This is a genomic window from Pelagibacterium lentulum, assembly GCF_003992625.1.
In the GTDB taxonomy this organism is placed as follows: Bacteria; Pseudomonadota; Alphaproteobacteria; order Rhizobiales; family Devosiaceae; genus Pelagibacterium; species Pelagibacterium lentulum.
This window is the reverse complement of sequence record NZ_RZMW01000015.1, coordinates 1-57,153: the sequence shown is the minus strand read 5'-3', so window position 1 is coordinate 57,153 and position 57,153 is coordinate 1. Positions and strand designations below refer to the sequence as shown.

Here is a 57,153-nt window from a genome sequence, read left to right as displayed (position 1 = left end):
TTTATATCCGGCCTGTTCGGGGTTGGCGGCGGTTTCCTTTTGACGCCGCTGCTGCTGTTCTCCGGTGTTCCTGCACCGGTTGCTGTTGCGTCGGTCACAAGCCAAGTCGTTGCCTCATCGACTTCGGGCGCATTGTCATATCTGCGGCGCGGGGCGATCGATATCAAGCTCGGCGCGTATCTTGTGGCCGGGGGCATTTGCGGTGCCTTTGTCGGCGTCTGGATTTTCGGCATCCTGCGCAGTCTTGGTCAACTCGATCTTTTCATTTCGCTGGGCTACCTGATCTTTCTGGGCGCTATCGGCATTCTGATGATGGCTGAATCGATCCGCTCGCTGCTCAAGTCCCGCAAGGCAGGCCCACCGGCGCCGCGCCATTTGCCCGGCCAGCATTCATGGGTGCAGATTCTGCCCCTGCGGGCCCGGTTCAAGAAATCAAAGCTCTATATTTCCATCATCCCCGTCATGGGGATCGGCTTTTGCATCGGGATCATCGGCGCTTTGCTTGGCATCGGCGGGGGCTTCATCCTCGTACCGGCACTCGTTTACATCCTGCGTGTGCCCGGCACAGTGGTGGTTGGCACTTCGCTTCTGCACCTTATTGCGGTCATGGCCGTCACCTGCGTGCTCCATGCCGTACAAACCCAGTCGGTCGATATTTTGTTGGCCTTCTGCCTGATGATCGGCAGCGTTGCCGGGGCGCAGTTTGGTGCCTCTGCCGGCCAATATCTGCGCGGTGACCAGTTGCGGGCACTGCTCGCGATTATCGTGCTTGGCGTTGCCGCGCGCTTTGCCCTGACGCTGCTGCTTAGCCCGGCCGACCCATTCTCCATGTCGATTATCGGTTTTGGGGAAGTGCTATGAGTTTGTTGCGGGTAATTCTCATCGCGATGGCAACCCTGCTGCTTGCCACGGGGCAGGGCGCAGCTCAGGGCGTGGTCTTTGCCAATTCCGATCCACTGGTCACGATACATTCCAATTTCACCGGCCAGGCCGTGACGCTGTTTGGCAACATCGAGCCCAGCGGTATTGCAGATCCCGCCGCACCTATGGACGTAATCGTTCTGGTGCGTGGGCCAGCATCCGATCGCATTGTGCGCGTGCAGGAGCGCCAGTTCGGTATCATGCTCAACACCGCCTATGCAGTGTATCGGCGACTACCCGGTTATTTCGCCGTCCTCTCCAGCCGCCCGATCGAGGAGATTGTCGAGCCCGAAATTCTTGCCGATCCACGCATGAGTCTTTCCGGTATTGCCAATCAGGCCATGCAGCAAGGCAATGCCGGCCGGTTCACGCCCGAACTGGTGCGTCTGATGAGAAATTCCGGCCTGTTCACCCATAATCCACGCGGGGTGAGCTTTCTTTCACCCACCACATTTGCTGCCCGCGTCGTGTTGCCTGCGGCGGTACCGAACGGCACCTTTGTCGCCCATGCACTTGTCGTTCAGAACGGCGAGATCACGGCCCAGGCCACCAGCCGCTTTATTGTGCGCACCGAAGGGTTCGAGCGCTTTCTGGCCAACGCTGCGCGCAACCACCCATTTCTTTATGGCCTTGCCGCAATAGCAATTGCCATCGGTACCGGCTGGCTCGGCGGTGTGCTGTTCCGGCGATAATAGGGATTGGCTCTATTGCAATCGCTGGGTGGTTTGCGGATCGAAGAAGTGAGCATCGGGCGTTGCCAGCGCTCTCAGGCTCTCTTGATTATGTTGAATCGCTCGACGGACGGTCGCTATCGTTGTGGTGCTCCCATGGTGAACCTGGCTTATAGCGCATCCTTTGAATGAAGGGACAAAAACGCCTCATCAAAGCCTGGGTTCAAACAGGGTCGTTTCATAACGCGTTCCACAGGCACGAGAGCGGGGCGACGAACATGTTACCGGATCGTGCCGACGGGTTATCAGGCGCACCTGAGCCTCAAGGCCCACATAGTTGAATAGCGCCCCCATTCTCTCGTCTGATCCGCGCAACTTCACCTCCTGAGAAAACCCACTGGGACCAGTGAATCACGATAAACACGTTCAGGTGAAACACTTCTTCGGCTCCCTGCTAGTTCCGGTATCGGTCCGTGTCTCAGGGTAGCCGAGGGCGGGCAGTTGTTTCGCGGCTGACAAGGCGTGTGTCGAGCGAGAAGCGGATGTCGCCAGTGTTGCCCTTGCGCAGAAAATCCAAAAGGATGGACAACGCTGTTCTGCCCGACTCTGCGGAACGGCTTGACACCGACGTCAGACTAGGGTGGGTGGCCGCGTCGAGAACATCGTCGCATCCGACGACTGATATGTCGCGGGGCACAACGAGCCCATGATCGGATAGCCCGGCAATAACGCCCTGAGCTGTAAGGTCATCGAATGAAATGACGGCCGTTGCGCCTGTGTTGATAAGACGCGCGCTGACCTCGCGCGCAGCCTGATAGGAAGGAGTGGTTGTCGAAATGACTGATACTTTGAGATCGAGTTCTCTGCCTGCTTTCTTGACGGCTGCCAGCCGTTGCGTGTTCGACCACGAACGCTTGGGGCCACTGAGATAGGCAATGGATTTGTGCCCGAGTTCGGCAAGATGGTGAACGGCCTCACTTACGCCCGGGCCGCTGTCGATGAGGACGCGTGGCAGGCCCTTGATGTCACGATTGATCAGGACAAGCGGGCATCTTTCGACATAATGGCGAATGCGCTGTTCGCCCAGGCGCGATGATACGAGAATAAATCCCTCCACCTGTCCAAGAAAACGAGCTAACAGCTGGTCTTCGCGCGCAGGATCTTCATTAGAATTTCCCAGAAACACGCAGAACCCAGAGTTATCGGCATCTTCCTGCGCCGCCTTTATCATTGGCGGAAAGAACGGATTGGCGATGTCCGGAACAATGATGGCGATATTTGCGTAACGACCGGTGCTTAGCGCGCGGGCAGTGTGGTTCGGTACGTATCCGATTTCATCCGCAATACGGAGAACATTCTTAACAGTCTCCTCACTCAGCAAATGGGGGTTGGTAAAGGCACGCGACACACTGGATCTGGAAACGCCAGCGGCGGCGGCAACTTGCGATATCGTCGGAGCAGATCGGGTTCTGGTCATTTCAACGCAGTCCTCTTCGTGCGAAAGCCATCCCATCGCCCCCACACCCTCTAGAATTGAACTGGCCGTTCTTTCGCATTGAGTCAAGCAAAACCAACCCTTGACATTGCAACCGGTTGCATGAATCATTCGTGTGTAAGTGAAAGCTAGCTTTCGGGTGTTTTGCGCCGGGCTCGAGTCGTGCCGAACCTGACGCGGATACTCGGAGGATTTTGTCAAAGTATCGGATATGAGTGCATCTCTGATGTGCGGTAGTGAACGGGAGTGTTTGCGCTTATGGATTGGGATGGGCAGGCGATGCCAGTGGGTGCAACCGAGCGTCAAATCGACCTCCTGAAAACGAAGTCTTTCGCGCGGCGTGAGGATATGGCTCGAGTGGCCGCATCAGACATCGCGGAGCGCATCAATTCTGCTCTAGCGAAAAAGGAGCGCGTACGCATTATTTTCGCTGCGGCGCCGTCACAGGCTGACACGCTCGATCTGTTGCTTGCGCGCGATGACGTCGACTGGAGCCGTGTGAGCGCGTTCCATATGGATGAATATATCGGGCTGCCGGAAGGTGCGCCTGAGCGGTTTGCGCGATGGTTGGATGCGCAGGTTTTTTCCAGAGCTGCTTTTGGAGAAGTGTTCCCGATCCTTCCGGATCCTGACCCTGATTCCGTTGTGGCTGAGTATGCAGAGCGGCTTAATGCGGCTCCGATCGATATTGTCATACTTGGGGTTGGCGTGAATGGCCACATCGCTTTCAATGATCCGCCGGTTGCCGATTTTAATGATCCCTATGATGTGAAAGTCGTTGAACTGGACGATGTCTGTCGACAGCAACAGGTGGATGATAAGTGCTTTCCGGCGTTCGACGATGTGCCGACACACGCTGTGACGCTGACCATCCCGAGGCTTTTGCGCGCAGATTCGTTGTTCTGCGTGGCTCCAGGCACCCTTAAACGGGTGGCCGTGAACGACATGCTGAATGGTCCGATCGAAACGGCCTGCCCAGCGTCCATTCTGCGTAAGCAGGCCCATTGCACGCTTTATCTCGATAAGGAATCGGATCCCAATGTCGCAAAATAAGATCGACGCCCAGAGTTTTTCGGCAGATTATCTCGCTCGGGCTTATGGTCACATGCAGCGTATTCTTGAAGAAGAAACGCCTGCAATTGAGAAGGTTGCGGATGTTCTGGCCGAACAGATCGCAAAAGACCGACTTGTGCATGTGTTCGGTCCTGGAGGGCACTCGAATCTAGCCTCGCAGGAGATATTCTTTCGGGCTGGCGGTTTGATGCATATCAGTGCGATCCTCGATGAAGGAACCTTGCTTTCAAACGGCGCGCTGCGTTCCATGGCGATCGAGCGTACCCCCGGATATGGCAAGGTGGTGATTTCCGATCGCGAACTTGGCGGTGATGATGTGCTCATTCTGGTCAACGCGTATGGCATCAACGCAGCGCTGATCGATGCTGCGCTGGAAGCAAAGAGAAGAGGCGTGTTTCTAATCGGCGTCAGCTCTCGCGAGCACGCAGATAACAGCTCACCTGATCATCCAGCACGGCATCCAACCAAGAAGAACCTGCATGATATCGTCGATATCGCTATCGACACAAAAGTGCCTGTTGGGGATGCAGTGGTGAGCCTGCCCGGAATGACAGAAGCAGTCGCTGCGATTTCGACGTTCGCGAATGCCTTCACGCTCAATACGCTGGTCATTCATACAATTTCACGCCTGCTTGAGCGTGGAATTGAACCCCCGGTCTGGCGCAGTGGTAATGCGCCTGGCGGTGATGAGGCGAATGGCAAGTTTATCGGCAAGTTCAGGCATCGTGTAAAGGCGCTCTAAGCCATGACCGACATCAGCGGTATCGATCCCTATACAGGAAAAGTGCAGACCGTGTCGTTTGCCGGCGGGACGCCTGTTTCTGCGATATTCGAAGGTGGGGAAGCGGATTGCTATCTGGCGCCAGGGTTGGTCGATATTCAGGTCAATGGCTATGCCGGTTTCGATCTTAATAGCGGAAAGCTGGAGCCTGAGACGGTTTCTTCGCTTGCCAGGGCAATGCTGGCGCATGGTGTCACAAGCTTTCTCCCGACCGTCATAACAGCATCGGAAGCGGACATCGTTCAGGCGCTTTCGGCGATCCGGTCCGCTGTTGATTCCGATATGATCGTCCGAAACATGGTTGCAGGTATTCATGTCGAAGGGCCGTTTATCTCGCCCGAGGACGGTCCGCGTGGAGCGCATCCGCGCGAGCATGTGCGTGCGCCTGATGTAGAAGAGGTCAGGCGCTGGCTGGTGACCAGCGGGGGGCTGGTCAGCATGGTCACGTTATCGCCTCACTGGCCTGAGACTGACGCATTCATTCATGCGGTCGTTGAAATGGGCATCACCATTGCCATCGGGCATACGGATGCAACGCCGGAACAGGTGCATGCTGCGGCGGCGGCAGGCGCCTCTCTTTCAACTCATTTAGGAAATGGTGCGGCTGCAATGTTGCCGCGTCATCCAAACTTCATCTGGGCGCAATTGGTGGATGAACGACTCACAGCTGCACTTATCGGTGATGGTCATCACTTGCCAGCCGATACTCTTAAAGCCATGTTGCGCGCAAAGGGGCTCGAAAGCTCAGTGCTTGTATCTGATGTCGCTTCACTTGGAGGCCTTAAGCCCGGTCTTTATACGCAGGCGATTGGCGGACAGGTCGAGCTCACCGCAGATGGAAGACTCGGCATTGCCGGGACGCCATACCTTGCTGGCGCTGCGCGAAATCTTAATGAAGGCATAGTGAGCACAATGGGCTTGACTGGGCTGTCACTTGGCGATGTTTTCCGGTTGGCCACCGAAAATCCGGGGCGTTTCGCTAAAGGAAGGGGCAAGCTGGCTGTTGGTAAGCGTGCAGATATTGTCCGCTTCAGAATAAATCCCGGACAATCCTCGCTTGAAATTGTGGATGTCTGGCTCAACGGCGCAAAGGTAGTCGGCTGATGGTGCGTGTAGGTGTTTCCGTCGTCGATATAACACCGCCAGTCGGTCTCGCGATGACGGGGTTTGGTGCACGCACTCTGCCGGCAGAAGGTGTGCATGATCCGCTAACTGCGCGCGCTTTGGTAATCGGTGATACGGCTATCGTCGTTGCCGACGTTCTGGGCATCGAGGCTGCTATGAGCGAGCGTATACGCACGCGTTGTGGATTGCCGGCTTCGGCTGTTGTTGTAGCAGCAGTACATAATCACGGCGGGCCGGTGTCCATGGCCGGGCGGTTGGGCGCCGATGCTGATCCTGACTATCTGAGTGTTCTGGAAAGTGGCTGTGTCGAGGCCATCACTCGCGCCCATGAGAGTTCGGTCGAGGCTAGTCTCCATTTCGGTTATGGCGTTGATCCGGATATTGCCCGTAATCGCCGTCATGCCGATGGGGCTGTCGATCGTTCGCTGCCCGTGCTTGTGGCATGCAATCAGGCAGGCGAAGCCATAGCGGTGCTGACATCATATGCCTGCCACCCGGTTGTGCTTGATGCCACGAATTTGCTCTGGACGGCCGATTATCCATATTTTCTGCGCACGGAAATTGAGAAAGCCTTCCCCGGAGCGGTCTGTCTCTTTCTGACAGGCTGCGCGGGTGATCTGAATACGGGACATAGTGCTCATGCCTCTCTAAGCCTTACAAAAAATTCAGCCCGTACCTTCGAGGCCGCGCAGGACATTGGTCGCGCAATTGCGACATGCGCTATTGCTGCAAAGCTGGAACCGATTGCAGAACCAGAGGTGGCTTTTGCGGAGGAGTTCGTGCGGCTCGATTTTGAACGCAGAGAGGTCGAGCCGCTCCACCTGTTGGCGCAACAATGGGAGGCAGGGGCAGAAAACGCGTCCAGCCAGCAGAGTCTCGTGCTCCCAATCTGGGCGCGGTGGGCGCGGCGCTTTGCGGAAGACCCGCTTGTTCCGATAAGTGTACGCGTAAGCGCTCTGCGGTGGGGCGGGCTAGGTCTGGTTGCGCTCCCAGGAGAGATTTTTGCAGAAACATCTATTGATATCAGATGTTTGTCGAATCTGTCCGGGTTTGTGATCTGCTATGCGGATGACAATCCTGGATATATTGCGCCGGAGAGCGAGTACACCTCCGGCGGATATGAGGTGGATGAGGCGCACCGTTATTACGGCATGCCCGCCACGTTTGCGAAAGGCTCAGCCGAAAAATTGGTTGGAGCCGCATCGCGAGCACTTGCTGCTGCGCAGAATTATAAGCAAGCGGAGTAAAAGAATCGACCGTTAAGGCATTTGCTTAGCTTGACGCGCAACCGGTTGCATGGCAGCATTTACAAAGCGTAGAGGAAACGCCACATGGAAGGGAAAACTACAATGTCTATAAACAAGAACGCGATTTTACGTGCCGGGATCAACCGCAGCGCGGTGCTCGGGTCGGTTGCGGCCGGCGTGATGATGGCTGGAATTTCCGGTGCATTCGCACAGACGGTCACCGTCTGGTCAGGCTATCCAGAGCTGGCGCCTTTTTATGAGCACGTTGCAGAAGGTTTCAGGGAAACCCATCCTGGCGTCACCATCGACGTGCAAGCCATTCCGCTCCGTGAGCATGAGCGCCGTGTCGCGCTGGGTCTGTCCTCGGGTTCTGCAGGGGCTGTTGTTGTTGAACTCAACAGCGCAACCGCCAGCCGTTACATCGAGAACGAACTGTTCAATCAGGCGCTCGAAGGTGTTGCCGATTTTGTTCAGGATTCCGAGAACTTTGGCGAGTTCTTCGTTGATGCTGTGAGCTATGATGGCACCGTCTATGGTGTTCCGTTGTTCCGCGGTCAGTCTGCGTTGTTCTATAATCTCGACATGTTTGAGGAAGCTGGCTTAGATGGTCCTCCGCAGACGATGGAAGAATACACTGAATATGCTAAGGCGCTGACCAAGCGTGACGATTCCGGCAATATTGACGTGACCGGTTGGTCACTGCGTCTGTCAGGTGGTGGTCAGGGTATTGCTGAAAAATTCTGGATCAACATGTTCCAGTTCGATGGCGGCATGATGATCGAGGAAGTGACGCCGGGTAAATTCCGTATCAACCTCAACAATGAAGCTGGCCGTGCGGCCCTCGGGCAGTACCTCGATAACATTCATATCGAAAAGACTGTTGCGGTTGAATCGCCTGCAGATGCTGAAGCTTTTGAGCGTGAACAGACTGCAATGTTCATCCGCGAAAGCTGGGTGATCGGCGACATCGCGGCAAAAGCTCCTGATCTCAACTACGCAACTGCGCCTTTGCCCTATGGTGCAATTGGCCTTCCTGCCAACCTCTATGTCAGCGCAGAAGGTGAAGCGGAGCAGGCCGCTTGGGATTACATCCAGGCAACCAATGATCCTGAAAATCTTGTCTGGCTGCTTGAGAATGTTGGTTGGCTGCCTAATCGGCATAATGTCGACTACAGCCCGGTGACTGAAGCCGAGCCAGCTTTTGCTGCTTTTGTGGACTATCCGGAAGGTTACGCATTCTTCACCTTGCCCGCTCTTGCTCCGATCGAAGAAGTGCTGACCCGTATTGCGGCCCAGCTCGTCAATGCGTTCGCAGCGTCCCAGCTTGCTGGCGATGAAGAAGCCATTGGTAACTTCTTGCAAGCTGCTGAAGACGAAGCCAACCAGATTCTTCGTCGCGAAGGCCTGCTGGCTGAATAATCTTAACTGACCACCCCACCGGCTTGCCTACACGCCGGTGGGGCATTGTTTGATACTGCAGGTCCGCAGCTGTGCGGGCATCGATGACTGGTATCTGGAAAACCCAAGACGCGAGAGACTGATATGCTGAAGCGCAAGCGCTTGCTGTTCGCGATTGCCGCCATTCTTCCTACCTTGGCGATCTTTTTCTGGGTTCGTATCATACCTATTGGCGAAATACTGCGTCTCAGCGTGCACAAATGGGATTTGCTGTCTCGCAACAAACCGTTTATCGGCCTTGAGAACTTCCGGGAATTGTTTGCGGATCATCTCTTTTGGGAAGCGTTGCGCAATACGTCGATCATAGCCTTCGGCGTCCTCTTGTTGACCATTCCGACCGCGATGGTCATCTCAGCGTTGATTTATCATCGTACGAAATCGCGTTTCGCTGGTTTCTACGAAACTTCGGTCTTTATCCCGCATGTCGCTTCGCTGGTCCCGGCGGCCATGGCTTGGAAATGGATTTTCGATGCACGGCTAGGGCCTCTCAATGCATTTCTGGGCATGTTTGGAATTCAACCTCAGGCTTGGCTTTTTGATCCCACGCTTTCGCTGATCTCCATTATCATTCTGTGCTCATGGCAGGCGCTGGGCTATGCGGTGATCATCTACTTGGTCGGCTTCAAGAATCTTCCCAACTCGTTGTTTGAGGCAGCAAGGCTTGACGGTGCATCTGCGCCGCAATCGTTCTGGTTCATTTCGATGCCGATGCTGAAGCCGATCACACTTTACGTCTCCGTGGTTACACTGGTCTCGGCATTCAACGTCTACGCGCAGGTCTTTGTACTTGCCTCGGATGCACAGGGCGCGCCCGGCAGGCAGGTCAGAGTGCTGGTGCTTGATATGCTTGAGAATGCATTCCGAAATTATCGCGTTGGTTATGCTGCATCCGAAGCCGTGGTGTTGCTGGCCATCGTTCTGGTTCTGACGTTTATCCAGTTCACCCTGTTGCGCGAAAAAGGAGCCCGTTCATGAGCATCCCGTCAAACTCCGCACCGCAATCGGGCAGCTCAAAGTGGAACCGCAAGCGCAAGCTGACCGATTGGGCTATTGATGGCTTTTTGATCCTGTTTGGTGTCATGATGGTTCTGCCGCTTCTTATGCTAGTGGCAAACGCCTTCAAGACCCCACAGGAACTGGTAAGCTGGCCGCCAACATTTATTCCGAACAATCCAACGCTGGATAATTTGACAGCGGTGCTGAACGATACGCCACTATTGCTCTGGATGTTCAACAGTTTTGCATTTGCGACGCTTTCGACCATCGCAATTCTGGCGACGTCTGCGATTGCAGGCTATGTGCTCGGAAAGTTCAAGTACCGCTCGCTCAACATCATCTTCCTGATCATTCTTGCTACGGCCATTGTGCCCTTTGAGGTCTATATGATCCCGCTGTACTTTCAGGTGCAGTCGTTGGGCATGCTCAATTCGCTCTGGGGCCTGCTGATTGGCTATCTGGTGATGAGCTTCGGCATATTTCTCATCCGCCAGAATGTGATCCATTCGGTTCCTGACGAACTTCTCGAAGCAGCACGTATCGATGGTGCCGGCGAGCTCTGGATTTTCTTCTTCATCGTCGTGCCATTGCTTCGCAGTGCGCTTGGCGCGCTTGCCGTGTTGGCATTCTTCCAGGCATGGACAGCCTTTGCATGGCCGCTGATTGTTGCGACGACCCGCGAGTCCTATACGATCGAAGTAGGGTTGGCTCTCTTCCAGACCGGATTTACGGTCGATCTGGGTAAGCTCAGTGCCGCTTCCGCGATCGTTCTCATTCCCAGCGTGACCCTGTTTGTCCTTCTGAGGAAGAACTTCGTCGAGGGTGTTGCTGGTACGGGGCTAAAGGAATGAGAGAGAATAGCTTTTTCTCTAAAGCGCGTGCCGATTACGGCCGTATCAACGCGGCAACGCTTGAGTGGATGTTGGCACGGCCTCGACTTCACGGGCGCTACCTCAACACCAAGCTCAATCCGCTGACACTGGCCGATTATAGGGCGGAGGACGGTCTGCGTGGCCCGGACTTTGTCTATGGGTGGATACAGGGCAGGGGCCTCGAAGCGCTCGTTACTCATGCCCAATGGTTTGAAACTGATAATCCCGCTCTCACCAGCCGCCTCGATCAGGCGGCGCGCGAACTCTACAATGCGCTCAATGAACTGGTGAGCAGGGATGGCCATGCCTATTTCTGCTATGAAAAGGCAATGTCGCCTGTTCGCCGTCTGGGCGAAGGGTGGGAAGCGCAGGAAACACCCAGCAATATTTTCACCTATTCAGATGCTTTTGTGGCCAAAGGGCTGGTGGCGGCAGCTTCACGTTTCGGGCTGCCGGGCCTGACAGGTCATCTTGCGTATTTCGATAAGGTGGTTGCTTCGATTGAAGATGGGCATTTCCAGATTAACGAACATGAAAAGCTGGGGGATGTGTCCCTGGCTGAACAGCAGGATGATTTCGGTCCTCGTATGATCTTGCTTGGTGGAGCAGGCATGCTCAAGCGTGCCGGGCATTCATCGCATGCAGCCTATGCTAATCGCTTCATCTCCCATGTCATCGATCGTCACTTTGATCCTGCAACCGGACTTTTGCGAAACGTCTCTGGTGAAGATGTTTGTAATGTCGGGCACGGCATAGAGTTCGCAGGATTTGCTCTCGACTATCTGGGAAGTGACGCGTCCGATGAAATGGTGGAAATGCTGTCACGCATTCTCATCGCATCGTTTGAGAGTGGGTATACTGCCCCCGGTGTCGCGTTGACGGTTTCTCTATCTTCAGGAGAGCAGACCAGTCCCTATCGTCCATGGTGGACTTTGCCGGAAACAATCCGGACCGCTGCTCTTATATTCGAGCGCACGAGGTCTGAGCGGGTGATGTCACTATGGCAGACAGCACATCGGGCGTTTTTTGAATGGTATTGGCGTGACAACCCATCAGTGGCTTACCAATGCAGGACACTAGATGGTCCTGTTGATTACGTGCCCGCAACCCCCGATCTTGACCCTGGATATCATACCGGTTTGAGCGTGTTGGCCGCAATGCAGGCAATAGACAGAATGAGTGCAATTAAGGAGCGCGACTAGGCATGGCTTCCGTCGAAATCAAGAATGTAAGGAAATCGTACGGCTCCGTGGACACCATTCACGGTGTTTCAGTTGGGGTGTCCGATGGCGATTTTGTGGTTCTTGTCGGCCCCTCCGGGTGCGGTAAATCCACACTGTTGCGCATGATTGCCGGTCTCGAAGAAATCACCGGTGGTGAAATCCTGATTGGTGACCGCGTCATCAATGACGTTGAGCCCAAGCACCGCGATATCGCCATGGTCTTTCAGAACTATGCGCTCTATCCGCATATGACAATTGCTCAGAACATGGGATTCTCGCTCCGTCTTGCGCGGAAGTCCAAAGATGAAATCGATCAACGGGTCAAGGATGCGGCACGTATTCTCGGACTGACGGACTACCTTGAGCGCTTTCCAAAACAGCTCTCAGGTGGACAGCGTCAGCGCGTTGCGATGGGCCGCGCGATCGTTCGCAACCCGCAGGTGTTTTTGTTCGACGAGCCGCTTTCAAATCTCGACGCAAAACTTCGCGTTCAGATGCGTACGGAACTCAAGGACCTTCACGCAAGACTCAAGACCACCACCATTTATGTAACTCATGATCAGATAGAGGCCATGACTATGGCCGACAAGATTGTCGTGATGCGTGATGGTGTTGTGGAACAGTTCGGTGAGCCACTTGAGCTTTATGACCGGCCTGCCAATAGGTTCGTGGCAGGTTTCATCGGGTCGCCATCGATGAATTTCCTGGATGGAACAGTGGTCGTACGTGATGGCAAGCAAATGTTTGAATCCGCAAACCACACTGTGCTGCCATTGCCCGAAGGGCTTGATAGGGCCTTTGAGGGCAAGAAGTTGATTATGGGCTTCCGTCCTGAACATCTGCAGGTTTCGGAGGCGCCAGAGGTTTTTGAAGTTACCGTATCGGTCGTTGAGCCTACCGGTGCTGAGACATACTTTGTTGGTAATGCGAATGGTGACACCATTACCGGCGTTCTGAGGGACCGAATCGCTATTGCATCAGGTCAGTCATTGCGACTGCTGCCCAGGCTGAATGCGATTCATCTTTTTGATGCTGAAACCGAGCAGCGCGTGAACTAAAGCGCGCCGGTGCCTCTGCTATCGAACCCGTCGCGGACAGTTTTTCAAGCACATAGGGATCTGGAAAGGTGCTTTTCACCTGTGCCGGCCGCACATCACACAGAACTTTTAAGGAAGCAAATCTTGTTACAGACATGGCGTTGGTTTGGCCCGCACGATATTGCCAAGATAGAGGATGTTGTTCAGGCTGGCGCTGAAGGGATTGTTTCTGCGCTACATCATATCCAGCCGGGAGTCGTGTGGAGTTCCGAGGAGATTGAAAAGCGCAAGGCAGAGATATCGAGAACCTCCACTGGTGAGCCTTCTGGACTGTACTGGACCGTGGTTGAAAGTCTCCCCATCTCGGAGAGCATAAAAAAGCAGCAGGGCGATTGGCGTCAGCACATCGAGACATACAAGCAGAGCCTTCAGAACCTTGCCGATGCAGGCATTGAAACGATCTGCTACAATTTTATGCCGATCCTTGATTGGACACGCACTGATCTCGCCTGGCCTCGTCCAAGCGGTGCAACCTGCATGCGGTTTGACTTCGCCGACTTTGCTGCCTTCGATATCCATATTCTCGAGCGCCGAGGTGCAGACAATGATTTCCCCGAGGCCGTGAAAGAAGAGGCTGCCAAGCGCTTTTCTGAAATGGACGAACAGCGCAAAAGGCAGCTGACGGGCAATATCATCGCAGGCCTTCCTGGCGGAGCAGAGACTTTCTCGCTCGATGATGTGCGCACCCATCTTGCTGAATACGACGATATTCCAGCGGATCGTCTGCGGCGTAATCTGTTTGATTTCCTAGAAGAAGTGGTGCCCGTTGCGGAAAAACTTGGACAGCGGCTATGTTGCCATCCAGATGATCCGCCATTTCCACTCTTGGGTCTCCCGCGCATAATGTCGACGGAAGCTGATTATCGTGCGCTGTGCTCGGCGGTGGATAGCCCGGCCAATGGCATTACGCTTTGTTCAGGGTCGCTCGGTACGCGCCCGGACAACGATCTGCCCGGCATGATGGAGCGGCTGGGTGGTCGTGTTCATTTCCTGCATCTGCGCAATGTGCGCCGTGAAGGCGATGCGATTGCTGGCTCGTTTTATGAAGATGAGCATCTTGCTGGCGGCACAGATATGGTGGCGCTGATTGCTGCGGTTCTTAAGGAAGAGGCGCGGCGCAAAGCCGAAGGACGCGCTGACCATCAGATACCCATGCGCCCCGATCATGGTCAGGATATCGTGGATGATCTGCGCCGCCGCAGCCAGCCTGGCTATCCAATTATCGGGCGACTGCGTGGCCTTGCAGAATTGCGCGGGGTCATCACAGCGCTCTCCCATGCGCGCACCGAGTTCTCTTGATGGAGCATCTTTCCGCCAATTCCAAACTCCCCGATAGCGTAACTTCGGCTGGCTACGCGCCCGATCGGCATGGTGTGGGTATAGTACATCTTGGGCTCGGCGCGTTTCATCGGGCTCATCAGGCTTGGTATACAGACAGCGCTATTGCCGCGGCGGGTGGAAACTGGCGCATTCTCGGCGTCAGCCTACGAACCGCGGATGCCGCAAATGCTCTCAATTTGCAGGATGGACGTTATTGTCTGATTGAGCGCGGTGCTTCCAGAGACACGGCGCAGGTCATTGATGCACTCAAAGGTGTGCTGTATGCACCTGAGCAAGGTAAAGAGCTTCTGGCTGCACTATCTGCCGAGACCACGCGGATTGTATCGCTCACAATTACTGAGAAAGGGTATTGTCGTGATGTGGCCACTGGTGGCCTTGATCGCAATAATGTCTCGATTGTCGCGGACCTTGCAGGAGAAAAAGCTTATCCGGTCAGCGCGATCGGTTGGATCGTAAAAGGACTTGAGGCTCGCCGGGCAGCTGGCACGAAACCCTTTACCGTTCTTTCCTGCGATAATTTGCCGGACAATGGCGCGGTCTTGCGTCGTGTTGTTCTGGAATTTGCCGAACAGGTCAGCAGCGAGTTGCGCAGCTGGATCTCGGAGAATACCAGCTTTCCCTCAACCATGGTTGACCGCATAACGCCTGCGCAAACCACAGAGACACGTGCACTCGCCCAAAGGCTTTGCGGATATGAAGATTTGGCCGCGATCGAAACAGAACCGTTCTCGCAATGGGTGCTTGAGGACAACTTTTGCAATGGTCGTCCGCTTTGGGAAAAGGGAGGCGCCCTTTTTGTGAGCGATATTGCGGCTTACGAAACAATGAAGCTGCGTATGCTCAATGGCACGCATTCCATGCTCGCTTACGCTGGTGCGCTTTCTGACAAAATTTATGTTCGGGACGTCATGGCGGATCCGGTGCTGCGTTCGGCTGTGGTCCGGCATATGAAGGTCGCTTCCAGAACCGTGCCCCCTGTGCCCGGCGTTGATCTGGATTCATATGCTGACCAGCTATGCACGCGGTTCGAAAATCCCAACATCGCGCACGCAACGCGTCAAATCGCTATGGACGGGACGCAGAAACTGCCGCAGCGCATATTTGCACCTGCAGTTGAGATATTGGCCGATGGACTAGCCGGACTTGCTCCCTTCGCTTTTGCGACAGCCTGCTGGATGGCCTTTGTTGTCCGCAATCTGGCTACACTTTCCGATCCGCGAGCCGATGAAATCAGGTCCGCAATCGCAGGTCTGCAAGAGCCGTCTGATATGGTAAAAGCGTTTATCGCGTTGCCTGGGCTTATGCCAGATGCGTTGTCAGGTTCCGCAGAGTGGGCAGGCTTGGTGGAAAGCTTGCTGGTCGGCCTTTTCGACAAGGGCGTGCAGGCAACATCGCAGACGCTATAGCAGTTAGAGCTGGGATCATGCGGTTGGAATGTGTCCTATTTTGATTGAATCGCGATCTGTAACGTCCGCTTCCCCGGCTTTGAGCCGGGGGACCATGAGCATCAGCCGCAGGCACTTGTGTTTGACGGCAGGCTGATGAATCCCCGCTTTCGCGGGGGATAGCGATGGGAGAGCTATGGTCTGCTTCCATCAAAACCAGAGAATCTTGTGGCCGATGAGAGGTATCGAGCCACCTAAACTCGACGGTCACACAGTCTTGGTTCTCAGTGATCACCAGGTCCATGGGGCCGATCAGACTCTTGTGTCTGGCGACGCGCTATAAAGCGATGACCAGATTGGGGCTGCAAAGTGCAGCGAACAGCAACGGCGAGAACATCTCGACCTTGTCTGCGTCGAGAACGCAAAGGGGCAATGGTGTCCCGGTATTCGACGCACCACATTGCGTCAAATCGCTTGACTACGGACAGTCCCAAGTCCTGCGGGGCGGCAAATGCGGGATAGCGATTGTGCAACACCGCGTTGCCGACAACGCTACCAGCGAATTGCATTCGGTTGGCGCCCGCTTCAAAGCATTTCTTTGAGCGTTCGATTGATCAGCGCGATCTGGCCGTTGGCGCGAACGGGCACGGCGACGGCTTGTTCGATGCGTGCAAAGTTATCCGGGAGAATGCGGGCTCCGGGAATCTCGACTGAGTCCAGGGTCTCACGAATACCGGCAAGAGCATGGCCCTCGCCGCGCAGGAAGCGCTGTCGGGCCTCGTCTGGGGAAGTTGCGACGACGAGCGGCCCGTTGGGCACGAGCGCGGACAGGCGTGCCTGATAGGCGGCGCCCTTCGCGCTCATTATCGCGTAATCCCCCTGCAGGATTTCGGTGCATGACCGATGCGCCAGGTCCTCTCGCACCAGAAATGTCGCCTCGACACTGTGATAGGGATCGCTGAACGCAATTCGGTCGGTGCGTGAGGGGTCAATTGCGAGAAAGGCGATGTCCCACCCGTCGGGCACGGCCTGCACGACGGATTGCGCATTGGGGTGTTCGACGAAGGTCAGGGGCGCGCCCATCTCGGCGCCGATGCGTTCGGCAATGCGGACCGCCAGCCCTGTGTAACCATCGCCGGCCCGTTGCACGAGCGCGGTGTTGTTCATGTTAAGAGCAACGCGCAAGGCGGAATGCGTCCTGTCTTTCATTGGAGTCAGGACCATTCAGCGCGCCGCGCGACGGCGGACCGGCGCAACAGGCCAGAGTCAACATCAACCGCGATGAACAAGGCGCCCGCCGTCCCGGCCTCGCGCAGAAAATCCTGATCCAGAGACAGAATCCCAGCGGGCACGCCAAGGTCCCCAAGCACGCCGATTCCATCGAGGATCGCCTTCTTGATCTCAGGGTGCGACGGTTGGCCGGGATAGCCAAAACTGGCCGCGAGGTCTGCGGGGCCGAAGAACACGCCGTCCACGCCCGGCACCTGCGCAATCTCCTTGAGCTGGGACAGTGCCTCGCGGGTTTCGACCTGGACCAGCAGGCAGATTTCCTCATTGGCGCGTGTGGCATAGTTGGCAACGGTGCCGTAGCGGGTGGCGCGGGTGATCCCAGAGACCCCTCGTACGCCCTTGGGCGGATAGGTCACCGCCGCCACCGCCGACCGGGCTTCTTGTGCGGATTGGATATAGGGGACCAGCAGGGTCTGCGCCCCAGCGTCGAGAAGTTTCTTGATCTCCACCGGGCTGTTCCAACCGGGACGCACCACTGGACTGACCGGATAAGGGGCCACCGTGCGCAGAAAGCTGATCACTTCGTTCGGGCCCGCTGTCGAATGTTCTGTGTCGAGCATCATCCAATCATAGCCGCAACCGGCCAGAAGCTCCGCAACATTGGGGTCCGGGAGCGAACACCAGATGCCGATCTGAGTCTCTCCGGAACGCAATGCGGCTTTGAAGGTATTGGCAGGCAAATTCATGACCATATCCAGATGGTTGAATTGAGAGGATAGGAAGAGGACAGCACGATCACTCGAACCGGACGCCCAACGACCCCAGGGGACCATAATCGGCGAAGATCACGTCGGCGGAGGAAATATCGACCGGGCGGGTGAATGATCCTCCCAGAACGATATCGCCCTTCTTCAGACCTCCACCGAGCGGCGCCAGCTTGTTGACCAACCACGCCAGACCTGCCGCGGGGTGCCCCATGACCGCTGCCGAAACGCCCGATTCCTCAATAACGCCATTTTGCGACAAGGTTGCGCCGATCCAACGAAGATCGACGTCGAACGGACGAATGGTGCGCCCGCCGAGAACGATCGCGCCGAAGGCGGCGTTGTCGGCAATCGTGTCCACGATCTGGCGCGGCACCTCGGTGCGGTAATCGATGATCTCCAGCGCGGGTTGAACGAACTCCGTCGCGCGCAGAACGTCATGCACCTGGCATCCGGCACCGGAAAGGTCCTCGCCCATGATAAAGGCCAGTTCGACCTCGAGCCGTGGCTTGATGAACGTCCCGGCCTTGATCCGCGCGCCATCATAGAACAACGCGTCGTCCAGGATCACGCCGTAGTCCGGCTCGGTCATCTTCGATGCTTGCTGCATGGCGCGGCTGGTGAGGCCAATCTTGCGCCCGACGATTTTCGCGCCGCCTGCAATGCGCGCCTCAGCCCAGCGACGCTGAACGTCATAGGCGTCCTCGAGCGTCATGCCGGGCCATGTTTTTGAGGGTTGGGGGCAGACCTTGCGGGTCTGTTCGGCCTTCAGGATCGCGTCGGCTGCATCCTGGCGCTGCTGTTCTGTCAACATCGTCTGCTCACTTGATGGGGGGGATTGGAAGTTTTGAAACGCCCGGTTCGAGCGTCAGCGTGTGTTCGAGCGTGTACCATTCGCCCACATCGCCATCCTCGGGATGCGGGCCGGTGTGTTTTTCGAGCTTACCGATCAGCGCTTGGGTCACCCCGAACTGGACGTCCGAGGTCAAATAGTCAGTCTCATCCACATAAGTCTGATTGATCAGCGTCTTGAACCCTTGCTTGTGAGCAAGGACATGCACATGCGCCGGACGGTATGGGTGGCGGTTCTGCGCGTCCAGCAGCGTGCCAACCGTCGTCGTCGTCGGAATGGGGTAGCCAATGGGTTTGACCGACTTGAACCGCACGATCCCGTCTGCCCCGGTCAGGAATTTTCCACGCAGGTTGAAATCGGCCTGATTTTCGTCCTGGTTCTCATAAAGGCCGACTGGTGATGCGTGCCAGATGTCCACCTCTAAAGCCTCGATCGGCATGCCGGACTGGTCGAGAAAGGTGAACGTGCCATAGAGCCGGGGACCGGGGGTATCGGAGCGCAGAATCGATCCGCCGTTCTCGGTCATGGGATGGTTCATGCGCCAGAATGGTCCCAGCAGGGATTGCGTCGTTTCCGTCGCGCCATTGTCACCGTTATTGAGCAGGCAAACCAGCGACGACACACCGAGCGATCCGGCCATGAGCACGAATTCATTGTGCTTGTCGTTGCTCTGCTGACCCATGGTGTTGAGTATCTTGGTCGCCTGCTGGAACTCGGTTTCAGTCAGGCGAACGTCGCGGATGAAGCTGTGCAGATGCTTGATCAGGCTCACCATGACCTCGCGCAGACGCGGATCGTTGGTCTGTTCCATGACCTTCAGGACGGCGGGTGTTACTTCCTGCTGGTTGCCGATGATGGTCATTGAAGGTCCTCCTGCGTCTGACGCGTGGCGAGTTGGCAAATCCGGCGCACACCGGCGGCGTAGCCTTCAAGGCCCAGTCCGGCGATCACGCCGTCGGCGCGAAGCGACACATAGGAATGGTGCCGGAAGGCCTCGCGCTTGTGCACCTGGCTGATATGGACTTCGATCACCGGAGGTTCGTAGGTGTTGAGCGCATCGAGAATCGCGATCGAAGTATGCGTGAACGCCCCAGGGTTGAAGACAATCCCGCAGGTGGTCTCGCGTGCCTCGTGAATCCAGTCGATAAGTTGCCCCTCGTGGTTGGACTGAAGTAGGCGCACGCCGAACCCTTCCGCACAGGCGGCAGCGCATTGACGCTCGACATCCTCAAGCGTTTCGTGCCCGTAGATTTGAGGCTGGCGCTTGCCAAGAAGGTTCAGGTTGGGGCCATTCAGGACGTAGATGGTTTTCATGCTGATTCCGGTGCGAACAGAGCTGAGGTTGCCAAAAATATGGCGCGGGCGCGCTCGAGTGGCGGGCGGGTATCGCTGGCTGAAGGCAGTTCGACGGAGATGACCGTTTCGGCCGGCAGCGCCCGTACAATCCCTGCAAGGTCCAACCCACCTTTGCCCGGAAGAAGGCGCGCCCCGCGTGCTTCGGCCAAAAGGGCGTCGTTGCCCGACGGGGCGGTAGCAGGCGCGTCGCATAGTTGCGCGGAAACGACCTTGCCAAAGGACATTGCGGCAATGTCCGAGGCAACTCCGCCGCAGCGCGAATGGTGTAGCGCATCGACCAGATAGGCTGCATTCGAGGCGCCTGAGGACGCGATCAGATCGAGGCAGGCGCGCGGCGTATTGACCCCGCGCCACGCCATGCATTCGAGATCGAGACCCAGCCCGCGGGCGGCGGCCAGCTCGCTTATCCTGGCGAAAGTCTCGGTAAGCGCCGGAAAGACATCCGCGCAGACGTTCACACGCTTGCCTCCTAACGCGCTGGCGGCGTCCATCGCCGGGACCAAAGTCTCCGGATCGAGCGTCTCATCGATAACAACGGTCTCGATGTCGTAAAGTCCGATCCCCTCGCCATCCATGACGCGCGCAAGCTCGCGCAGCCCGGCCGCATCGGGCAGCCAGTTCAGTGCACCGGGGGCGACCGGGTGGAATCGCATCCCGACGAATTCGAAGCCAGCCCGGCGCGCCAGCCGGACCAGTTCGGCTGGCGGCAGGTCGAGAAAGGTGAAATGTCCCAGCCCGAGCGCGCGCGTCATTGCGGGTTCTCCGGAAGGTCAGCGGAGATAAGGAGCCGCAAATTGTTCGTGGAGCGCTCGATATGCCGGGCCAGCAAGGCGGCGGCATCGTTTGCGCGCCGTTCGACCGCAGCCTGTGCAATCGCGGTGTGTTCATCGATCACGTCGCGCTGAACCGCAACCGCCTTGAGGTAAATGTGCCGGTAGCGGTCGTTCATGCTGACAAGCGATTTGTACATCTTGATCAGCAGCGGCATGTCGCAGCGCTCGACCAGCGTTAGATGAAAGGCGTTGTTGGCTACCTCCCAATTGGCGAGGCTGACAGGATCACCGGGGATTCGGTCGGTCTTGTTCAGACGGTATAAGGCACCCATTACTGCGGTCTCCCAGTCGAGACCGCCATTTTCGATGGATTTCCGCAGCGCATACGGCTCGAGTTCGAGCCGCAGAGCACAGACCTCATTGAGATTGGCAACCGAGATCGGCGTGACGGTATAGCCGCGTTGCGCCTCCGCTTCGATCAACCCTTCGGCCACAAGCCGGGTGACCGCCTCACGGAGGGGAGACAATCCCACGTCCATCGAACTCCGAAGCTTGTCGAGGTTCAGTTTAGCGCCAGGAGCGAGAATGCCGTGCAGGATGTCGTGGCGCAGTTGCACCTCGATCTGCCCAGCCATGGTGGGCTTTCCCGCTGCTTTCACACTGGATTCCATGGTTAACCTCTAGTCCTGCTCTCAGGGGCCAATATGCCTTGCGAAGGAAACGATGTATAGACTAGAAAACTATATTATACTAGAAAATCGATTTTATTTCAACATAACGATCCTATTTGAGGCGCCCACTATCAAACACGTTAGCTAACGTCCGGTCGGGCTTGGTATCTCGACGGCGTTGGGGCGGACTACCCGAGAGGAATTTCAAAGGCGGGTGACACCGGATATCATCACGGTGTCGTATCTTGCTCGCCGTTCGGCCCTTACTGGCCTTAACTAGCCCCGAAGGGGGAGCCACACATGTCACTTGCCAAGCCGCCTTATCGTGCTGACCTCGTCGGCAGTTTTCTGCGCCCCGATAGTATGAAGGCGATCCGCGACGTCATCCGCATGCAGGAAGATGCTGGTACCTGATTGAGAAAAATTGACATAAGTTTTGTCAAAACGGCTTCGCAGGGCGGTTGTGTCCACAAGAACAGGCAAAACCGCGGTATTTTGACAAAACCATGCCATCCGAAATGCACCAGCTTATTTTTGCTGGGCGTCCCTGCTTACCGTTACATATGCGGTATTTGGCCTGTTTGAAGCCAGGGCGCCAGAATGGGCCTGTGCCTGGGGCCGATTCACCAGTCCGCTTTCACCGTGCTTCCGATCGGCTTCACGCTACCGGTAAAAACTGCTGCGGCCGATGCCGAAATATCGACAGGTTTTGGCGACGTGACCGGTCTCGTCTGCGTGCTGAAGAATACGAAGTTTGCGCGCAACCTCGCGTTGATCCTTGTTCATGAACACCTTCTTCATCCCAGAAATGGGAGAGTAATGGAAATGTCCCGCGATTACCGGCATATCTATACTAAGCCGGGCAATGCCCCTGGCCCATCTGCTGCATGATTTCCTATTGGTATCGTGCAGCCTCCAACACTGCGCGATAGTGATTGGCGCGAGGGCTCCCCCCTCGCCCGCGCGCCTCCTTACGCCACAGCACTTGCACCATCAGTGTCAGGTGCTGTGTCCGAACCGGGTGCCATCGCAGCAAGCGGTGGCCTAGATGTTCGCGAACATAAGCATGGCAAGTATTAACGCGGCAACGCATATCGGAGCCAATTGCAGAAGTCGGCGTTCAGCGGCTTGCGTTCGGCTGGCCGAGACTATGTGGTCCAATCCTTTAATGGTGGGAACGGTCGGCTCTGGGACAGCGGCCAGCATTCGCTTTACCGCTGCAACCGACTTCACAAGCGGACCAGCAATATCCCCTTCGGCAACTCTGAAACCGCCTGGCAGGAGCCGAAGGCCCACGAAAAAGCATACCAGGCCCAGAGCAACCGGCCAGCTTGCATCCCATAACGCACCTGTGCTGAGGAGATAGGGGACACTGAGGTCCGAATAGCGGTCAACCAGCACCCACGGCACCAATAACGCCGCCACCACTGCAACAAACCATGGAACACTCATCAGAGCGGATGGACGCTTATCTGGCTCCGGCCCATGATTGCTGGCAATTGTCATCAGAAAGCGCGCGAGCAAAAGTGTCGTTCCCGCGCCAGACAGTGTAACAAGCAACAGTGCCCAGTCCTCAAACAAGGTCTTTATTGCAGATTTTGCCAGCGCCCCGCCGGCAAACGGCGCGCCGGCAATCGATGCTGCCATCAGTCCGGTCACGAACAAAACAAAGGGCATAAACGTGCGCCCAGACTTGCCCACCATTCCAACGCTCATGAACAACGCGCCCTTGGCCAATCCATGATGGGCACAATAGAGTGCCGCCGCACCATAGGCTGCCACCGTATTCCCAGTCAGATGGCCAACCCCGATCACCGCAATGACAAGCCCCATCTGGCTGATGGTCGAATAAGCAAGGATTGCCTTGGGGTTAGTTTGGCCCAGCCCCAAGAAAACCGCGCCATAAGTACCAGCCAGTCCCAACACCAACAGCATTGATGGCCAGAGCGCAGTGCCATCGGGTAGAAACTGGATGAATCCAATGATCCCGGCCTTTACAATCGCCCCGCTCAAAACCGCCGAAGCAGGCGTCGGGGCTGCGGGATGGGCAAGCGGCAACCAAACATGAAGCGGAACCAGTCCCGCCTTTATCCCCAAGCCGCCGATTAAACAAAATACAGCCCACCCGGCTTGAGGGGCATCGGCCAAAGCCACACGGATTTTGGCGATAGACATGCTGTTTGCGGCATCCACGCCGATCAACAGACCGATGAGCAGCAGAGCTTCTCCGACCACCGCTAGAAAGATATAGATGCGCCCCGCGTATAGCGCCCGTTCGGTCCGCTCATGCACAACAAGGAAATAGGCGGCCAAAGAGACAGCTGCAAACGAGACATAAAAGCTCCCTGCATCCTGGCTGAGGACCACGCCCAGGTTGCCACTCAAGGTGAGACACCAAAAGCCTGCAAAAACGGCCGGGTTGGGCGTCATTCGCATATAGCCGAGTGCAAATATCCCTCCGAGGCACCACAGCCCAGAGATAGCGCCTAAAAACAAGGTGCCATTGATGTCGAGATTGAGCGTAACGCCCAAAAGAAGAATACCGGCCTCAGTAGGAATGTTCAGCGGCCCAACCACTGCGAGTACCAATGCTGGCAATGGCGCCAGAGGGAGCAGAACAATCGCGTTGGATCGCACCGACGGAAGGGAGGCCGCCAAGCCCAGGACCAATGGCCAAATCAGAACGAACAGTGGGAACAAAGGTCCAGACACTTGGAGATCAATCATGGCAGGTAGTCCCGCTCGATTATGAGCGTTGCCCACCCCAGCGGGCTAATCGGTGCTCCAGCAAGCAATCCGACGCCAAGCGCTGCCGTTGCCGTTACCACAGCCGGAACGATGAGCCCCAAGGGGCGCTCGGATGGTGGCTGCGTCTCAAGATCCTCTCGCGCGGGCAAGAACCACATGCGGTAAAGAAGCGGAAGGAAATAAGCTGCATTGAGCAATGAGGAACCAGCTAGGACAAACACGACCCAACCGGCGCCGGTTTCGAGTGCTCCAACGCCAAGGTAGAGTTTCGAAACAAAGCCTGCCATTGGTGGAATGCCGATCATGCCCATTGCGCCAAGCGAGAAACAAAAGGCAGTCCAGGGCATGCGCGCGCCCACTCCGTCGAGGTGGTGAATCTTCTCGATACCGGCCCGTTCTGCAAAGATACCTGCACAAAAGAAAAGCGTAATTTTCATCAGCCCTTGATGCACGAGATGGGCCAACCCCCCAATCGCGGCGATCGGCCCTGCAAGTGCAGCGCCGAGAACGATGTAAGATACCTGACTCACGGTCGAAAAAGCCAAGCGACGTTTAATGTCGTCTTGCTGTAATGCCCGTAACGATCCGTAGAGAATTGTGATTGATGCGAGGATGGCGAGCGGTTGGGCCATGCCCAGTTGTGAAACCAGGTCGATGCCGAAAACGTCGTAGATGATACGGACGATCCCGAATGCCCCGGCCTTTACTACCGCGACCGCATGCAACAACGCGCTGACCGGAGCTGGCGCTGCCATTGCCGCGGGCAGCCAGCCATGAAGTGGAACAATCGCTGCTTTCACTCCCAGTCCCAAGACAAACAGCGCTAGGATCAGACGCAAGTCGAACGCGTCAAGACCGGAAAGTTCTCTCGGCGCTGCGAACTCGATCGGACCCGTCACGCTCTCGAGCCAGATAATCGCGACCAGTAGAGCGGCGCTTGCCGGCAAGGCAAATCCAAGATAGCTGCCGCCAGCAGCAAAGGATTTTTCGTTCTGTTTATGAACGACAAGAGGCCATGTTGAGAGTGTAAGCAACTCATAGAACAGAAAAAACGTAATCAGCGTACCTGAGAAGGCGATCCCTGTCGTGGCAGCAACACATAAGCTGAAGAAACCGAAAAAGCGTGAGAGATTTGGACCGTTGCCAAAATACGCAATGGCATAGATTGTCGTGAGCAACCACAGAAACGCCGAAAGCGTAACAAAAAGAAGCGCCAGCGCATCGATCCGCAACAGCAGAAACAGGCCGGGCGCAAGCTCGAGGCGCGTCTCGAAGACTGCGCCCTGGCCAACGGCATAAAGCATATATGCAACAAGAACGAGCTTTAGAATGGCTCCGCCCAGATTGAGGCCATTGCGGGTTGCCGCCTGGTTCTCGGGCAGCCAAAAAGTTGCCAGTGCTGGGACCAGAGATGTCATCAATACAAGAAACGGCAGGGCAGCGGTCATTACAGACCCGTCTCGGCCGCAACGGGCCGCCCAATCTGAAGCAGGGCATAAGGCTCGTTCGAGCCAATACCAAGAAAGACGGCCCCTAAAGCCAGGACCAATGGCGCAACCTGCCACCAGCGCGAAATCGGCTTGAAAGGTTGTCCGGGTTGCTTTGGCAGGCTGAGCATGATCCGCACCGGTCGATAAAGATAGAGGGCCGCCAGAAGTCCTCCTGCGAGGATCAAAAATGCCCAGATCCAGCCGCCTGACGCGAAGGCAGAGGTAAGCATAAGGTATTTGGCGATAAAGCCGCCGCTTGGGGGCAGTCCCAGCAGTGAAATTGCTGCCAGAGTGAAAGCAAATGCTGTCATGGGCATCGTTTGGGCGATCCCGCGCAGGGCTTCCAGATCGTCGGTTCGCGCCGAAATAATGAAGAGGCCGGCACACAGGAACATGGCGGACTTGGCGAGGGCATGGGACAGCGCGTGCAGCATGCCTCCCGTCCACGCTCCGGCCGACCATGGTTGCGCTGCGCTATCGCCGCCCGCCAGCGGGAATACAATGAACAGATATCCCAACTGCGCCACGGTGGAATAGGCGACCACCATCTTGAGCCGGGTTTGAACAATCGCCTGAAGGGATCCATAGAGAATGGCGGCCCCGCCCAGTCCACCAAGCGCAAGTGTCAGCGGATTGCCGGCCAGCTCGGGCATGACATCGAACCAGAGCCGGATCGTGATGAAATAAGATGCTTTTGGAACAAGACTGGACAGCATTGCGCTGGCTGGCGGCGGTGCCCCCGAATGGGCTGGAGGTAGCCAACCATGAAACGGAAAGAGCGCGGTTTTGAGCGCAAGGCCGGCAGTCATCAACCCGGCAGCGAGAATTTCGGCACCTGACGAGGAGACAGACTGGCCAATAACGCCCATATCGAGTGAACCGAACTGGGCGTAAAGGAGGACCGCTCCGAGCAAGTAGAGAATGGAGCCCAAAAGGGCGAACAATAGATATCGCAGGGCGGCCGTTATGGATTCGGTTTTGCCATTGAGTGTGACCATTGCCACAGCGCTCAATGTGAGGAGCTCGAAACAGACATAAAGGTTGAAAAAGTCCCGCGAAACAAAGATTCCGTTTAGCGCCGCCAAGAGCACCAGCATCAAGGGCCAGAAGGCAAAGCCGCTGCGTGTCTCCGTCCCAGGATGGACGAATTCGTGTTGCGCGTATGCGCCCACCACGAGCACGATCGCGCCAGATACGATCATGAACATAACCGACAGCCCGTCTGCGGCCAGTTCAATCCCCAGCGGCGCGTCCCACCCACCCAGGCTGGTTAGAACCGCTCCATGGGCACTTACTGACACAGCGAGAAACACGGCGGCGACCAGCACCACCATGCTCGTCAGGCTGGCAACGACCGCCGCTGCTCTGGACCAGACGATTGTCATAAAAAAGCCAAGCAACGGCGCGCCTATGATGGCGGTTAGCGCCAGGGAGGAGGGCACGATCTATCGATCCTCCCGATCATCGTCGGGCAGCGTGGCTGATCCAGAAAGGCTGGCATGCCGGGTAATCAGGGATACCGCCAGGGCCGTGGCTGAAAGCGCAACGACGATCCCCGTTATGATCAATGCTTGAGGGACCGCATCGGCGCCCAGTTCCGGAACCCGGAATCCGGTGGCACCAAAGACCAGAAAAATGCCTGAGCCTACAACATTGAAGGCCAGAATGCGGCGCAACAGGTTAGTATGGCTTGCAAAGCCGAACAGTCCTAGGCCGATCAGCGTGGCGCCGGTTAATCCATAGATGAGCCATCCGGATGCCCACGTCATCATTGCGGGGTCTCCGTCATCTCCGGTGGTCCCAGAACCAGCAGCATCAGGGTGATGGCGATGGACAGGGCAAGTACAATCTCGATCGCCAAGATCAGTCCATAGGCCAGGTCGGCTGGCAGTACAAACATGCCCCCCCAAGCTGTTCCTGCGATTGCGACCGCAAGAAACAGGATTGGACCTGCAATCACACTCAAGCGCAGCCGTGCATCGTTCACCCGTGGTGGCGGAAAGAGACCTGCCATTGCGCTCAACAATCCCACTGCCGCAAGAATGGTGCCGCCCTGGAATGCACCACCGGGCTGACTGCTGCCTGCCCATACAAAGTAAATCCCGATCATCAGGCCAATGGGCGGCAGGGTGCGTCCGAAGCTCTGCAGGACCCCATTTGCGCGTACGCTTTGTGTTTTTCCAACTCTTTGCCCCCATGCGCTATTGTCGGCCAGCGTCCATACCCCCACCAATGCAACGACAAGCACGATACTTTCCAATAATGTGTCGTAAGCGCGAAAATTGAGCAGCACTGCTGTCACTGGATTGAAGACCCCGCTTTGGGCAATATTGGCATTTACCGCCGGGATCAGGCCGAGCCCATTGGGATCAAGTGCGATCAGCACGACTCCTACTGCAGCACTCAGCCCCGTTGCTGCAAGAGCGATGACAATAAGCACGGGTAAGGGTACCCAACTGCCCATCCGCGCTGCATCGATATTTTTGAACCGCCCGTATGCGCCAAGTAACAGAACCCCGGTCAGCCCCGCACCAATTGCCGCCTCAGCCAATGCGACGTCAATCGCTTCGAGGCGCAACCATGCAATCGCTACCATCAGGCCATAAACAATAAAAAAGACGATCGCGGTGAAAAGATCCCGGCCCGATACGGCTGCAAACGCCACAAAGATGATGAGCGCGCACAAGACAAGATCAAACAGGCTGTCGATCACTGCATTCCCTCGTCATCTGGAGCGCTCTGACCCTTTTTCAAAGCGCTGCGTGCGACCAGTTGGGCCGTTGTGCCTGCAGCAAGGATTGCCAGCGCCCAGACAAGCACGAGCTTGCCAGCATCGAGGGGCGATGGCACCTGAACCATCAGGCCAGCGATAACCAGTCCAAGCCCCAGATTATCGGCTTTGGTAAGAGCATGGAGCCGAGAATGGGTATCGGGGAACCGCAGCAGCCCCACAGTTCCGGCCACAAAGAAAATCAAGCCTGTCCCTGTCAGCACAATGGTCAATGCGTCGGTGATCAAGGCGCTGCCTCTTCATCGGCTTCCGGATCGCCAACACCATTGCGGCTGGCAGCTTTGACAAAGCCCACCGCTGCAAATGCTGCCAGCAAGGCAAGAACGAGCGCCACGTCGAGCATCAGCCAGTTTTTGGTGGCGGCCGCAAGCAAAAGAATGACCGCAACACCTCCGGTTCCAGCCAGTTGCGCGGCCATCATTCTATCGGCCGGTGCAGGACCGCGCCAGACTCGTATCAGGGCGCCCGCCAAGGTGATCAGCAGCAAAACCGCTAAACTTGTGAACCAGACACTCATGCAATCGTTACCTTGGGCTTGATGCCCAAAGCGCGACACAAACGTTGCTCTTCGGTTTTGACGAAATGTCTGGTGTCCTCCGAGGCGTCCAAACAATGAATCAAGAGCGCATTACCGCGAGAGCCTGCAACCAGCGTGCCTGGCATCAGGCTGAACTCACCGCCCAGCGCCGAACGCGCTCCTCCCATGGGCAGTTCGGTTTCGAACTCGACCCAACCTGGGGAAATGGGGAGGCGCGGCGAAAACGCTCGCCAAGCGACATCGACGCCGCCAAGCAGGGATCGCCAGAGAAACCCGGGCAACATGGCCAGCAGATGCAACAATTTCGCGGAATGACGCTGGGCCGGCAGTAACGTCAAGCTCAGCAGAACAGCGGCCAGAACAGTCGGCACCCCTGCAATCAAGGCTGATTTGTCAGCACCGGCCAAGACTACCCAAAGGACTGAAAAAACCACAGTGCGTTTTAAGATGATTATGACTTTGACCATGGTGAAAGACGATCCAAAACTGCGCCTCCTTACGATCCACGGTCCCGATGGTGCCGTCAAGATCATGCGGTTGGGCGGGCGTGCCCAATCCTTCCGTCCTCCATTGATCGCACCTTCAGACGAGCGATGTCAGCCTATTCCATCGCTGCGGCCCCAGCCAAACCCACGGCAAAATGAAATGAGCTAAAAGACGTGCCTGATCGGTAGAGATCGGGCACGGAGTCTGTCAGCCATCACCACTGATTTCGTAATCTCTCGAGGCGCACCTCGATGTAGCTTGGCCTCGGCGGGGCCGTCCTATCGGATGGATTTGCCAAACGTCAGGCATTTGCAAAGCAAAGCGGCACAATTGGCACCTGCTTGGTGAGCGGGAGCAAGCATGCCAGGCTGATGCGGGCTTCGCACGGCTGTGCAACTTTCGATACGTTTCAACCTTATTCAGCTGCACATTTCCAGCCCAATTGCCCAAAAATCTATATCTCGTAGCCTATGGATACTGAAACTAAGTAATGCACAGGTGTGCAAAAACTGCTTGACTTATCTTTGTTGAACGATAGCCTGTCCGATGAGGAGGGTCGGCACGTCCGACCAGAACAAATGCAAGACAGCGCCTGGCCAATTCAGGGGTGAAGAGCTGCGGGAGGAACAATGAAGGGCTTTGCGGCTTCGGTTGAGTTTATTGCGCTCGGATGTATCCAGTCTGAGGCTGAGGTGGCGCCATGAGTGCGGCGACAGTGTCTCAGCAAGAAAACCGCGCTGCAGGGCTGCGCTATAAGCTGCGGCTTGCCTTCCGTGATCCGACCACCCTTATTGGCATTTTAGCAGCACTGCTTTTTGCCTACCTGATCATCGTGCCGATCGTTTCCCTGCTCGTGGATGCAGGTCGCGTGCAATTTGGCGATGAACGCCGTATCGGCACGGAGCCGGGTGCATGGACTTTCTACTATATAAACAGGGCCCTGTTCTCGCCGATTTCAAATAGCTTGTTTTGGACACCGTTGTTCAACACGTTGTCAGTTGCCTTCGGTGCAATCCTCATCTCCCTTTCGATCGGCGGGCCCCTGGCTTGGCTGATCAGCAGGACCGACATGCTGGGCCGGCGCTGGTTTGCAACGGCGCTCATTGTGCCCTTCATGCTTCCGACCTGGACGTTTGCGCTGGCTTGGTCCACGCTCTTTAAGAACCGCTCGGTCGGTGGGCAGCAAGGGTGGCTTGAGGCAATGGGACTGACGCCTCCCGATTGGGTTGCCTATGGACAGTTCCCGATCACTGTCATTCTAGCCCTCAATTATATTCCGTTCTTCATCCTTTTGTTCGGCAATGCCCTTCGGCGTTTCGACAGCCAGTTGGAAGACTCCGCGCGCATGCTTGGCGCCAATTCTTCCACGGTCGCCTTCAGGATCATCGGCCCCATGATGCTTCCGTCTCTGATGAGCGCAATCATTTTGGCCTTTGCAAAGTGTATCGGTGAATTTGGCGTGCCCTATGTTTTGGGCCTGCCTGTGAACTATGACCTGCTGGCTACCGGCCTTTATCGTTCAATCTCATCGCGCCAGACGGGCGTGGGAGCGGTACTCGCGATGGCAATCATGATGATCGGGATCATTGCCTTGCTGGTCGACGCGCGGGTTGTGCGCGAGTCTCGCAAATTCGTCACCGTGGGCCAGAAAGGTGCCATGGCGCGGCGCAGTTCCCTGGGTGCATGGCGGCTTCCGGCAACCGGGTTTGCTATTGCGATCTTCCTGATTTCGGTGGCGCTGCCGCTGCTTACGCTTATCCTGTCAACCGTTATGCGGGTTCCTGCCAATTTCAATATCTCGAACTTCACGCTCGATTACTGGATTGGCACCAACCTGGAATTCGTGGCTCTGCGCAACGGCATTCTTTTGTCCTCGCAGATGTGGGCTGCGGCGTGGAACACGCTGTGGATTGTAGGCACCGCCTCACTGTGTTCGGGTCTGCTCGGCTTGCTGGTCGGTTACGTAGTCGTCCGTACGCCAATCTGGCCACTTTCGGCCTTTTTGCGCCAGGTGACCTTTTTTCCTTACATGGTGCCAGGCATCGCGTTCGCCGCAGCCTATCTTTCACTCTTTGCCGTTCAGAGAGGCCCTATACCCGCGCTCTATGGCACGGCAGCGATTTTGATGCTCGCCTTGATCGCAGACCAAATGCCCTATGCTTCTCGCGCTGGGATCTCGGCCATGATGCAATTGGGCAAGGACCCCGAGGAAGCGGCTCAAGTGGCCGGGGCAGGGTGGTTCCGCCGCATGCTTACGGTCGTCATTCCCATCCAGAAGGGAGCTTTGGTTACGGGCGTGCTCTTGCCGTTCATCTCCGGCATCAAGGGCCTGAGCCTCTTTGTCATCCTTGCAGTACCGGCAACCGATGTCCTGACCACCTTCTCGCTGCGGTTGATTGATTACAACTACAGCCAGGCCGCCAATGCGGTTGTGCTGATCATCGCAGCCATCGCCTATTTTGGAACCGTGCTGGCCCAAAAACTCACCAAGACAAATCTTGCCGACGGACTAGGGAGCTAAACCATGCCAACGATCACGCTTCGCAATGCCGAAAAGAGCTATGGAGGCACCGCTGTCAAAGCCGTCCGTGACCTCAACCTTGAAATCGGCGACGGCGAATTCATGTGTTTGCTTGGTCCATCAGGCTGCGGAAAAACCACGACTTTGCGCATGATTTCGGGCCTCGAACATCTCTCGAGCGGTGAGATATCGGTGGGGGATCGGGTCGTCGATTGTGTGGGCACCGGCACATTCGTAACCGCCGAAAAACGGGGCATGGGGCTTGTGTTTCAAAGCTATGCCCTTTGGCCTCACATGACGATTGAGCGCAATACCGATTTTGGCTTGCGTCTGCGCAAGGTGCCAAAAGCCGAGCGCCAGGAACGGGTCGAAAAGGTCATGAAGACCCTTGGTATCGACAAGTACCGCGACCGGTATCCGAGCCAGCTCTCTGGTGGACAGCAGCAAAGAGTTGCGCTGGCGCGCATGCTTGCCGTCAATCCGGAAGTATTGCTGCTCGATGAGCCGCTCTCCAATCTGGATGCGCGATTGCGGCTCGAAATGAGAGCAGAGCTCAAGCGCATCCATGAAGAGTTCAAAACCACCATTGTTTTTGTTACCCACGATCAATGGGAGGCCATGACGCTGGCGACATCGATCGCGGTCATGAGCGAAGGCGAGCTCCAGCAGGTCGGATCCCCCAACGACATTTATGATCGCCCTGCAAACCGGTTTGTCGCAGAGTTTGTCGGAAGCCCGCCAATCAACATCATTGAAGTTGAAGACAGGAATGCTTCGGCACTTGCAGGCCTCGCGCAATCTTATTTTGCGCGCACCTATCCCCAGATCGATGGGATCGGGTCGGTTGGCATGCGTCCTGAAGCACTCGGTTTTGCCCGTGACGTTCGCGCCCTTCCCAAAGGCGCCATAAACGGGGAGGCCGTTGTAACCGGGGTATTGCCCACCGGCGGCTCGTGGATCATCGAACTGTTGACGCAGCAAACAAAGCTGTTCCTCACAACCCACCTGCCACCACAGGTGAACGACGGGGAAAAGGGGTTTTTCTACGCCAAGCCAGAAGCGCTTCACGTGTTTGATGCACAGGGAAAGCGTCACATTGGTGCTGACATCCAGCTTCGGGGGGAAGCTGACCCATCGGCCGAGGGGGCCGCAATCAGAGCGTTGGCATAATTATGCTGACCGAACAATCCGGAGGAGAAAAGACTAAAATGTTTGATATAAGACCTCGCCTTATGGGCGGAGCCGGCATCGCCCTGCTCATGAGTATGGCAGCGATGCCGGCCCTCGCACAAAACGCTTGGGACGCGGAGAACTTCGATCTTGATGTGTTGATCGAGGCTGCCCGTTCCGATCCGCCGCTAACCGTCTATGACAGCACTGGCAAGATCGTCGAAATAGCCGAAGCATTTTCGCAAAAATATGGTTTGGAGGCCACAGGCGTAAAGGTCTCGACTGGCGGGCAAATCGACCAGGTCATGCGCGAAGGCCAATCGGGAAATATTGTCGGCTCGGTCGTCGTGATTCAAGACGTCCCGCCTGGCATGGCGCAACTCGTGCCAATGGGCCTGATGGAAAGTTGGACCCCGCCAGATCTTGCCGAATTCATCCCAGAAGAGATGCAGGACCCTGTGATCATTGTCTCCAGCCCCAATGTGTGGACCTACAATACCGAAACTTATGACTCGTGTCCCATCTCCAATATTTGGGAGCTGACCGAGGAGCCTTGGCACCGAAAAGTGGCCATGCAAGATCCACTTGGCAAGCCGACATATACCGATTGGTTCAATCAGATGGAAATGCATTTCGACGAGGCAATTGCCGATGCGTACCAGTCTCACTATGGCTTTGCTCTGGAAACTGAAGAGGAGTCTGCGACAAAAGCCTGGGTCAAGGCCCTTGCTGCCAACGCGCCGCTATTGACCGATTCAGACTCTGCTGCCGGCGATGCCGTCGGCGCGCGCGGCCAAGCTGACCCCTTTGTTGGATTAATGGCTACCGCCAAGTTCCGTGACAATGCACCGGAGGGTTTGGCCTTGGGCCTATGTGAAGGTGTAGAGCCATTTTCGGGATGGATGTATCCGGGCATCGGGATGATCTCTACGCAAACAGCAAGTCCCAATGCGGCGCGGCTGTTTGTTCGCTACCTTTTGACCGAAGAAGGTATCTCCCCCCAGACAATAGACGGGAAGTTTTCGTCAAACAGCCAGGTGCCCGCTCATCCAGATGAACCTTCTGGGGTCGGCGACGTGCTCGATCAGATGATGCCCTACAATACTGCCACGGCAATCGATGATTTCGACACCCGCCAAGACTGGCAGGACTTCTGGCGCATGAACTACACGCGCTGATTAGAACTGGCGGGTGGGTGTGCCCCACCCGTTAATCCACACCCATGTCAGGGCGCTGCCACAGCGCGCGCCAAGGAGGTTTTATGTCCAGAATAACCAAATTTGCAGTTCTCGGCGCAATGGCAGCCGGGCTGTTGTCCAGTGCGGCCGCTACAGCTCAGGAGTCCTTCGATCTCGACGCCTTGATCGAAGCGGCACGCGCCGAAGCACCGATCACGGTTTATGCGGTTACCGGCAAGATAGTGGAAACCGCCGAGGCGTTCACCGCGAAATACGGTGTGCAGGCTGAGGGCCGCAAGGTCAATGAGGCCGATCAGGTGGAATTGCTGATCCGTGAAAGCCAGGCGAACAACATCCTTGGCGACGTTTCGGTGGCCGCCGACGTTGCGGCCATCGCCGCTCAGCTGGCGCCCTATGGCATCATTGAGAATTGGGTGCCAGACGACATTGCCCCCAATATCGCGCCCGAATGGCACGACCCACTGGTGCTGGTCAATGATCCGCTCGTGTTTACCTACAACACGCAAGTTTTTGACACATGTCCGGTAACCAACATATGGCAGCTGACCGAGCCTGAATATGCGCGCAAATTCGCCATGATCGATCCGTTGGTCAAACCCAACTATGCTGACTGGTTCAACCAGATGGAAATGCACCACGACGAAGCTATGGCAGCGGCCTATGAGAGCCATTTTGGCGTAGCGCTGGAAACCGAAGAGCGCAGTGCCACAGCGGAATGGGTGAAGGGTTTTGCTCAAAACCAGCCCTTGTTGGGTGACTCAAATTCAGTTGCTGAAGCGATCGGTGCCCCCGGGCAGGCCGATCCGTTCTTCGGTCTGATCTCGGTTGCCAAGTATCGTGACAACATTACTTCCGATTTCAAGCTCGGGCTGTGCACTGGCATGGAGCCGTTTATTGGCTGGCTCTATCCTGGGCCAGGCGTCATCGCGGCTGGAACAGACAGCCCGAACGCAGCACGGCTGTTCATTCATTATCTTCTGACCGAAGAGGGGCTCGCCCCCCAGCTTATAGATGGCAAAATATCGACAAATTCTGAAGTCCAACTGCCCGACGACGAGCCATCGGGAATCGCAGAGCATTTCGATGATCTTATGGCCTTTTCCATGGCAACGGCCGAGCAAGACTTTGACGCCCGGCAGGACTGGCAAGACTTCTGGCGTGTTCACTATTCACGTTAATCGTTGACGTGCCAATGCACCATTGAAGGCGGTAGGACTGCTGCCGCCTTCAATCTTGTCAGTCTCCAAGTGTGCTTGGCGTAGCTGCTGCAGGCTTCTCCCTAGTGTCTTCGCTGGACGCTCCCGTAGGACGTTCGCCCCATACCATCCTGCCCCATTCAAATTGAACCAGAGTAAACTGCTTATGACAGCAATATCGCATCAAAAACTAAAGCCAATTTCAGGCGATCGGGCGCTTGATGCACGCGCGCAAGCGCTGTCGGATATTATCCGGGCGGCGGGAGCATTGGCCCAAGCCGCGTTTGAGACAGGCGCAGGTGGGTTTGAAATGAAGGGCCCTCAGGACTTTCTCACTGAGACAGATGCTGCGGTTGAAGCACTCGTTCGAAACCAGATTGCACAGCGCTTTCCCGAAGATGGCTTTGTGGGTGAAGAATCCGGTTCATCGCCGGCTGCGATGACCTGGGTTGTTGACCCCATCGACGGCACGGCAAATTTCGCGCGCCGTATCCCACATTACTGTATTTCCATCGCGCTGGTTTCAGCCGAGGAGGTGTTGCTTGGAGCGATTTACGATCCCGCCCATGATGAACTTTATTTTGCACGAAAAGGTCACGGTGCGACCCGCAACCAGACGGCAATCTCGGTTTCATCGGTAAGCGATCCACAAGCGGCATGTGTCGAACTCGGCTGGTCAACCCGCATCGCCAATAGGACCTATCTTGATACGTTGGGCCAAATTCTTTCAGCAGGCCCGAACGTGCGCCGCGCTGCGTCAGGTGCCTTGGGTCTTGCATATGTTGCAGATGGCAGGTCTGATGCTTATGCGGAGCTGCACATGCACCCATGGGATTGTCTTGCTGGCCTGCTCTTGGTCCAAGAAGCTGGCGGGACAATATGTGATTTCCTTGAGTCAGGCGGTCTCACTGCGGGGGGAGGCGTGCTTGCTGCTACCCCTGGCATTGCTGCGTTAATGACCGCAGCCACTGGCATCACGTGCAAGTGATTGGCTCTAGCGGGGCCGTACCGATTTTCGCCATACGGGCTGAACCTGGAACCGTTTTGGCTCCTGGACACTATCGGTTGGGTGGTGGTGATCAATCAGGGTCACCACATGATCCGCGATCTGTTCGATCGGTTGTCGGAATGTCGTCAATTCATATGATGACCAACCGGCCTGTTCGATATCGTCAAAGCCTACGACACACAGCTCATCGGGCACGGACAGGCCAAATTCGTTTCGAGCCGCATCCAGAAATCCGCATGCTAACAAGTCGGTCAGACAAAAAACACCGTCGGGTTGTTCCGCATGGCTCAAGACAAGGCGTGCCGCCTCCACACCCGACGCGTAGGCCGTCGGTCCAAGTCGCGTCACACTGACTGCGACGCCGGCGTCTTCCGCTGCGGCAACAAACGCTTGTTCGCGAGCGTTCAGCGAAGCGGATCCAACTGCTGATCCAATAACAACCAGCTTCTTGCAGCCTGCTCGATGGAGCATGTCAAACGCTTGGGACGCAGCCGTTCTGTTCGTCACAACGATCGTTTCCGGGCCGGGAACAGGATCGTCGCGATTGACAAGGATTACGTGCTGGCCGTTGGCGAGACAGGTCTCAATCAGGGACGCATTCGGCTGACCGGAAAGTACAATCGTGGCATCTGCACGATAGTGCAGTGTCTGGCGAAGTGCCGTTTCCACGTCTGCATTCTCGCCTGCTGAATTGATGACCATTGCCACCTTGTTGGCGGCCTGCAATCGACGCGTGAGAACCTCAATCATCTTGGCCTGATACGGCGTGTTAAGATCGGCAACCACGAGCGAAACGATATTGCTGCGGTCTTGAATCAGCCCGCGCGCAAGATGATTGACCGTATAGCCAAGCTCTTCGGCCGCCTGCAAAACCCGTTGTCGCGTACCGGGAGAGACGCTCGCCCCATTGGTAAATGTGCGCGACACCGCTGAGCGTGATACCCCGGCGCGCGCGGCAACTTGCTGAGCGCTGACAAATGACTTTTTCTGACCGGTGACCAGCTTATCTTGCTTCATCTCGTCCCGTTTCCGATTCAGTCCAGGAATTGCACAGCTGTGCTATTACAATTCGCCCCCAAATGAACTTTACATGTCACTTCATAGCTAGAACGGGCTTGATAATCAATTGCAAGAGTTTGGCCGACAGGCTGATGGCCTATTGGGCGTCTTGCATGAGCAGCCAAGCCACCTCCTATTGACCGGATTGCACAGCTGTGCAACTATTTTGATATTCTCGGAACGGTTGTCCGCTATCGCGGGATCTCCATCTGCTCGAAATAAGAAATGCACGCATAGTTGAAGGAATACCGCATGGCGCAGATTGCTCCTCATTACGCTCGCCCCGATATCAGCCTGATTGCCGAAGGGATTGGTGAGGATAAAGTCTCCCTTTACATCGGCGGGTCCGACGGTGCGCGTGATTTGGACCTGCTTAGGCAAAACGGAATAACGACAGTCATCAACTGCGCGGTCAATCTTGACTTCAACTACGTGCTTGAGCCTGCGCTGGCGGCTGAGCCAGGCAAAGTCGCCACAGGGCACGGCGCGCTGCGCGCATATAAGATTGGACTGATCGATGGCGATGGCAATCCCGCCCGGATGATGCTGGCCGGCTATTACATACTCGATGGTGCGCTCAAGCAGAGAATGCCCGAACGGGAGAGCTACCCTCATCGTGAGCGCGGCAATATTCTTGTTCACTGCAGGGGTGGCCGCAGTCGATCGGTTGCATTGGTTTCGCTCTACCTCGCCAAGAATCATGCCGATCGCTTTCCCAGCCTTGACGATGCGATTGCTCATGTGCGGGAGCGGCGCGAATTGCGGCGCGACGAATGGTTCGAAACCCCCAAGCCGATGTTGATCGAGGCCGCGCGACAAGCAGCGCAGGCCATCGATGTGCTTGAGGAGCAGTGAAATCGGCTCGACCTACATCCTTATCAATCTGCTCGGCGCAGGTGCGCTACTGCTATGGGGCTTGCGGCTGATAAAGACCGGCATGTTGCGGGCCTATGGCACCGAGCTGCGACATTGGATTGGTAAAAGTACGCAAAATCGCGTCTTGGCGGCAGCTGTCGGATTGGTTGCCACTGTAGCTGTTCAGTCCAGCACCGCCACTGCAGTCATCATCGCGTCATTTGCCGCGCGAGATCTGATATCGGGTGTTATGGCTCAAGCTGTCATGCTTGGCGCCAATATTGGGACCAGCCTTGCTGCTGTGGTCCTGTCCCTTGATCTGAATTGGCTTTCGCCGGTCCTGATTGTGCTGGGCGTCGCGGTGTTCAATCGCAGCCGGTATTCCAAAGGCAAGGGATTGGGGCGTGCAATCCTGGGCCTGGGGCTGATGTTGCTCGCCCTCACCCTTCTAAGTGAGGCGACGGTGCCCATCAGGACATCAGAGGCCGTTATCTACTTATTGGCAAATCTTGGCGATGCCCCGATTTTTGCGCTCCTTTTTTCTTCGGCACTTGCTTTTCTAGCGTCCTCCAGCCTTGCCGTTGTTCTGTTTGTTGTTCTACTGGGACAATCGGAGATCATATCTCCGGCTTTGGCATTGGTACTCATCGCGGGTGCTAATCTTGGAGGCGCAATCCCACCATATCTTGCAGTCGTCAATGAAGGGATTGCGGCGCGTCGACTTGCCTTTTCAAATTTGGCAATAAGGTGCGCCGGCGCCATTGTACTGACAGTGTCTGCCGGTTGGTTGGCTCAGCCCATGATTGCGATCTGGCCGGACATCGGCACTCTGGCTCTGGTTACCCATATTGGTTTCTCAAGCGTCCTTTTATTGGTTTTTCTCCCAATACTCGGCCCTATTGCCCGGCTTTTCGAAAAACTTATTCCGGACCAAGCGGAGCCAAAATCGGCGCCACGCTATCTCGATGCCACAGCGCTAGTAACGCCGACACTTGCTCTATCATCGGCCGCACGAGAAACATTGCGGCTCGGCGACATGGTCAGTGACATGCTCGAAACCAGCATGTTAGCGATCAAATCGCCCGATCCCGCACTCCTTTCTCGGCTCAGTGCAATTGAAAATGACATTGATCGCGTCCATGCCGAGATCAAGACCTACCTTTCAAAACTGGGAAGTCTGGGATTGGACGAGACTGATGCCCGTCGCGCAACCGAAATAATGTCCTATGCGGTCAACCTCGAACATATTGGGGATATTATCGACAGCGGACTGGCCGAGCTTGCGGCTAAAAAGTCCAAGCGCAACCTTGCCTTTTCTGCCGAAGGCCTGAGGGAAATCGTCGTCTTTTATGATCGCACGCTTGAGATACTGCAAATTGCTCAGTCCGTTTTCCTGTCTCGCGATCCTGAGCTTGCGCGCCAATTGGTGGGTTGCAAATCCGATGTGAGGCGTCTGGAGACCGAATCTTCCGAACGCCACCTTGAGCGTTTGAGGGCTCAGCGGACCGAAACGGTCGAAACCTCTGGATTACATCTTGATATCTTGCGTGACCTCAAGCGGGTCAATGCGCATCTGATTTCGGTCGCCTATCCGATTTTGAGCGACATTGGCGCTCTGCGTGACACCCGTCTCAGGCCCAAACCAGAAAATTGAAGCCATGCATAAAATCGCAATGATTGCGGACCCCCATTATCACGAAATTTTCCCCGGGTATGACTTCGCCGGCGTCACTTTTGATGGCAAGCTAGGCGCTTGCATCCGCACCCGCGCGGACAGTTCAGCATCGACCCGGATCTTCAACGAAAGCTATTTTGCTTTTCGTGCTGCACTGGATGCGTGTGCAGATCAGGACATCCGACTTGTGGCGATCGTTGGGGATCTGACCGACGACGGCCAAATAGCGTCCATGAACGCCGCTTTGGGCTTGCTCGACCAATACGAACGAGAGCACGGTATGCGGTTCTTTCTCACGCCCGGAAATCACGACATCTACGGCATGAGCGGACGTCATCATGCCAAACGCTTTTACGAAAGGCATGGTGGAACGGCCCTTGTTTCTAGCACATCGGCCCGCTGCGACACCAATGTCACGGTTGATGCCGCAATGTTCTGTCGATCTTATCCAGACACAGCTCCGCTTTGGGCGCCATATGGCATTAAGCGCCGAAACGAAGACATTCATTGGGAATCTCCATTTGGAGACGATGACGCCTTCGAGGCTCGACTGTATGACATATGGTCCCCCGACCGGTCTGTTTGTCATCGCCAGCTCGATTTGTCGTTTCTGGTGGAGCCCGAACCAGATTTATGGCTTGTCTCGATCGATGCCAATGTTTTTGAACCGCGTAACGGCCGCCGAGATAACACGCAAGAGGATGCGTTTGAGGATAGCACGGATGCCGGCTGGAATGGCTTGGTCCACCACAAGCCATTCATATTAGACTGGTTGGCCGATGTGTCTCGACGGGCGAAAGACCAAGGCAAGACTCTGGTATGTTTTTCTCACTATCCAGTGCTCGATACATACGATGGCACCCTCGAACTTGAGGCCCAGTTTGTTTTGCGGTCCCAGGCAGTCCGTCGAACACCTCATCCGGAAACTGCAAGGAAAGTGGCAAGTACAGGCATCGGATTACATTTTTCAGGTCACTTGCATGTTAGCGATGAGAATACGCTTGTTTGCGGTACGGAGAGGCTGACCAATGTGGCAATGCCGTCGCCCGTCGCGTTTCCACCAGCGTTTGGAATTCTAGAAATCAGTTCGGAAGATTGGTCCGTTCGGCATCAACTTTTGGATTTTGAACGATTTGACGCGTTCTTTCCCTTGTACGATCAGGAGAGTGGCGGATGCGATTGGACACAATCGAAAACCTATAAGGAGTTTCTCTATCGCCACGTGAGGGAACTGGTTCTCTATCGTTACTTGCCAACCGAATGGCACGGCGACATCGCGGCGCTGATGAGCTCAGTTTCGGTTGAAGATCTTTTCGAAATTGCCGCCATCGATACTCCGATATCTCCACAAGCCTATGTGCGGAAATCTGTTGATGCCAACCCGATTTCGGGTATCGACCTGGTGACGGACTGGTACGCTGCGCGCAAGGCGAGCGCGCTTGTCAGGCATTTTGTCTCCACAGAGCGACTGGCAACGTATCAAAAGCTGATCAGACTTTATGGCGCACGCTCTTGGGAGGACAAAGACTGTCTTCAACACAGACTCAAAATATTTTTTGCGATGATGGGACGCTATCTCGGTGGCGGCATTTCTTGCCATGAGGCAACCGAGTGACCAAGGGTCGCGCGCGCCAATTCGATTATGAGACTGCCCTTGAGCGTGCGGAGGCGATTTTTAGAGAAAAGGGCTACGGCGGTGCTGCAGTAACAGAATTGATGGCCGTGATGGGTATTGGCGCCGGCAGCTTTTATGGAGCATTTGGCTCGAAACTGGACCTATGTGATGAGGTAATGCGCCGCTATGCCAAGCGCGGCCTCAAGATCGTTCGCCAAGCCCTCGCGCATGACAGTCCCGAGCGCGCCTTGTCACAGCTTGTACAAGATATGAACACGCTTTTTTATGCCCCCGCCAAGAGACCAGGATGCCTTTTCATGCTTTTGGGGGGATGCCAAGAGCCCGTCGTCTTGACGCAATGGCGTACTTACCGGACGGACATTCGATCTGAAATCGAGCGCTATCTCTTCCGCGTCGGACTGCCTTTAAAGACAAGGGCAAAACTTTCATCTCAAGTCATGTCGATCATCGATGTTCTGGCAGTAGAGGCGATGACCGGGCTTGAGCCAGGCGGCCGTATTCCTTTTGTAGAACACGCATTGGATGCGTGGCAGGCCGAATGCAATAAACGCCATCGTCCGCAAGCTTGCAAAGGCAGTCTGTACGCTTGCGCGGGGCCACAAATCTAGCGTGTTCCTCGTCAGCACCCATGGCCAAGATTTGAGTTTGTGATGCCAGTGCCGTTATCGCAGAACCTCAACGTTTCCAGCACCCTTCAGGCGCCAAATCCTACACATGTCACATACCGCCGTGCAGGATGCCCCAAAGATATCGCGCGCTATCGGTATTTCCGATCAAGCGCAATTTACGCTTGCGGCCGATTGGTCGTCGTCCTGAACTGGCGGGGTTGCACCGCTGGTTTAGCGCAGTGCGTCATCCACGTTGAAGGCTCTTCCCTCGAAGCTCCATCATGCGGCGGCCTATGCCGACCGCGAAGACAACCATGCATCCGGCAGCGGCGTTTCTGCTCGATAAAGCCTTGACGACGAGGTAGCGATTAGACAATCCCATCAGTTCAGTTCAGTTCAGTTCAGTTCAGTTCAGTTCAGTTCGAGATAAGTGTTAGCAAGTTCTAGATAAGTGTTACTCGACTGGAAAATCGGCACCTTGCGACGACTGCTTTCCCGCTGTGGTAGAATTCCCGTGACGTTGCCCCGCAGACTCTTGTTCTGGTCCATCACCAACTGGCCCACATCGCTTGAGCACTCAAAAGCCTACAAATTCAGGGGGGTGAAGGCCATGTCGAAAGGCACCAAAATCGTCGACTAATAACGAGAGGGCCTATTCGCAAGCCAAAGCGATAATCAACGCCCCAGCCTTGACTATTCGTAACTCGGCCTCTCAAAACGGGAAGGCTTGGGATGGGCTTCAGAGCCTGTTTCCAGTTGCCGGGTCGAACGCATGAACCCTTGTCCAGTCAGGTGTGAGAAATATTTCGTCGCCGGGTCTTACGTCTGCGCGGTCCCTTATCAAAACCGTCACGGGATGGCTTTCTATTCGGGCGGATAGGATGGTCTCTGCGCCGGTCGGCTCGACGACCTCTATTGTTGCTGGGATGCCTTCATCTGCCAGCGCGAAATGTTCGGGACGAATTCCGATGGTGACGGGTTTATTGGTCGGCAAGTGATGCAGCTCTGGGACGCTGTGCCAGAGATCGTCAACGACCGAAACGCCTTGTGAAGAGCTGCGGGCTGGCAAAATGTTCATGGCAGGGCTACCGATGAATTGGGCAACAAAGAGGTTCGCCGGATTGTCATAAAGCTCAAGTGGCGTACCGACTTGTTCTATGTGTCCGTCTTTCATTACGACAATCTTGTCCGCCATTGTCATGGCTTCGATCTGGTCGTGGGTCACATAGACGGTCGTGGCCCGCAGGCGTTGATGCAGCGCCTTGATTTCGGTTCGCATCTGTACCCTGAGCTTAGCATCAAGATTGGACAGGGGCTCATCGAATAGGAAGACCTTGGGGTCGCGAACAATTGCGCGTCCCATTGCAACGCGCTGACGCTGCCCACCGGATAGCTGTCGTGGCAGACGGTCGAGCAGCTCTGTCAGTCCGAGTGTCTCGGCAGCCTTGGTCACGGCTGCTTCGATTTCGGCTTTGCGGGCTTTCCGCAGCAAAAGCGAGAATGCCATGTTGTCGCGAACCGTCATGTGAGGATAGAGCGCATAGCTCTGAAACACCATGGCAATATCGCGCTCCTTGGCGGGCACGTTGTTGACCATCTTGCCATCAATGGCGACTGTTCCGCCCGATATCTCCTCAAGGCCGGCAATCATTCTCAGAAGGGTTGATTTCCCGCAGCCCGATGGACCGATGAGAATGACAAATTCGCCATCGGCTATCGGCACGGAAATCCCCTTTATGACCTCGAGTTCGCCGAATTTCTTTGTGACATTTTCTATCGATACGGACGCCATGATCTACTCCCTGAACTCGCAAACTCGCATCAATCGATGCAGTGAGCCTCTAGAACGGCTCGGTCGATTTCAACGCCGAGACCAGGACCTTGCGGTACTGCCAGCTTGCCCTCGACAAGTTGGGCGATCGCACCAAGCAAGGGGGTGCACAGCCGTTCGCGCAAGACATTGTCAAAGACCATGCATTCAAAACTGCGGAAACTTTCGGCCGCCGCCGCCAGATGCAGGCTCGCTGCCACGCATATCGCGCCGGACCAGCCGACATGAGGGGCGTAGGCTACGTTGTGGGCCGCTGCCAGTTCGCAAATTCGCCAAGTCTCTGTGATGCCGCCCGAACGGGTGACATCTGGCTGGATCATTCCGATGGAGCGGTCACGCAACGAGACAAGGGCATCGGCGGAAACGAAATCGCTTTCGCCCGCAGCGAGGCGAATGGGCAGGTGATGTGCCAGTCGGCGATAGCCCTCGCGATCCTGGGGTACGATCGGTTCTTCAAAAAAGTCGTACCCGAGATCGACAAGAACGCGACCCAGTTTCAGGGCATCATCGACGTCATAGGCCCAGTTTGCATCGACACCCAGGGCGGCATCGGGAGCGCATTCGCGCACGAAGCGGGCGCGCGCGATGGCTTTGTCGACGGGGTTTCCAAGCTTGACCTTTATGGTCGAAAACCCGGCTGCGACCACGGCGGCGACTTCTTTCTCGACAGTGGCGTCATCAGTCCAATTGATCGAGGACGCGTATGCATCCACGTGCTGACGTCCCATGCCGCCAAGTAGACGATAGACGGGCTGGCCGACATGTTTGCCCTTGATGTCCCAAAGAGCAATATCAATCGCTGCAATCGCTTCAATCAGCTGGCCGCCGGGCCTTCCTGTCAATGTCGAGCGCATGGTGCGCCAAAGGCGCCGTATGTCGCGCGCATCCTCACCAATCAACAGGGGCCCGAGAACCTCTTCGATCATTGTTGCATAGGCCCTGGCGCCACGGCGCGCCAGTCCTTCACCGATTCCGACAATGCCGCAATGGGTTTCAATCTCGACCACAACAAGTTCCAGTCTGTTCCAGACGGCCTGGGATGTTTCTTGTGCGGTCGGCAGGGCAACGCGCAAAGGGTACGCTTTGACGCGGGCGATAGTAGGAGCAGAAGACATGCGATCAGGACTTTAAATGGAGCGTGACAAGGACGACAATCGAGCTCCCGGCGGGTTGTTCTCCCACAATGCGCAGCCAGGTTCCGAAATGATTGATGCGTGCAAAGGTTACCTCATCCGCGTTGGCCGGCAGGGCAAAACTGGTGCCCTCGCGCACCCAATTGAGGCCGTCGGGAGAAACTTCAACATAGGCGCGCCCGGGATTGCCGACCGGCTCCTTGAGGGCTCGGACAAAGGCAATAGCTTCTCTGGCCCAGCCGCCCTCATATGGTTCGGTTGTGCTGGTGCCTTCCCAGACCACATTGCGCGCGACGATTGCGCTCGTGCTCATGCGCATCAGAAATCTCCTGATAGACAAACGGAGTCGAGATAAAGCAGTGCGCGCTTGTCGGCATCCGCTTCGGCGAAAAACGCCAGGTTGAGCATGCACCAGAGGTTCTTCATGGCTGGCAGCCGGATCGAATCGAATCCCGAGACGTCGAACTCACGATCGTTGCAGCGGAACCCCGTGCACTGCATGGAGGCGAGATCGAAATCGAAGCGGATATAGTGCCAGTTTACCTTTGTTGGAATTTCATTATAGCACAGCTTTTGGTCGCCACCGGCCAGATCTTCCCAGCCGTCGGGGCTGAGGTGGTAGTGGGAGATCGTCTTGTTCTCGGTACCGATCGGTACAATCGGTACCGATTGCCGCTTGAACTGCCATTTCTGGATATGCTTGCCATCCGCCGCGTTAAGGAAACGCATATGGGGCATGACCCGATGTCCACTGCCTGCCATTTGGTCTCCGACCTGAAGGTCAAAAAGAAAGCCGATTGAGCGCACATCGGTTTCGGAAAGCTTCAGAGCGGATGCCTCGGGCTTGAAGGTTAGGTAGGCTTCCATGCGAATGGGGCCGGCCTTTCTGAAGGTCAACCGCTTGATCGCAACATTCTGCGCGCCGATTCTGGGTCGAGTTGCAATCTTGAGAGCGTAGTCACCGTCGACGCCGCCGTGCGACCCAGCATCCCAATGGGGCAGGGTGGACAGCATGGGAGAAGAATGCTGCGCATAACCGGGCAGCATGGCATCGAGACTGTCTTCATAGTTCCCGACAAGTTGTGTCCAACCGCAGAACCCCCGGTCAAAATCGTCCATCGCGATAATTCTGGGCAGTGGATCAAAACGGCTCAGTGTCTGGGCGTAGTTTACATGTGCGGCTGCGAACATCGTGCTGCCTCCTTATGGTTTGTAAGGTAGGGCGCTCAACCCTTTGTGGCTCCGGCAGTCAAGCCAGCGACAAGGTGTTTTTGTGCCAGGACTACAAAGATGAGTACGGGCAGTAGCTGCAGCGTAGAAGCTGCGAACAACACCCCCCATTCCACGCCCTCTACTGCCCCGAACATCTCGGAGAGAACGAGCGGGGCGGTTTTTGCTCGGGTGGTTGTGAAGATGAAGGCGAACAAAAATTCGTTCCATGCAAATACGATGACAAAGACCGAAACGGCAATCATGCCTTGCGCCGAGAGTGGCAGAATGATCCTGCGCAGAATTTGCCAATGGCTTGCACCATCGATATGGGCCGCCTCGTCGAGCTCCTTGGGTATCTGATCGATGAAAGTGCGCATGATAAGCGTTCCCAGCGAAACAAAGAACGTCGCATAAAGCACGATCATCAGGATGTGAGTGTCGTTGATGCGCAAGATGTTCACGACAGGGAACAGTGGCAGTGTGATGACGATTGGCGGGATCAATCGGATGAAGATAAGAAAAAAGGCGCTGCTTGACATAACGGTGTGGCGATAGCGCGAATAGGCATAGCCGGCCATTGCGCTGGTGACGACCGCCAGAATGGTTGCCCCCGTCGTGATGATCAGACTGTTGACCAATCCCGCAAAGAAGTCGCCCCATCGAGTCCACAGCGCCACATAGTGGTCGAACGTAGGTTCGAACAAGAGACGTGGAGGCGCCGCAAAAATGTCACGGTCGGGTTTAAAGGACGATATGAGTATCAGTACTATAGGAGCTAACGACCAGCCAAGCACGGCGAAGATCGCGAACCCCTTGAGGCCTTTTCCAAGGATCTTAGGCATTGGTTGCAAACATCTCCTTGTAGAGCTTGCGCAGATACCACAAAGCGAGCACCAGTGAGGCGATGACCAGGAGCCAACCTGTTGCTGCCGCGGTGCCGAACGCGTTGTACCGAAACGCCTCGCGATAAAGATATACGGCCAAAACCTCAGTCTGCCGGGCCGGCCCCCCCCCGGTCAGAAGCCAGACTTCCGAAAATAGCCTGAACGCAAAAATGTAACGGAAAAGCATTGCGATAAGCATGGCTGGGAGGAGCAAGGGCAGCGTCACTTTTCGGAATTGTTGCCATGGACTAGCACCATCGACCTCTGCAGCCTCGTAAAGATCTTTGGGGATGGCAAGGCGCGCGGCGTAAAGAATGACAAAAGTGAAGGGGAGATTGAGCCAGATAGAAAGGATCGCTACAAGCATGAGGCCATGAACGGGATTGATCGCCCATTCGAGGGTAGGTAACCCAAAAAAATTAAGAACTTGGGTAGCATAACCAATATCGAGATCGAACATATAGCGCCACATCACTACCGCGCTGATTTCGCTCACGGCATATGGCGCCAACACCGCTGCGAGCATTATCGGGCGTGCGGGTATGCCGCTTGCGAACAAAAGGGCGACGCCTAGACCGAGCAACAATTCAGCGTGAACAACTACAAGCACAATGATCATTGTGTTGCGCAATGCACGCCAGAAATAGGGATCGGAGAGCACCCGCACATAGTTGTCAAAACCCACGAAGACGGGCGCCTGGCCAAAGGAAGAAACGGTCAGGCTTAGCCAGAACACATAAAGCACGGGCAGCAGAATCATCGTCCCGATCATTGTCTGGACTGGCGCGATCATGATGAATGCTGGCAACAGCTTGGAACGCTTAGGGGGGCTGTCTGAAGATGACGGGTTCACGCGTGAATGTCTCTCTGGCTCGAGTTGGTCGGGCACCCTGAGGGATAAGGTGGGTTCGGCTGTCGCTTCGGATGTAGTAAAATTAAAAAATGATCTCTGTCAATGCGCATTATGGCTTGATCAATGTAGTTTTTTGAAACTATGTTGGGCGCTGTATTAAGGGAGCGGGGTTTCCCGGTAATCCGGATTTCGCCCAACACAGGAGGTCTCACATGCTAATTAACCGTCGACATTTCATTTCTGCCGGTGCTGCAGCAGCAGCTTTTCCATTGATAAGTAACGTCTCATTTGCGCAGTCGGGCGAAATCGGCGTCTTTGCGCATAGGGTACTTGAGAACGTGTCCAATGCATCCGCCGGTGGCGATGCGACGCGCTTTTTCCGCGAAGCCACGGGAGCAGGGGTAAATTGGGTTACTTTTGAAACCGGACCGCTTCATGACCGCGTCTTCCGCGAGGCATCGCTGGGTGAGTCCTCGGTAGACGTTGCGTTCCTTCTCAACACCTATCTCACGCCTCGCGTCTCGACTCTTTTTGAGCCGCTCGATGACTTCATGGCGAATGACCCAATCGAGGACATGGAAGACATTTTTCCCGGCTTACGCGAAGCTGTGCAGATGGACGGCGCTCACTATGCCGTCCCTTACCGCCATGCCTCCACCGGCTTGCACTACAATGAGGAAATCTTTGCCGAGCGCGGTCTGACCCAGCCGCCGCACACCATTGAAGAATTCATTGAGTATGCCAAGCAGTGCACCTATACGCGCGAGGACGGTACGCCTGTCGTGGGTTTCATCCTGCCCGGCGTGGCATACCCTGAAGTCATTGCTTTTGCCCGCGCTTGGGATGCTGATTTCATCACGTCCGATTTCGAGGTCGTTGCCAATTCGCCTGCGATGGTGCGGGCGCTGACCGCAATTCGCGAACTCTACGAGGCCGGCGCCATTCCTCGCAATTTGACAGGCATGACAGCGGAGGACGCGAATACCTGGATGCAGAATGGGCGCGCTGCTATGGCGATGAGCTCTATGAGCCGCAACAGGCTCTACAACGACCCGCAGTCGTCGCAGGTTGCTGGCAAAATTCAGACGACAATGTTCCCGGTGGCCGAAGAACTGCTGGGCGTCTATGAAGTGGCACCCACCAAGGTGGAGTTCTGGAGCATGGCCATTCCAGCAAACTCGCAGAACAAGGAACTGGCCTGGCAGTTCATAAAGCACATGTCGGGTCGTGAAGCGACCCTTTCGGCAGCCCTCAACGGCAATGGGCCTGTTAGAAACTCGACCTATGACGATCCCCGGGTGATGGAAAACCTGCCTTATTCTCAGGCCGAGCGCCAGGTGCTCCAGGTATCGCGCGTTCCCCTGCCCGCATTCGATGAAGCAGCGCGGGCCGCTGACTATTTCAAGGAAGAAGCCGAATCTGTCGTGCTTGGTCTCAAGGAGCCCCAGCAGGCGATGGACGATCTGGTCGCGCGGGTCAGGCCATTGCTAGGCTGAGGACTTCAGACTGAGAAATGTCCCGTGCCGTGTGCAGCAGGACGTCTCCCGGTGCTGTCGCTGTCGGCACCCTTCGACAAACGCACAGACCTGTCGTCCCGCTCACGAGCGGGACGGGCGCTGCTCCGGCCTCTTCCAGACGCCACATGTGGCCAAGGTATTGCCCTTCCGTCACCGTGTCTCCAAGCCCAACTAGGGGTTCATAATATCCGTTTGAGTAGGCCCGCACGAAATGGTGGGGCTCAACGGCCATGACCCGGGTTCGCTCTGGTTGCAGATCGACTTTTTTCGATACCATGTTCAGGCTGGCGAGCACACGCCAAAGGCCGCGCCACCCGGTCTCTACCGTTTGAGGCGTCACGCCACCACCGCCGCCGAGCTCGGTTGCAATGGCAGAGACACCCAACTCGAGTGCGGTCGATACCAGGGTTCCGCTGTTTTCCGGTCGGCCTAGTAAAAGCGAGAGTGGAGCGTCGAAAGCCAGCATAAGGTCCAGGACGGACGCGGCCAACTCCGTGCTTTGGGGCAGTCGTGCAAGCGTTGCTGGGATGTATTCGAGCGTCGACCCACCGCTATGAAAATCCAGAAGAAAACTTGCCGATGGCAGAATCAGGCGCGTGATTGCCTCGACTATCTGTTCGGTTGGCGATCCATTGACCCGCCCCGGGAAACAGCGCGCCATATTGACACCGTCGACCGGTGAGGTCCTTCGTCCCGCTGCCGAGGCCGGCGGATTACAGACTGGTATGATGATGATGCGGCCCCGGATGTCAGCCGGCTTGATCTCTCGGGCCAGCCGCGCGAGGATAAACTGTCCCTCATATTCATCGCCATGCACCCCTCCTGTTACTACGAACGTGGGGCCGGGCGCGCCTGAAATCGCCGTGATCGGTACCACGATCTGGCCGTAAGCTGAACGGTCCGAGGAATATGGAACAAGCAGAGAACCGTGTTGTTTGCCCGGAGTGTCGAGATCGATCGTTAGTTGTGCAGCCATTCTCGAGCTCTCCTAAGCAAACCGGTTCGCGTGGGTAAATACGTTCGGCGTACCACCCGAGTGAAGGAAAACAACATCAGGATGATCGCCGTAGTGTCCGGCCTCCAAGGCGCTCCGCAATCCGGCAAGACCCTTGCCAGTATATATGGGGTCGAGGATAAGACCTTGCGTTGCACCCGCAAGCCGGACCGCGTCAATAGACTCTCGAGAGGCAATGCCGTAGCCAGGATCGATGGCGCTGTCGATGATATCGAAGTCGTTCGCATCTACCCTTGCTGACAAGCCAAGATCCCGGGCGCATTGATCCGCCGACTTTATAATCCATTGGGTGAGGCGTGCGGCTGGTTGCTGGGCGCTGATCCCGACCATCCGCGTCGGGCAGTTGAGCAGCTTGAAGCCTAACACGAGCCCAGCAAGGGTAAGGCCGGAGCCGCAGACTGCAACCATTATCGTTGGTGTCGATCCCATCCGGGCGAAATCGTCTACCAGTTCGCGTGCTCCGGAAACCCAGCCGGCAACGCCCAGAGACGCGCTAGAGCCTGTCAATTGGATGATGGCCGGCTTCTGCCCCTGATCGCGATATTGGGTGGCGATATCGTCAAGTTCAGCCAGTATCCTGGGATCCCACGGATCGGCGTGATCAGTGAACGTAACCCTGGCGCCCAGGATGTCGTCGAGCAGCAGATTTCCAGTCTTCTGGGTTCCCATTTTTGATCTCAGATGCAGGTGGCAGGCAATGCCCAATCGAGCGGCGGCTCCTGCCAGAGAGCGACAGAAATTGGACTGGCTTCCTGCTGTTGAAATCAGGATATCAGCACCGGAGCCAATGGCATCTGCGGCAATGAAATCGATCTGGCGAAGCTTGTTACCGCCGAGCGCGTAACCAGAAAGATCCTCGCGCTTGATCCAGAGCGTTCCCGCACCGACTGCCTCGGCAAGTCGGGGTGCATGTTCAAACGGTGTGGGCAGGGTCGCAAGCCCCAGCCGTTGCAAACCCGTAAAGTCGTCGACTCTGATGTTGTGTTCCACTTTTGCCCCTCAAAATTCTTTCTGCCCGCTTGTCGCACCGATGACGACAGGTTATGTAGATAAATTACGTACTGTCCGTCGTCAATGCAAACAACATCAACGTCGAGCGTCAAGAAAACGTCGATGATATGCCGCTGATGTTTGAGTGTGCGCCATCGAGAAGGAGTGAACTTTGCAAAATATATCCCTTGGAGTGCTTGAGGCACGCATCGCCGATCTGTCTCTGGATCTTCCGCAAGTTTCGGAATTAAAAGGAAATTACAGGTCATATGAGATTGTTGGGAACCTCATTTACATTTCTGGACAGCTCCCGATGGGCCCAGGAGGTGAGATATCGGTTGTGCACACCGGAAGGGTAGGGAGTAAAATTACAGAATCTGACGGGTATGACGCCGCCCGCCTTTGTCTATTGAATGTTTTGGCCCATGCGCGGCTTGGCCTAGGGTCTCTCGACAGAATTGTTCAGTGTGTCCGACTGGGAGGGTTCGTAAATGTTGAGCCCGACTATACAACGCCGGGCTTGGTGATGAACGGGGCTTCCGATACCATCGTCGACATCATGGGCTCGTCCGGTCGACACAGCCGCACGACACTTGGAGTGGCAAGTCTTCCTTTAGGAGCTTGCGTCGAAGTGGAAGCCATCTTTGAATTTGATCCGGAGCGCTGAGAGTTATGCACGTGGCAGAACCGGCCGGTGAAGGCAATGAGGCCCAAAGTGGCGAACGGTTTCTCGAGAGACTGTCAGCACGCAGAAACAGGCTATCACCTTCCGAGCAACGGGTAGCCGACTTTGTGCTTGCCAATCCGGGGCGTGTGATTCACATGTCGATCGGCAATCTTGCCGATACAGTTGGCGTAAGCCAACCTACAGTTTTACGTTTCGTTCGCTCGCTCGGGCTAAAACGTTATCCTGACCTAAAGCTTCTAACGGGGCAAAGCATAGTGTCGGGCACACCCTACGTTCACAGCGAAGTGGATGCCAGAGATTCCTTGGAAGCGATCGTCGGGAAAGTGATAGATTCCAGCATTCTTGCCCTCGGTGAGCTTCGCAGCTCCATAGATCAGTCGGCACTTGAGCAAGCAGTAGATGCTCTCACGCGAGCACCGAGGATTGACTGCTATGGCACGGGCTCTGCAAGCGCGCTTGCAATTGAAGCTCAGCACAAGCTCATGCGTTTCGGCATTCCAGTCGTTGCCTATGCAGACACTCACATCCAACGCCTTGCCGCTGCAACGCTCCGGAGAGGCGACGTCGCGATCTGTTTTTCACATACTGGCATGGTCGCAGATACGCTAAAAATGGCAGAGCGCGCCCAAGCTATCGGAGCAACCGTTATCGGAGTGACTAAGCCAGGTACTGCGCTCGCTTATGCTTCAGACATCTTGCTGGCCGTTGACGCCCATGAGAACACTGAGATTTACGCGCCCATGATTTCCCGTGTCGTGCACGGCGCAACAATTGATATCGTTGCAACCGCAATGGCGCTGAAATTTGGCCCTAAGCATTTCGAACGTTTGCGGGAGGCAAAGGACAGCCTGTCCGACCTGCGTATAAACCCGCCTGAAAGATCTCGGCGAGAAGGCCGCGTGGGCGAGAGACAACAAAAAGCACGGAAACGATGAAAATGTTTGTCGCCGCACTGGCGACCGAAACCAACACCTTTTCTCCAATCCGGATTGACCGGCGCGCCTTTGAGGAGGCGTTTTATGCACCGTCTGGCCAACATCCCCCGACTCCAACCCTATGCACCGCGCCTATTATCGCTGCGCGCGAAGGTGTGCAGCAATACGGTTATGAACTCATTGAAGGCACAGCGGCCTGGGCCGAACCTGCGGGTCTTGTATCTTGTGATGCCTATGAAGGGTTGCGGGATGAAATCCTCGGACAACTTGAAGCGGCAGGCCATTGCGACATCGTTCTTCTCGGATTGCATGGCGCCATGATGGCGCAAGGCTATGAGGATTGTGAAGGAGATCTGATAGCCCGTGTCCGCGCCCTGGTCGGGCCGGACTGCATCATAGGCATTGAGCTCGATCCGCACTGTCACCTTACGCCTGCAATGGTCTGTCATAGCGATGTAATCGTGACCTTCAAGGAGGTGCCACATACCGATTTTCTCGAGCGCGCCAGAGATCTCATGCACATTTGCGTCAGAGCGGCCCAAAAGCTGATCAAGCCGCATCTCACCGTTCTCGATTGCCGTACGATAAGCCCGTTTCTGACGTCGCGAGAGCCTGGCCGTTCTGTGGTTGACGCGCTGCATTTGCTCGAGCGCACCGATGGTGTGCTGTCCATATCTGTGGTCCATGGCTTCCCTGCGGCCGACATGCCTGACGTCGGTTCAAAAGTCGTTGTTGTGACTGACGCAGACCCACATCTTGGCAGGCGGCTTGCAAAGGATATTTGTGAACGGGTACGGGGTTTGGGTGCCGACAGGCTACCGGAGATGCCTGGTCCATCGAGAGCAATTGAAATGGCAATTGCCATGGATGGCGCTCCGGTCATTCTTTCTGATCGCTGGGACAACCCGGGGGGTGGCGTTGCAGGTGACAGTACTTTTCTGGCTCACGCGATGCTGGCGCAACCAGATGTTTCGGCTGCATTGGGAGCGCTATGGGACCCCGTTGCTGTGGACATCTGCACGGCAGCGGGAGTTGGATCGCGCATTGAACTCAGGGTAGGGGGAAAGGCCGCTCCCTCGTCCGGGGCTCCTTTGGACGGCACTTTCGAGGTGATTTCGACCACAAAGGATCTGCTTATTCCTTTCGAGCAGAGTATGGTCTCACTCGGAGCTGCTGTTGCTCTGCGCCTGGCCAATCTCGATATCGTTGTGGCCTCGCGGCGAACTCAGACCTATCATCCCGACGCGTTTGAGAAAATGGGCGTCACGCTTGCAGACAAGAAGATTGCTGGGGTCAAGTCTGCCAGCCACTTCTTTGCTGCTTTCGAGCCGATCGCCCATGCCATAATTTATGTGGACTGTGGCGGCCCATACCCATCCGATCCGACAAAGATCCCGTACAGTCGCCTGCGACGACCCATTCAACCCATAGACGATGTAGCCGAGCCTCAATGGATGACGTCGGAAGCAAGGTGCTGCAGTTCGTCAACCAGGTGAAGCGGGATTACGGTTTGGATGAGCAACGCCGGTCAACTTAACCTTGCCGTCCGTTGCAATCTGCCGCGGACCCAGATGAGGCCGCGGGGTCAGATCATGTCGCATCTTTCATCGATGCCCGCCGCGCAGATTTCTTCGAAGGGGCAGTCGTGTTCAAGACCCATCATGTTCACCTATGCATAGCGATCAGCCTCAGTGAAGGCTGCTCATTGAATCTTGATTTCGAACGGAACAATTCGCGCCTTAAATCCTGCAACTGCGCTTATGTAGCTTGTCACATTTCCATGTGTTCGAGCGCTGGTCTCAACAATAGGATCCAGAACTGAATGATAACATGTTAGTCTCTTCAAAATATCCGACATAGAAATTTTGGGGGCGGTCCATTCTATGTTGCCTGCAGCAAATATTATTTTGCCAACATATGGATCGGGTAGGGATTTTATACTTACATAATGCGTTATGCCTTCTTTGAGTCCGTTGTCATCAAAAAAAATTAAATGTTTTTCGTCAAACTTGGTACAATCAACCACATCATGCCCTAGAGCAAGTTTTATGGATTTATAAAAATTGACCGTACTTAATTGAACTTTGCGAATTGTTGCGATTTCAGGATCCAGAAGGTATGCAATTTGATTGTCGCTCATTAAGTTGCCCAATTAAACACTGCAAATTCTACCATGCCTATCGTTTTTTTGCATGGACTGCATTATGCACGACAAATACGCACATGCCTCCTGCTTGGATTAGTGTAGAAAAGATGAACGAGCCCTGAATTCATTCATTGAGTCGACAGTTCATATAGCGGCGCAGGGTCCGAGGCGTCACTCCGAAGCGTTTTGCAATGACGGAAAATGCCTCACCCTTGCTGACAGCTTTTGCTGCCATGCGTGCTTGATGTTCGGTTAGTGCTGGTCGGCGACCAAGATGACCTCCATTAAGGCGAGCAACTTCCATGCCAGCTTTCGTTCGCTCACTAATGAGACTTCTTTCGAACTCAGCGAGCGCAGCCATGATATGGAATATCAATCGGCCACCAGAGGAATTGGTATTGACCTGCTGCCGTGAATTTGGACCATTCTGAACTGGAATTTTCCAATTATGATCCCGTGGTCGGGAGATGGAGAATGCTCATGAAGAAGTCCAAGTTTACCGAGGCCCAAATCGCCTTCGTGCTCAAGCAGGCCGAGGATGGCACGGCGGTCGGGGAAGTCTGTCGCAAGGCAGGCATTTCGGAAGCCACGTTTTACAACTGGCGCAAGCGGTATGCGGGGCTGATGCCATCGGAGATGAAACGGCTGCGTCAGCTCGAGGAAGAGAACGGCAAGCTCAAGCGGATCGTCGCCGATCTGAGCCTGGACAAGGCCATGCTTCAGGATGTGCTGTCAAAAAAGCTCTGACGCCTGCTCGCAAGCGCTCGCTTGTCGATGAGATCAGAGCGACCTGGAAGGTCTCGATCCGAAAGACCTGTGATGCCTTGAGAGTCGACAGGTCGCTCTACCACTACAAGTCCAGGCGCGGCGAGCAGGCTGATCTGCAGCTACGGATCAAGGAGATTTGCGAGACCCGTGTCCGCTATGGCTATCGTCGGGTTCACATCCTGTTGCGCCGGGAGGGCTGGGATGTGAACCCGAAGAGAATCTACAGGCTTTACAAAGAGATGGGGCTTCAGCTGCGCAACAAGACGCCCAAGCGGCGGGTTAGGGCAAAGCTGCGTGATGACCGGATGGCTGCCACGAGCACCAATCAAGTGTGGGCCATGGACTTTGTGCATGACCAGTTGGCCACCGGCCGCAAGATCCGTATCCTGACTATCGTGGACACCTTCTCACGCTACGCACCAGCCGTGGACCCTCGGTTCAGCTACAGGGGCGAGGATGTGGTTATGACACTCGAAAAGGTCTGCAGGGAAATAGGATATCCGAGGACGATCCGGGTCGACCAAGGCTCGGAGTTCATCTCCCGCGACCTTGATCTCTGGGCGTATCAGAAGGACGTCGTGCTCGACTTCTCCCGCCCTGGAAAGCCAACCGACAACGCCTTTATCGAGTCGTTCAATGGCAAGTTCCGAGCCGAATGCCTGAACGCTCACTGGTTCATGAGCCTTGACGACGCCCGCTCGAAAATGGAGGATTGGCGTAGAGACTACAACGAAGTCCGCCCGCACAGCGCAATCGGGAACAAACCCCCGATATCGCTTATGAACGCATCAGGGGCAGCCGGCCCACCCTGATCGTTTATCCCCGGAAATTCCCAATCCGGGTGGTCCAAAGTCGGGGAGCACGTCA

Annotated in this window: 54 protein-coding genes and 1 pseudogene; 27 read left to right on the top strand and 28 right to left on the bottom strand. The window is 55.9% G+C overall.

Going from position 1 to position 57,153, the window contains the following annotated elements:
- Together EO133_RS04910 and EO133_RS04905 are read left to right on the top strand one after the other, a co-directional pair.
- Positions 1 to 861: sulfite exporter TauE/SafE family protein (locus tag EO133_RS04910; protein ID WP_164734894.1), on the top strand; the 861-nt coding region annotated here is incomplete at its 5' end.
- A complete protein-coding gene (locus EO133_RS04905; protein WP_127071551.1) occupies positions 858 to 1,613 on the top strand; it encodes a TIGR02186 family protein in 756 nt (251 codons plus the stop codon). The genes EO133_RS04910 and EO133_RS04905, both read left to right, overlap by 4 nt.
- A gap of 457 nt (positions 1,614 to 2,070) precedes the next feature.
- Here EO133_RS04905 and EO133_RS04900 read toward each other — a convergent pair whose 3' ends face one another.
- Positions 2,071 to 3,069: a LacI family DNA-binding transcriptional regulator gene (locus EO133_RS04900; RefSeq protein WP_127071550.1), complete on the bottom strand. Its 999-nt coding sequence runs from the start codon at positions 3,067 to 3,069 to the stop codon at positions 2,071 to 2,073.
- 276 nt (positions 3,070 to 3,345) lie between these two features.
- Here EO133_RS04900 and EO133_RS04895 point away from each other — a divergent pair, with 276 nt between their 5' ends.
- The 11 genes from EO133_RS04895 (at position 3,346) to EO133_RS04845 (ending at position 15,707) form a co-directional block, all read left to right on the top strand.
- Complete coding sequence (locus EO133_RS04895; RefSeq protein WP_308788800.1) at positions 3,346 to 4,140, top strand: glucosamine-6-phosphate deaminase; 795 nt, start codon at positions 3,346 to 3,348, stop codon at positions 4,138 to 4,140.
- On the top strand, positions 4,127 to 4,903 hold the full coding sequence (locus tag EO133_RS04890; RefSeq protein ID WP_127071549.1) for a sugar isomerase domain-containing protein: 777 nt from the start codon (positions 4,127 to 4,129) through the stop codon (positions 4,901 to 4,903). The genes EO133_RS04895 and EO133_RS04890 overlap by 14 nt, the downstream gene beginning before the upstream one ends.
- Before the next feature lie 3 nt (positions 4,904 to 4,906).
- Positions 4,907 to 6,046, top strand: coding sequence for an N-acetylglucosamine-6-phosphate deacetylase (locus EO133_RS04885; protein ID WP_127071548.1), 1,140 nt, complete (start codon positions 4,907 to 4,909; stop codon positions 6,044 to 6,046).
- A complete protein-coding gene (locus EO133_RS04880; RefSeq protein ID WP_127071547.1) occupies positions 6,046 to 7,314 on the top strand; it encodes a neutral/alkaline non-lysosomal ceramidase N-terminal domain-containing protein in 1,269 nt (422 codons plus the stop codon). Before EO133_RS04885 ends, EO133_RS04880 begins: the two co-directional genes overlap by 1 nt.
- 102 nt (positions 7,315 to 7,416) lie before the next feature.
- Entirely contained in the window at positions 7,417 to 8,733 is a 1,317-nt protein-coding gene (locus EO133_RS04875) for an ABC transporter substrate-binding protein (RefSeq protein WP_127071546.1), read from the top strand.
- Between the two features lie 123 nt (positions 8,734 to 8,856).
- Positions 8,857 to 9,747, top strand: a complete 891-nt coding sequence (locus EO133_RS04870) for a carbohydrate ABC transporter permease (RefSeq protein ID WP_127071545.1) — start codon at positions 8,857 to 8,859, stop codon at positions 9,745 to 9,747.
- Positions 9,744 to 10,619, top strand: a complete 876-nt coding sequence (locus EO133_RS04865) for a carbohydrate ABC transporter permease (RefSeq protein WP_127071544.1) — start codon at positions 9,744 to 9,746, stop codon at positions 10,617 to 10,619. The genes EO133_RS04870 and EO133_RS04865 overlap by 4 nt, the downstream gene beginning before the upstream one ends.
- A complete protein-coding gene (locus EO133_RS04860; protein ID WP_127071543.1) occupies positions 10,616 to 11,842 on the top strand; it encodes an AGE family epimerase/isomerase in 1,227 nt (408 codons plus the stop codon). The genes EO133_RS04865 and EO133_RS04860 overlap by 4 nt, the downstream gene beginning before the upstream one ends.
- A gap of 2 nt (positions 11,843 to 11,844) precedes the next feature.
- The gene (locus EO133_RS04855; RefSeq protein WP_127071542.1) at positions 11,845 to 12,921 is read left to right on the top strand and encodes an ABC transporter ATP-binding protein; all 1,077 of its coding nucleotides are present in this window, start codon (positions 11,845 to 11,847) and stop codon (positions 12,919 to 12,921) included.
- Between the two features lie 123 nt (positions 12,922 to 13,044).
- The gene (gene uxuA, locus EO133_RS04850; RefSeq protein ID WP_127071541.1) at positions 13,045 to 14,259 is read left to right on the top strand and encodes a mannonate dehydratase; all 1,215 of its coding nucleotides are present in this window, start codon (positions 13,045 to 13,047) and stop codon (positions 14,257 to 14,259) included.
- Complete coding sequence (locus EO133_RS04845; RefSeq protein WP_206513458.1) at positions 14,259 to 15,707, top strand: mannitol dehydrogenase family protein; 1,449 nt, start codon at positions 14,259 to 14,261, stop codon at positions 15,705 to 15,707. Before uxuA ends, EO133_RS04845 begins: the two co-directional genes overlap by 1 nt.
- A gap of 564 nt (positions 15,708 to 16,271) precedes the next feature.
- Here the strand turns inward: EO133_RS04845 and EO133_RS04840 are convergent.
- The 16 genes and pseudogenes from EO133_RS04840 to EO133_RS04765 all read right to left on the bottom strand — a co-directional run bounded on the left by EO133_RS04840 (position 16,272) and on the right by EO133_RS04765 (position 29,367).
- Positions 16,272 to 16,910: a transporter substrate-binding domain-containing protein gene (locus tag EO133_RS04840; RefSeq protein WP_127071539.1), complete on the bottom strand. Its 639-nt coding sequence runs from the start codon at positions 16,908 to 16,910 to the stop codon at positions 16,272 to 16,274.
- Positions 16,901 to 17,662, bottom strand: coding sequence for an HpcH/HpaI aldolase family protein (locus EO133_RS04835; RefSeq protein ID WP_127071538.1), 762 nt, complete (start codon positions 17,660 to 17,662; stop codon positions 16,901 to 16,903). Before EO133_RS04835 ends, EO133_RS04840 begins: the two co-directional genes overlap by 10 nt.
- Positions 17,663 to 17,711: 49 nt before the next feature.
- Positions 17,712 to 18,494, bottom strand: coding sequence for a 2-oxo-hept-4-ene-1,7-dioate hydratase (hpaH, locus tag EO133_RS04830; protein WP_127071537.1), 783 nt, complete (start codon positions 18,492 to 18,494; stop codon positions 17,712 to 17,714).
- Positions 18,495 to 18,501: 7 nt separating this feature from the next.
- On the bottom strand, positions 18,502 to 19,395 hold the full coding sequence (locus EO133_RS04825; RefSeq protein WP_127071536.1) for a dioxygenase family protein: 894 nt from the start codon (positions 19,393 to 19,395) through the stop codon (positions 18,502 to 18,504).
- A complete protein-coding gene (gene aroQ, locus EO133_RS04820; protein ID WP_127071535.1) occupies positions 19,392 to 19,847 on the bottom strand; it encodes a type II 3-dehydroquinate dehydratase in 456 nt (151 codons plus the stop codon). The genes EO133_RS04825 and aroQ overlap by 4 nt, the downstream gene beginning before the upstream one ends.
- Entirely contained in the window at positions 19,844 to 20,641 is a 798-nt protein-coding gene (locus tag EO133_RS04815; protein ID WP_127071534.1) for a sugar phosphate isomerase/epimerase family protein, read from the bottom strand. Before EO133_RS04815 ends, aroQ begins: the two co-directional genes overlap by 4 nt.
- Complete coding sequence (locus EO133_RS04810; RefSeq protein WP_127071533.1) at positions 20,638 to 21,333, bottom strand: GntR family transcriptional regulator; 696 nt, start codon at positions 21,331 to 21,333, stop codon at positions 20,638 to 20,640. The genes EO133_RS04815 and EO133_RS04810 overlap by 4 nt, the downstream gene beginning before the upstream one ends.
- Before the next feature lie 666 nt (positions 21,334 to 21,999).
- Positions 22,000 to 22,119 (bottom strand): annotated as a pseudogene (locus tag EO133_RS04805) (IS481 family transposase); the annotation flags it as partial.
- A 258-nt stretch (positions 22,120 to 22,377) separates the two neighbouring features.
- Positions 22,378 to 24,060 carry a complex I subunit 5 family protein gene (locus tag EO133_RS04800; RefSeq protein WP_127071532.1) on the bottom strand — a complete coding sequence of 561 codons (1,683 nt, stop codon included), beginning with the start codon at positions 24,058 to 24,060 and terminating at the stop codon, positions 22,378 to 22,380.
- Positions 24,057 to 25,529 carry a proton-conducting transporter transmembrane domain-containing protein gene (locus EO133_RS04795; RefSeq protein ID WP_127071531.1) on the bottom strand — a complete coding sequence of 491 codons (1,473 nt, stop codon included), beginning with the start codon at positions 25,527 to 25,529 and terminating at the stop codon, positions 24,057 to 24,059. The genes EO133_RS04800 and EO133_RS04795 overlap by 4 nt, the downstream gene beginning before the upstream one ends.
- On the bottom strand, positions 25,529 to 27,013 hold the full coding sequence (locus EO133_RS04790) for a complex I subunit 5 family protein (protein WP_127071530.1): 1,485 nt from the start codon (positions 27,011 to 27,013) through the stop codon (positions 25,529 to 25,531). Before EO133_RS04790 ends, EO133_RS04795 begins: the two co-directional genes overlap by 1 nt.
- 3 nt (positions 27,014 to 27,016) lie before the next feature.
- Positions 27,017 to 27,343: an NADH-quinone oxidoreductase subunit K gene (locus EO133_RS04785; RefSeq protein WP_127071529.1), complete on the bottom strand. Its 327-nt coding sequence runs from the start codon at positions 27,341 to 27,343 to the stop codon at positions 27,017 to 27,019.
- Positions 27,340 to 28,284, bottom strand: coding sequence for a Na(+)/H(+) antiporter subunit B (locus EO133_RS04780; protein ID WP_127071528.1), 945 nt, complete (start codon positions 28,282 to 28,284; stop codon positions 27,340 to 27,342). The genes EO133_RS04785 and EO133_RS04780 overlap by 4 nt, the downstream gene beginning before the upstream one ends.
- Positions 28,281 to 28,589 carry a cation:proton antiporter gene (locus tag EO133_RS04775; RefSeq protein ID WP_127071527.1) on the bottom strand — a complete coding sequence of 103 codons (309 nt, stop codon included), beginning with the start codon at positions 28,587 to 28,589 and terminating at the stop codon, positions 28,281 to 28,283. The genes EO133_RS04780 and EO133_RS04775 overlap by 4 nt, the downstream gene beginning before the upstream one ends.
- Positions 28,586 to 28,879 carry an MrpF/PhaF family protein gene (locus EO133_RS04770; protein WP_127071526.1) on the bottom strand — a complete coding sequence of 98 codons (294 nt, stop codon included), beginning with the start codon at positions 28,877 to 28,879 and terminating at the stop codon, positions 28,586 to 28,588. Before EO133_RS04770 ends, EO133_RS04775 begins: the two co-directional genes overlap by 4 nt.
- Complete coding sequence (locus tag EO133_RS04765; RefSeq protein ID WP_164734893.1) at positions 28,876 to 29,367, bottom strand: Na+/H+ antiporter subunit E; 492 nt, start codon at positions 29,365 to 29,367, stop codon at positions 28,876 to 28,878. The genes EO133_RS04770 and EO133_RS04765 overlap by 4 nt, the downstream gene beginning before the upstream one ends.
- A gap of 719 nt (positions 29,368 to 30,086) precedes the next feature.
- Between EO133_RS04765 and EO133_RS04760 the strand changes: the two genes are divergently transcribed.
- The 5 genes from EO133_RS04760 (at position 30,087) to EO133_RS04740 (ending at position 36,460) form a co-directional block, all read left to right on the top strand.
- Positions 30,087 to 31,907 (top strand): ABC transporter permease, encoded by a 1,821-nt coding sequence (locus EO133_RS04760; protein ID WP_127071524.1) that lies wholly within the window; start codon positions 30,087 to 30,089, stop codon positions 31,905 to 31,907.
- Positions 31,908 to 31,910: 3 nt separating this feature from the next.
- Positions 31,911 to 33,077, top strand: coding sequence for an ABC transporter ATP-binding protein (locus EO133_RS04755; RefSeq protein WP_127071523.1), 1,167 nt, complete (start codon positions 31,911 to 31,913; stop codon positions 33,075 to 33,077).
- A 38-nt stretch (positions 33,078 to 33,115) separates the two neighbouring features.
- Positions 33,116 to 34,255, top strand: coding sequence for an ABC transporter substrate-binding protein (locus tag EO133_RS04750; RefSeq protein ID WP_244640886.1), 1,140 nt, complete (start codon positions 33,116 to 33,118; stop codon positions 34,253 to 34,255).
- A gap of 83 nt (positions 34,256 to 34,338) precedes the next feature.
- Positions 34,339 to 35,454, top strand: a complete 1,116-nt coding sequence (locus EO133_RS04745; protein ID WP_127071522.1) for an ABC transporter substrate-binding protein — start codon at positions 34,339 to 34,341, stop codon at positions 35,452 to 35,454.
- Between the two features lie 184 nt (positions 35,455 to 35,638).
- Positions 35,639 to 36,460: an inositol monophosphatase family protein gene (locus tag EO133_RS04740; protein WP_127071521.1), complete on the top strand. Its 822-nt coding sequence runs from the start codon at positions 35,639 to 35,641 to the stop codon at positions 36,458 to 36,460.
- A 6-nt stretch (positions 36,461 to 36,466) separates the two neighbouring features.
- Here the strand turns inward: EO133_RS04740 and EO133_RS04735 are convergent, their stop codons facing one another.
- Positions 36,467 to 37,498, bottom strand: a complete 1,032-nt coding sequence (locus EO133_RS04735; RefSeq protein WP_127071520.1) for a LacI family DNA-binding transcriptional regulator — start codon at positions 37,496 to 37,498, stop codon at positions 36,467 to 36,469.
- A 294-nt stretch (positions 37,499 to 37,792) separates the two neighbouring features.
- Here EO133_RS04735 and EO133_RS04730 point away from each other — a divergent pair, with 294 nt between their 5' ends.
- Genes EO133_RS04730 through EO133_RS04715 form a run of 4 tightly spaced genes read left to right on the top strand, consistent with a single transcriptional unit; the run spans position 37,793 to position 42,314 of the window.
- Positions 37,793 to 38,395 (top strand): dual specificity protein phosphatase family protein, encoded by a 603-nt coding sequence (locus EO133_RS04730; RefSeq protein WP_127071519.1) that lies wholly within the window; start codon positions 37,793 to 37,795, stop codon positions 38,393 to 38,395.
- The gene (locus EO133_RS04725; RefSeq protein WP_127071518.1) at positions 38,376 to 40,049 is read left to right on the top strand and encodes a Na/Pi cotransporter family protein; all 1,674 of its coding nucleotides are present in this window, start codon (positions 38,376 to 38,378) and stop codon (positions 40,047 to 40,049) included. The genes EO133_RS04730 and EO133_RS04725 overlap by 20 nt, the downstream gene beginning before the upstream one ends.
- A gap of 4 nt (positions 40,050 to 40,053) precedes the next feature.
- Positions 40,054 to 41,685, top strand: a complete 1,632-nt coding sequence (locus EO133_RS04720) for a metallophosphoesterase family protein (protein WP_127071517.1) — start codon at positions 40,054 to 40,056, stop codon at positions 41,683 to 41,685.
- A complete protein-coding gene (locus EO133_RS04715) occupies positions 41,682 to 42,314 on the top strand; it encodes a TetR/AcrR family transcriptional regulator (protein ID WP_127071516.1) in 633 nt (210 codons plus the stop codon). The genes EO133_RS04720 and EO133_RS04715 overlap by 4 nt, the downstream gene beginning before the upstream one ends.
- A gap of 739 nt (positions 42,315 to 43,053) precedes the next feature.
- Here EO133_RS04715 and EO133_RS04710 read toward each other — a convergent pair.
- From EO133_RS04710 to EO133_RS04685, 6 genes are read right to left on the bottom strand one after another with little or no spacing between them, the layout of a single operon-like run.
- On the bottom strand, positions 43,054 to 44,106 hold the full coding sequence (locus EO133_RS04710; protein WP_127071515.1) for an ABC transporter ATP-binding protein: 1,053 nt from the start codon (positions 44,104 to 44,106) through the stop codon (positions 43,054 to 43,056).
- A 29-nt stretch (positions 44,107 to 44,135) separates the two neighbouring features.
- Positions 44,136 to 45,260, bottom strand: a complete 1,125-nt coding sequence (locus EO133_RS04705) for a mandelate racemase/muconate lactonizing enzyme family protein (RefSeq protein WP_127071514.1) — start codon at positions 45,258 to 45,260, stop codon at positions 44,136 to 44,138.
- Positions 45,261 to 45,264: 4 nt separating this feature from the next.
- On the bottom strand, positions 45,265 to 45,597 hold the full coding sequence (locus tag EO133_RS04700) for a hypothetical protein (protein WP_244640885.1): 333 nt from the start codon (positions 45,595 to 45,597) through the stop codon (positions 45,265 to 45,267).
- Positions 45,597 to 46,469, bottom strand: coding sequence for a DUF6772 family protein (locus EO133_RS04695; protein WP_127071513.1), 873 nt, complete (start codon positions 46,467 to 46,469; stop codon positions 45,597 to 45,599). The genes EO133_RS04700 and EO133_RS04695 overlap by 1 nt, the downstream gene beginning before the upstream one ends.
- A 35-nt stretch (positions 46,470 to 46,504) precedes the next feature.
- Positions 46,505 to 47,332, bottom strand: coding sequence for a carbohydrate ABC transporter permease (locus EO133_RS04690; RefSeq protein WP_127071512.1), 828 nt, complete (start codon positions 47,330 to 47,332; stop codon positions 46,505 to 46,507).
- Positions 47,325 to 48,167 (bottom strand): carbohydrate ABC transporter permease, encoded by an 843-nt coding sequence (locus tag EO133_RS04685; RefSeq protein ID WP_127071511.1) that lies wholly within the window; start codon positions 48,165 to 48,167, stop codon positions 47,325 to 47,327. The genes EO133_RS04690 and EO133_RS04685 overlap by 8 nt, the downstream gene beginning before the upstream one ends.
- 272 nt (positions 48,168 to 48,439) lie before the next feature.
- Here EO133_RS04685 and EO133_RS04680 point away from each other — a divergent pair, with 272 nt between their 5' ends.
- A complete protein-coding gene (locus EO133_RS04680; RefSeq protein WP_127071510.1) occupies positions 48,440 to 49,723 on the top strand; it encodes an ABC transporter substrate-binding protein in 1,284 nt (427 codons plus the stop codon).
- On the opposite strand, the gene EO133_RS04675 is transcribed toward EO133_RS04680, so the two are convergent.
- Together EO133_RS04675 and EO133_RS04670 are read right to left on the bottom strand one after the other, a co-directional pair.
- The gene (locus EO133_RS04675) at positions 49,704 to 50,720 is read right to left on the bottom strand and encodes a succinylglutamate desuccinylase/aspartoacylase family protein (protein ID WP_127071509.1); all 1,017 of its coding nucleotides are present in this window, start codon (positions 50,718 to 50,720) and stop codon (positions 49,704 to 49,706) included. The genes EO133_RS04680 and EO133_RS04675 overlap by 20 nt on opposite strands.
- Before the next feature lie 12 nt (positions 50,721 to 50,732).
- The gene (locus EO133_RS04670) at positions 50,733 to 51,749 is read right to left on the bottom strand and encodes a pyridoxal-phosphate dependent enzyme (protein ID WP_127071508.1); all 1,017 of its coding nucleotides are present in this window, start codon (positions 51,747 to 51,749) and stop codon (positions 50,733 to 50,735) included.
- 172 nt (positions 51,750 to 51,921) lie between these two features.
- Here EO133_RS04670 and EO133_RS04665 point away from each other — a divergent pair, with 172 nt between their 5' ends.
- Genes EO133_RS04665 through EO133_RS04655 form a run of 3 tightly spaced genes read left to right on the top strand, consistent with a single transcriptional unit; the run spans position 51,922 to position 54,868 of the window.
- A complete protein-coding gene (locus EO133_RS04665; protein ID WP_244640884.1) occupies positions 51,922 to 52,416 on the top strand; it encodes a RidA family protein in 495 nt (164 codons plus the stop codon).
- A gap of 5 nt (positions 52,417 to 52,421) precedes the next feature.
- Positions 52,422 to 53,372 carry an SIS domain-containing protein gene (locus tag EO133_RS04660; protein ID WP_127071507.1) on the top strand — a complete coding sequence of 317 codons (951 nt, stop codon included), beginning with the start codon at positions 52,422 to 52,424 and terminating at the stop codon, positions 53,370 to 53,372.
- Positions 53,369 to 54,868, top strand: coding sequence for a M81 family metallopeptidase (locus EO133_RS04655; protein WP_127071506.1), 1,500 nt, complete (start codon positions 53,369 to 53,371; stop codon positions 54,866 to 54,868). Before EO133_RS04660 ends, EO133_RS04655 begins: the two co-directional genes overlap by 4 nt.
- Before the next feature lie 206 nt (positions 54,869 to 55,074).
- On the opposite strand, the gene EO133_RS04650 is transcribed toward EO133_RS04655, so the two are convergent.
- On the bottom strand, positions 55,075 to 55,512 hold the full coding sequence (locus tag EO133_RS04650; RefSeq protein WP_127071505.1) for a hypothetical protein: 438 nt from the start codon (positions 55,510 to 55,512) through the stop codon (positions 55,075 to 55,077).
- A 130-nt stretch (positions 55,513 to 55,642) separates the two neighbouring features.
- On the bottom strand, positions 55,643 to 55,879 hold the full coding sequence (locus EO133_RS20805) for a helix-turn-helix domain-containing protein (RefSeq protein WP_127071552.1): 237 nt from the start codon (positions 55,877 to 55,879) through the stop codon (positions 55,643 to 55,645).
- A gap of 119 nt (positions 55,880 to 55,998) precedes the next feature.
- Between EO133_RS20805 and EO133_RS04640 the strand changes: the two genes are divergently transcribed.
- Positions 55,999 to 57,098 (top strand): IS3 family transposase gene (locus EO133_RS04640; RefSeq protein WP_371870951.1). Its coding sequence is split into 2 segments (ribosomal slippage): positions 55,999 to 56,260 and positions 56,260 to 57,098, totalling 1,101 coding nucleotides; the frame shifts between segments, so codons are not numbered across the junction.
- Positions 57,099 to 57,153 lie beyond the last annotated feature (55 nt).

Coding starts and splice junctions, on each gene's coding strand:
- EO133_RS04905 (WP_127071551.1), top strand. CDS start 858: ATGAGTTTGTTGCGGGTAATTCTCATCGCGATGGCAACCCTGCTGCTT.
- EO133_RS04900 (WP_127071550.1), bottom strand. CDS start 3,069: ATGACCAGAACCCGATCTGCTCCGACGATATCGCAAGTTGCCGCCGCC.
- EO133_RS04895 (WP_308788800.1), top strand. CDS start 3,346: ATGGATTGGGATGGGCAGGCGATGCCAGTGGGTGCAACCGAGCGTCAA.
- EO133_RS04890 (WP_127071549.1), top strand. CDS start 4,127: ATGTCGCAAAATAAGATCGACGCCCAGAGTTTTTCGGCAGATTATCTC.
- EO133_RS04885 (WP_127071548.1), top strand. CDS start 4,907: ATGACCGACATCAGCGGTATCGATCCCTATACAGGAAAAGTGCAGACC.
- EO133_RS04880 (WP_127071547.1), top strand. CDS start 6,046: ATGGTGCGTGTAGGTGTTTCCGTCGTCGATATAACACCGCCAGTCGGT.
- EO133_RS04875 (WP_127071546.1), top strand. CDS start 7,417: ATGTCTATAAACAAGAACGCGATTTTACGTGCCGGGATCAACCGCAGC.
- EO133_RS04870 (WP_127071545.1), top strand. CDS start 8,857: ATGCTGAAGCGCAAGCGCTTGCTGTTCGCGATTGCCGCCATTCTTCCT.
- EO133_RS04865 (WP_127071544.1), top strand. CDS start 9,744: ATGAGCATCCCGTCAAACTCCGCACCGCAATCGGGCAGCTCAAAGTGG.
- EO133_RS04860 (WP_127071543.1), top strand. CDS start 10,616: ATGAGAGAGAATAGCTTTTTCTCTAAAGCGCGTGCCGATTACGGCCGT.
- EO133_RS04855 (WP_127071542.1), top strand. CDS start 11,845: ATGGCTTCCGTCGAAATCAAGAATGTAAGGAAATCGTACGGCTCCGTG.
- EO133_RS04845 (WP_206513458.1), top strand. CDS start 14,259: ATGGAGCATCTTTCCGCCAATTCCAAACTCCCCGATAGCGTAACTTCG.
- EO133_RS04840 (WP_127071539.1), bottom strand. CDS start 16,910: ATGGTCCTGACTCCAATGAAAGACAGGACGCATTCCGCCTTGCGCGTT.
- EO133_RS04835 (WP_127071538.1), bottom strand. CDS start 17,662: ATGAATTTGCCTGCCAATACCTTCAAAGCCGCATTGCGTTCCGGAGAG.
- hpaH (WP_127071537.1), bottom strand. CDS start 18,494: ATGTTGACAGAACAGCAGCGCCAGGATGCAGCCGACGCGATCCTGAAG.
- EO133_RS04825 (WP_127071536.1), bottom strand. CDS start 19,395: ATGACCATCATCGGCAACCAGCAGGAAGTAACACCCGCCGTCCTGAAG.
- aroQ (WP_127071535.1), bottom strand. CDS start 19,847: ATGAAAACCATCTACGTCCTGAATGGCCCCAACCTGAACCTTCTTGGC.
- EO133_RS04815 (WP_127071534.1), bottom strand. CDS start 20,641: ATGACGCGCGCGCTCGGGCTGGGACATTTCACCTTTCTCGACCTGCCG.
- EO133_RS04810 (WP_127071533.1), bottom strand. CDS start 21,333: ATGGAATCCAGTGTGAAAGCAGCGGGAAAGCCCACCATGGCTGGGCAG.
- EO133_RS04800 (WP_127071532.1), bottom strand. CDS start 24,060: ATGATTGATCTCCAAGTGTCTGGACCTTTGTTCCCACTGTTCGTTCTG.
- EO133_RS04795 (WP_127071531.1), bottom strand. CDS start 25,529: ATGACCGCTGCCCTGCCGTTTCTTGTATTGATGACATCTCTGGTCCCA.
- EO133_RS04785 (WP_127071529.1), bottom strand. CDS start 27,343: ATGATGACGTGGGCATCCGGATGGCTCATCTATGGATTAACCGGCGCC.
- EO133_RS04770 (WP_127071526.1), bottom strand. CDS start 28,879: ATGAGTGTCTGGTTCACAAGTTTAGCGGTTTTGCTGCTGATCACCTTG.
- EO133_RS04765 (WP_164734893.1), bottom strand. CDS start 29,367: ATGGTCAAAGTCATAATCATCTTAAAACGCACTGTGGTTTTTTCAGTC.
- EO133_RS04760 (WP_127071524.1), top strand. CDS start 30,087: ATGAGTGCGGCGACAGTGTCTCAGCAAGAAAACCGCGCTGCAGGGCTG.
- EO133_RS04755 (WP_127071523.1), top strand. CDS start 31,911: ATGCCAACGATCACGCTTCGCAATGCCGAAAAGAGCTATGGAGGCACC.
- EO133_RS04750 (WP_244640886.1), top strand. CDS start 33,116: ATGTTTGATATAAGACCTCGCCTTATGGGCGGAGCCGGCATCGCCCTG.
- EO133_RS04745 (WP_127071522.1), top strand. CDS start 34,339: ATGTCCAGAATAACCAAATTTGCAGTTCTCGGCGCAATGGCAGCCGGG.
- EO133_RS04740 (WP_127071521.1), top strand. CDS start 35,639: ATGACAGCAATATCGCATCAAAAACTAAAGCCAATTTCAGGCGATCGG.
- EO133_RS04735 (WP_127071520.1), bottom strand. CDS start 37,498: ATGAAGCAAGATAAGCTGGTCACCGGTCAGAAAAAGTCATTTGTCAGC.
- EO133_RS04730 (WP_127071519.1), top strand. CDS start 37,793: ATGGCGCAGATTGCTCCTCATTACGCTCGCCCCGATATCAGCCTGATT.
- EO133_RS04725 (WP_127071518.1), top strand. CDS start 38,376: ATGTGCTTGAGGAGCAGTGAAATCGGCTCGACCTACATCCTTATCAAT.
- EO133_RS04720 (WP_127071517.1), top strand. CDS start 40,054: ATGCATAAAATCGCAATGATTGCGGACCCCCATTATCACGAAATTTTC.
- EO133_RS04710 (WP_127071515.1), bottom strand. CDS start 44,106: ATGGCGTCCGTATCGATAGAAAATGTCACAAAGAAATTCGGCGAACTC.
- EO133_RS04705 (WP_127071514.1), bottom strand. CDS start 45,260: ATGTCTTCTGCTCCTACTATCGCCCGCGTCAAAGCGTACCCTTTGCGC.
- EO133_RS04700 (WP_244640885.1), bottom strand. CDS start 45,597: ATGCGCATGAGCACGAGCGCAATCGTCGCGCGCAATGTGGTCTGGGAA.
- EO133_RS04695 (WP_127071513.1), bottom strand. CDS start 46,469: ATGTTCGCAGCCGCACATGTAAACTACGCCCAGACACTGAGCCGTTTT.
- EO133_RS04690 (WP_127071512.1), bottom strand. CDS start 47,332: ATGCCTAAGATCCTTGGAAAAGGCCTCAAGGGGTTCGCGATCTTCGCC.
- EO133_RS04685 (WP_127071511.1), bottom strand. CDS start 48,167: ATGATCGCGCCAGTCCAGACAATGATCGGGACGATGATTCTGCTGCCC.
- EO133_RS04680 (WP_127071510.1), top strand. CDS start 48,440: ATGCTAATTAACCGTCGACATTTCATTTCTGCCGGTGCTGCAGCAGCA.
- EO133_RS04675 (WP_127071509.1), bottom strand. CDS start 50,720: ATGGCTGCACAACTAACGATCGATCTCGACACTCCGGGCAAACAACAC.
- EO133_RS04660 (WP_127071507.1), top strand. CDS start 52,422: ATGCACGTGGCAGAACCGGCCGGTGAAGGCAATGAGGCCCAAAGTGGC.
- EO133_RS04655 (WP_127071506.1), top strand. CDS start 53,369: ATGAAAATGTTTGTCGCCGCACTGGCGACCGAAACCAACACCTTTTCT.
- EO133_RS04650 (WP_127071505.1), bottom strand. CDS start 55,512: ATGAGCGACAATCAAATTGCATACCTTCTGGATCCTGAAATCGCAACA.
- EO133_RS20805 (WP_127071552.1), bottom strand. CDS start 55,879: ATGGCTGCGCTCGCTGAGTTCGAAAGAAGTCTCATTAGTGAGCGAACG.